General features: G+C 50.8%; 46 protein-coding genes and 1 pseudogene. 5 read left to right on the top strand and 42 right to left on the bottom strand.

Annotated features, from left to right (window positions below; translation table 11 throughout):
- The 5 genes from NG42_RS16165 to NG42_RS16145 form a co-directional block, all read right to left on the bottom strand.
- The coding region (locus tag NG42_RS16165) for a transporter substrate-binding domain-containing protein (RefSeq protein WP_156324269.1) at nt 1-1,703 on the bottom strand (1,703 nt) is incomplete at its 3' end.
- A 2-nt stretch (nt 1,704-1,705) separates the two neighbouring features.
- Nucleotides 1,706-2,332, bottom strand: coding sequence for a response regulator (locus tag NG42_RS16160; protein WP_052900750.1), 627 nt, complete (start codon nt 2,330-2,332; stop codon nt 1,706-1,708).
- Nucleotides 2,329-3,588 (bottom strand): diguanylate cyclase family protein, encoded by a 1,260-nt coding sequence (locus NG42_RS16155; RefSeq protein ID WP_156322194.1) that lies wholly within the window; start codon nt 3,586-3,588, stop codon nt 2,329-2,331. Before NG42_RS16155 ends, NG42_RS16160 begins: the two co-directional genes overlap by 4 nt.
- A 257-nt stretch (nt 3,589-3,845) precedes the next feature.
- The gene (locus tag NG42_RS16150) at nt 3,846-5,732 is read right to left on the bottom strand and encodes a PhoX family protein (protein WP_052900748.1); all 1,887 of its coding nucleotides are present in this window, start codon (nt 5,730-5,732) and stop codon (nt 3,846-3,848) included.
- A 189-nt stretch (nt 5,733-5,921) separates the two neighbouring features.
- Nucleotides 5,922-6,218: a hypothetical protein gene (locus tag NG42_RS16145; RefSeq protein WP_052900744.1), complete on the bottom strand. Its 297-nt coding sequence runs from the start codon at nt 6,216-6,218 to the stop codon at nt 5,922-5,924.
- A gap of 316 nt (nt 6,219-6,534) precedes the next feature.
- Here NG42_RS16145 and NG42_RS16140 point away from each other — a divergent pair, with 316 nt between their 5' ends.
- Nucleotides 6,535-7,440: a LysR family transcriptional regulator gene (locus NG42_RS16140; protein ID WP_052900740.1), complete on the top strand. Its 906-nt coding sequence runs from the start codon at nt 6,535-6,537 to the stop codon at nt 7,438-7,440.
- An 80-nt stretch (nt 7,441-7,520) separates the two neighbouring features.
- On the opposite strand, the gene NG42_RS16135 is transcribed toward NG42_RS16140, so the two are convergent.
- The 24 genes from NG42_RS16135 to NG42_RS16025 all read right to left on the bottom strand — a co-directional run bounded on the left by NG42_RS16135 (nt 7,521) and on the right by NG42_RS16025 (nt 37,638).
- Entirely contained in the window at nt 7,521-7,871 is a 351-nt protein-coding gene (locus NG42_RS16135) for a DUF6277 family protein (protein ID WP_052900734.1), read from the bottom strand.
- A gap of 19 nt (nt 7,872-7,890) precedes the next feature.
- Nucleotides 7,891-11,337 (bottom strand): type VI secretion system membrane subunit TssM, encoded by a 3,447-nt coding sequence (tssM, locus tag NG42_RS16130; protein ID WP_052900731.1) that lies wholly within the window; start codon nt 11,335-11,337, stop codon nt 7,891-7,893.
- A 13-nt stretch (nt 11,338-11,350) separates the two neighbouring features.
- Nucleotides 11,351-12,874, bottom strand: a complete 1,524-nt coding sequence (gene icmH, locus NG42_RS16125) for a type IVB secretion system protein IcmH/DotU (protein WP_072133263.1) — start codon at nt 12,872-12,874, stop codon at nt 11,351-11,353.
- Nucleotides 12,871-14,226 carry a type VI secretion system baseplate subunit TssK gene (gene tssK, locus NG42_RS16120; RefSeq protein WP_052900729.1) on the bottom strand — a complete coding sequence of 452 codons (1,356 nt, stop codon included), beginning with the start codon at nt 14,224-14,226 and terminating at the stop codon, nt 12,871-12,873. Before tssK ends, icmH begins: the two co-directional genes overlap by 4 nt.
- 79 nt (nt 14,227-14,305) lie before the next feature.
- Nucleotides 14,306-14,788, bottom strand: coding sequence for a type VI secretion system lipoprotein TssJ (gene tssJ / locus NG42_RS16115; RefSeq protein WP_162231033.1), 483 nt, complete (start codon nt 14,786-14,788; stop codon nt 14,306-14,308).
- Nucleotides 14,775-15,152: a PAAR-like domain-containing protein gene (locus tag NG42_RS22715; protein ID WP_156322196.1), complete on the bottom strand. Its 378-nt coding sequence runs from the start codon at nt 15,150-15,152 to the stop codon at nt 14,775-14,777. The genes tssJ and NG42_RS22715 overlap by 14 nt, the downstream gene beginning before the upstream one ends.
- A 4-nt stretch (nt 15,153-15,156) precedes the next feature.
- Entirely contained in the window at nt 15,157-15,765 is a 609-nt protein-coding gene (locus tag NG42_RS16110; RefSeq protein ID WP_162231032.1) for a DUF3540 domain-containing protein, read from the bottom strand.
- Nucleotides 15,758-16,915: a pentapeptide repeat-containing protein gene (locus NG42_RS16105; RefSeq protein ID WP_156322198.1), complete on the bottom strand. Its 1,158-nt coding sequence runs from the start codon at nt 16,913-16,915 to the stop codon at nt 15,758-15,760. The genes NG42_RS16110 and NG42_RS16105 overlap by 8 nt, the downstream gene beginning before the upstream one ends.
- A 3-nt stretch (nt 16,916-16,918) precedes the next feature.
- Nucleotides 16,919-19,153, bottom strand: a complete 2,235-nt coding sequence (locus NG42_RS22130) for a DUF2169 family type VI secretion system accessory protein (RefSeq protein ID WP_072133264.1) — start codon at nt 19,151-19,153, stop codon at nt 16,919-16,921.
- A 9-nt stretch (nt 19,154-19,162) separates the two neighbouring features.
- Nucleotides 19,163-21,466, bottom strand: a complete 2,304-nt coding sequence (locus tag NG42_RS16095) for a type VI secretion system Vgr family protein (protein WP_053115915.1) — start codon at nt 21,464-21,466, stop codon at nt 19,163-19,165.
- A gap of 103 nt (nt 21,467-21,569) precedes the next feature.
- Nucleotides 21,570-24,146, bottom strand: coding sequence for a type VI secretion system ATPase TssH (gene tssH / locus NG42_RS16090; RefSeq protein WP_052900717.1), 2,577 nt, complete (start codon nt 24,144-24,146; stop codon nt 21,570-21,572).
- Nucleotides 24,147-24,161: 15 nt separating this feature from the next.
- On the bottom strand, nt 24,162-25,103 hold the full coding sequence (gene tssG, locus NG42_RS16085; protein WP_241488367.1) for a type VI secretion system baseplate subunit TssG: 942 nt from the start codon (nt 25,101-25,103) through the stop codon (nt 24,162-24,164).
- Between the two features lie 88 nt (nt 25,104-25,191).
- On the bottom strand, nt 25,192-27,036 hold the full coding sequence (gene tssF, locus NG42_RS16080) for a type VI secretion system baseplate subunit TssF (protein ID WP_052900715.1): 1,845 nt from the start codon (nt 27,034-27,036) through the stop codon (nt 25,192-25,194).
- 14 nt (nt 27,037-27,050) lie between these two features.
- Entirely contained in the window at nt 27,051-27,497 is a 447-nt protein-coding gene (locus NG42_RS16075; RefSeq protein WP_052900713.1) for a type VI secretion system baseplate subunit TssE, read from the bottom strand.
- A gap of 59 nt (nt 27,498-27,556) precedes the next feature.
- The gene (locus NG42_RS16070; protein ID WP_052900774.1) at nt 27,557-28,075 is read right to left on the bottom strand and encodes an Hcp family type VI secretion system effector; all 519 of its coding nucleotides are present in this window, start codon (nt 28,073-28,075) and stop codon (nt 27,557-27,559) included.
- 187 nt (nt 28,076-28,262) lie between these two features.
- Nucleotides 28,263-29,771: a type VI secretion system contractile sheath large subunit gene (tssC, locus tag NG42_RS16065; protein ID WP_162231034.1), complete on the bottom strand. Its 1,509-nt coding sequence runs from the start codon at nt 29,769-29,771 to the stop codon at nt 28,263-28,265.
- 8 nt (nt 29,772-29,779) lie between these two features.
- Complete coding sequence (gene tssB, locus NG42_RS16060; RefSeq protein WP_052900711.1) at nt 29,780-30,340, bottom strand: type VI secretion system contractile sheath small subunit; 561 nt, start codon at nt 30,338-30,340, stop codon at nt 29,780-29,782.
- 27 nt (nt 30,341-30,367) lie between these two features.
- The gene (locus NG42_RS16055; RefSeq protein ID WP_053115916.1) at nt 30,368-31,339 is read right to left on the bottom strand and encodes a type VI secretion system protein TssA; all 972 of its coding nucleotides are present in this window, start codon (nt 31,337-31,339) and stop codon (nt 30,368-30,370) included.
- 195 nt (nt 31,340-31,534) lie between these two features.
- Entirely contained in the window at nt 31,535-32,056 is a 522-nt protein-coding gene (locus tag NG42_RS16050; protein ID WP_053115917.1) for a fimbrial protein, read from the bottom strand.
- Nucleotides 32,057-32,068: 12 nt separating this feature from the next.
- The gene (locus NG42_RS16045; protein ID WP_052900707.1) at nt 32,069-33,097 is read right to left on the bottom strand and encodes a fimbrial protein; all 1,029 of its coding nucleotides are present in this window, start codon (nt 33,095-33,097) and stop codon (nt 32,069-32,071) included.
- Between the two features lie 11 nt (nt 33,098-33,108).
- Complete coding sequence (locus NG42_RS16040; RefSeq protein WP_053115918.1) at nt 33,109-33,747, bottom strand: fimbrial protein; 639 nt, start codon at nt 33,745-33,747, stop codon at nt 33,109-33,111.
- Between the two features lie 23 nt (nt 33,748-33,770).
- Nucleotides 33,771-34,505 carry a fimbrial biogenesis chaperone gene (locus tag NG42_RS16035; RefSeq protein ID WP_052900705.1) on the bottom strand — a complete coding sequence of 245 codons (735 nt, stop codon included), beginning with the start codon at nt 34,503-34,505 and terminating at the stop codon, nt 33,771-33,773.
- A 20-nt stretch (nt 34,506-34,525) separates the two neighbouring features.
- Nucleotides 34,526-37,015: a fimbria/pilus outer membrane usher protein gene (locus NG42_RS16030; protein ID WP_052900703.1), complete on the bottom strand. Its 2,490-nt coding sequence runs from the start codon at nt 37,013-37,015 to the stop codon at nt 34,526-34,528.
- Between the two features lie 95 nt (nt 37,016-37,110).
- The gene (locus NG42_RS16025; RefSeq protein ID WP_052900765.1) at nt 37,111-37,638 is read right to left on the bottom strand and encodes a fimbrial protein; all 528 of its coding nucleotides are present in this window, start codon (nt 37,636-37,638) and stop codon (nt 37,111-37,113) included.
- Between the two features lie 478 nt (nt 37,639-38,116).
- Between NG42_RS16025 and NG42_RS16020 the strand changes: the two genes are divergently transcribed.
- Complete coding sequence (locus tag NG42_RS16020; RefSeq protein WP_053115920.1) at nt 38,117-39,169, top strand: FKBP-type peptidyl-prolyl cis-trans isomerase N-terminal domain-containing protein; 1,053 nt, start codon at nt 38,117-38,119, stop codon at nt 39,167-39,169.
- Nucleotides 39,170-39,229: 60 nt separating this feature from the next.
- Here the strand turns inward: NG42_RS16020 and folA are convergent, their stop codons facing one another.
- The gene (gene folA, locus NG42_RS16015; protein ID WP_052900762.1) at nt 39,230-39,709 is read right to left on the bottom strand and encodes a type 3 dihydrofolate reductase; all 480 of its coding nucleotides are present in this window, start codon (nt 39,707-39,709) and stop codon (nt 39,230-39,232) included.
- A 202-nt stretch (nt 39,710-39,911) separates the two neighbouring features.
- Between folA and NG42_RS16010 the strand changes: the two genes are divergently transcribed.
- Nucleotides 39,912-40,526: a LysE family translocator gene (locus NG42_RS16010; protein WP_052900759.1), complete on the top strand. Its 615-nt coding sequence runs from the start codon at nt 39,912-39,914 to the stop codon at nt 40,524-40,526.
- Nucleotides 40,527-40,582: 56 nt separating this feature from the next.
- Here the strand turns inward: NG42_RS16010 and carB are convergent, their stop codons facing one another.
- The 3 genes from carB to dapB all read right to left on the bottom strand — a co-directional run bounded on the left by carB (nt 40,583) and on the right by dapB (nt 46,258).
- Nucleotides 40,583-43,807: a carbamoyl-phosphate synthase large subunit gene (carB, locus tag NG42_RS16005; protein WP_052900701.1), complete on the bottom strand. Its 3,225-nt coding sequence runs from the start codon at nt 43,805-43,807 to the stop codon at nt 40,583-40,585.
- Between the two features lie 14 nt (nt 43,808-43,821).
- Entirely contained in the window at nt 43,822-44,970 is a 1,149-nt protein-coding gene (gene carA, locus NG42_RS16000) for a glutamine-hydrolyzing carbamoyl-phosphate synthase small subunit (RefSeq protein WP_052900699.1), read from the bottom strand.
- Nucleotides 44,971-45,436: 466 nt separating this feature from the next.
- Nucleotides 45,437-46,258, bottom strand: a complete 822-nt coding sequence (gene dapB, locus NG42_RS15995; protein WP_052900697.1) for a 4-hydroxy-tetrahydrodipicolinate reductase — start codon at nt 46,256-46,258, stop codon at nt 45,437-45,439.
- A gap of 276 nt (nt 46,259-46,534) precedes the next feature.
- Between dapB and NG42_RS15990 the strand changes: the two are divergent.
- A pseudogene (locus tag NG42_RS15990) lies at nt 46,535-47,062 on the top strand (DUF2778 domain-containing protein).
- Nucleotides 47,063-47,368: 306 nt separating this feature from the next.
- Here the strand turns inward: NG42_RS15990 and ispH are convergent.
- Genes ispH through ribF form a run of 5 tightly spaced genes read right to left on the bottom strand, consistent with a single transcriptional unit; the run spans nt 47,369 to nt 53,076 of the window.
- A complete protein-coding gene (ispH, locus tag NG42_RS15980) occupies nt 47,369-48,322 on the bottom strand; it encodes a 4-hydroxy-3-methylbut-2-enyl diphosphate reductase (RefSeq protein WP_052900693.1) in 954 nt (317 codons plus the stop codon).
- Nucleotides 48,303-48,773 carry an FKBP-type peptidyl-prolyl cis-trans isomerase gene (fkpB, locus tag NG42_RS15975; RefSeq protein WP_052900692.1) on the bottom strand — a complete coding sequence of 157 codons (471 nt, stop codon included), beginning with the start codon at nt 48,771-48,773 and terminating at the stop codon, nt 48,303-48,305. The genes ispH and fkpB overlap by 20 nt, the downstream gene beginning before the upstream one ends.
- 3 nt (nt 48,774-48,776) lie before the next feature.
- Nucleotides 48,777-49,283, bottom strand: a complete 507-nt coding sequence (gene lspA, locus NG42_RS15970) for a signal peptidase II (RefSeq protein ID WP_052900691.1) — start codon at nt 49,281-49,283, stop codon at nt 48,777-48,779.
- The gene (gene ileS, locus NG42_RS15965; protein ID WP_052900690.1) at nt 49,283-52,099 is read right to left on the bottom strand and encodes an isoleucine--tRNA ligase; all 2,817 of its coding nucleotides are present in this window, start codon (nt 52,097-52,099) and stop codon (nt 49,283-49,285) included. Before ileS ends, lspA begins: the two co-directional genes overlap by 1 nt.
- Before the next feature lie 38 nt (nt 52,100-52,137).
- Complete coding sequence (gene ribF / locus NG42_RS15960) at nt 52,138-53,076, bottom strand: bifunctional riboflavin kinase/FAD synthetase (RefSeq protein WP_052900688.1); 939 nt, start codon at nt 53,074-53,076, stop codon at nt 52,138-52,140.
- A gap of 318 nt (nt 53,077-53,394) precedes the next feature.
- On the opposite strand from ribF, the gene rpsT reads away from it, so the two are divergent.
- The gene (gene rpsT / locus NG42_RS15955) at nt 53,395-53,658 is read left to right on the top strand and encodes a 30S ribosomal protein S20 (protein WP_052900686.1); all 264 of its coding nucleotides are present in this window, start codon (nt 53,395-53,397) and stop codon (nt 53,656-53,658) included.
- 101 nt (nt 53,659-53,759) lie between these two features.
- Here the strand turns inward: rpsT and nhaR are convergent, their stop codons facing one another.
- The 4 genes from nhaR to NG42_RS15935 form a co-directional block, all read right to left on the bottom strand.
- Nucleotides 53,760-54,650: a transcriptional activator NhaR gene (gene nhaR, locus NG42_RS15950; RefSeq protein ID WP_052900684.1), complete on the bottom strand. Its 891-nt coding sequence runs from the start codon at nt 54,648-54,650 to the stop codon at nt 53,760-53,762.
- Between the two features lie 104 nt (nt 54,651-54,754).
- Nucleotides 54,755-55,915 carry a Na+/H+ antiporter NhaA gene (gene nhaA / locus NG42_RS15945; RefSeq protein ID WP_052900682.1) on the bottom strand — a complete coding sequence of 387 codons (1,161 nt, stop codon included), beginning with the start codon at nt 55,913-55,915 and terminating at the stop codon, nt 54,755-54,757.
- 224 nt (nt 55,916-56,139) lie between these two features.
- Complete coding sequence (locus tag NG42_RS15940; protein ID WP_052900680.1) at nt 56,140-56,430, bottom strand: Bor family protein; 291 nt, start codon at nt 56,428-56,430, stop codon at nt 56,140-56,142.
- Between the two features lie 208 nt (nt 56,431-56,638).
- Nucleotides 56,639-57,389: molecular chaperone DnaJ (locus tag NG42_RS15935; protein WP_052900785.1), on the bottom strand; the 751-nt coding region annotated here is incomplete at its 5' end.

Here is a 57,389-nt window from a genome sequence, read left to right as displayed (position 1 = left end):
AATCCGATCTGGCGCGCCAGCCAGGTTCCCCAAAACACCGAACTGAGGGCAATCACGCACAATGCTCCGCCCCACAGCATTACCCAGGGTGAAATCACGTTATTATAAGAGGCCAGATTAGCCACGGAAAACCAGTGCATGCGTAAGGCACGTATTTCATTCGGTGCCACGGTATGCAGGCTTTTATTGAGGATATCGGTCAGCAGCGGATAAGCAGGCAACACCGCGAAGCGTTCTGGCTGAAGGGCGTTTTCCAGTGGCTGAACGGCGATCCGGCTGCCGTAGCGGCTGGACTGCAAATAGTTAGCGCTACCGATACTGGCAAAGGTCGCGTCGACCGCCCCGGCCAGCATCATATCCACCGCTTCAGGTACCGATGCAACCTCAACAATCGACAGGTTGGGGTAAAGTTGCATCGCCGCCAGCAGCGCATGACCACTCTGGATAGCAACCCGCTTGTGAGCCAGTTGCTCCGGGCTAAAAGGCGCACTGCGCTCATTGCGGGTAATCATCACCCACTCCACGATGCCGTAAGGGTCACTGTACGACAGCCAGCCGCGCCGTGCGGGCGAATCCATCAGCGACGGCGTCATCTGCGCTTTCCCCTCCCGCAGTGCCTTCTCCACACCCGCCGGTTCAAATGCCGGGATAAAGTTTAAATTCAGGCCGCTTTTTTCCGCCACCAGCTGCAAAATATCGACATCCAGACCGGTAATTTCATCGTTTTTGTCGAGAAAAGAGTACGGCGGAATATCAATATCTATCGCCACGTTAATCACCGGATGCTGCTTAATCCAGTCGATTTCCTGCGGGGTGAAAATCGAGACATCATTGTTAGCCGACTGCGACAGGCCCGAAACCCAGCGCTGATAAATCTCATTTTTAATCGAATGCGGAATATTGGTCAGGATGTCATTGATCGTTTCCACCACGCCGTCGCCCTCGCGGCCGACAAAGCCATACAGCAGCTCATCAAGTGCGGGATCGCGCCGCCAGACTACGCCAGCGACCGGTCGCAGGGCGCTAAACAAGGTAATCTGGCTCTGGCCATCAAGATAGGCATCGGCCTGATCATTCACCACCGCCTGAATGGCCAGTTGTGAATTACGCGCCACTTCAAGGTGGGGATAGAGGGTTCGCAGATGCTCAATGACCGACGGGCTGATATCGGGAGCGGCAAGAATATGCAGGCTGGAAAGTGGCGAAGTCTGATGGTTTTTACGCACCATCAGCATCAGTGGCTGCACCAGTAGTGGATCGGTTTCGTTATCGCGATTGGCCGATTGCAAAAAATCAGACTGTGCCAGCAGCTGAATTTCCCCGCGCTGCAACGCCTGATAAGCCAGCTCCCAGCTACTGTACAGTCTGGCCTGCACCGGCCGTTTCAGCACCATTTGCAACAGTTGCAGATAATCGGGGTAAACGCCTTCCAGCTTGCCGTCCCAGCGTGGCATCTGCAACGGCGCCGATGAGCAGCAATACAGGCCAACATTCAGCACCGGAAAGTGTGCCAGCGCGCCGGAACGCGTTTCGGCCAGCGGCAAAAAGTCCTGCGTCATATTGGAGTAGAGTTCTGTCGGCCGCCCTTCTGCCTGCTCTGCTACACTGGCTGAGGTCGAAAACAGTGGCTGCTCCGCCAGCGCCAGCGCAGGCAACAGCAGCAATAACCCTAACCATCCGATGCAGCAGAGGTGACGACACATGATTATTGTCCCAGACCACACTGACTGAGATACAGATAGAGCGCGGCATCATTGTCTAGTCCGAGCTTTCTCATGGCACTGAGCTTCTGCGCACTGATGGTTTGCTTGGTGCGATAAAGCCGTGCGGCAATCTCATTAACGCTAAGCCCCTGACCAATCAGCCGTATGACCTCCATCTCTTTTACCGATAGCGCTTTTTCCACCTGAGTCAGCGGATCGCTGCGAAACGCGTCGCTCAGCCATGGCTGGTCGTCACTCGACGAGCTGCTCAGGCCATCTGCCAGCTCATGCGACAGACTGCTCTTATTCAGAATGGCTTTTATCCGGTATCCTGCCAGCAGTTCAAGGATCCGCTGGTCGCTTAACATGGTGATCACCACCACGGTAAGATCGGGGTAAAGCTGACGGATCCTGCCGATCATCCGCACACCATCGGCCTGATCATTGCCCGGCATATTCAGATCGGTAATCAGCATATCAGCCGGGCAGGTTTCCAGCCGCTCAAACAAGCTGCTGACATCATGTGCCTCTGCCACAATCAGGTATTCGGCAGGCAGCGTGGCTAACACACCGCGCAACCCCAGCAAAAACACCGGATGGTCATCGGCAATAATCACTCGCGTGCTCATTCGCCCCCCTCAGACCGCAACAAAGTCTGTTGCGGAAAAATCACCCCTTCAAACCAGCATACCTGCCCTTCCTGACAGGCAACCAGCGCCATACTGCTCTGATGAAACTCGCCATGTCGGTCTGCCAGCCGTATCGGTAACACCTGCGGGGTGGCAGATGCGCTGTTTTTCAGTTGTTCCACCGCCAGCCGGTCGTCCGGATGTATCCAGCCAATAAACTGCTGCCAGTAAACTGGCGCATGGCTGACGCCCTGCCAGCGGCTTTGATAAAGCCAGCGCAGACCATCGTTGCTCTCCAGCTCGAAACGGTGGTACAAACCGTGCTGTAGCACGGTATCCATTAATTGTTCCCGCCAGCGATGTCGTGCCAGTAGCGCAGATTTCTGATTCACCAGGCTGGCACAGAGTAGCGCGGGTAAACTTAACGCAGCGCTATACCAGGCGGCAATCAGCACATCCTCCTGCTGGCTGGGCAAGATATGATGAAATGGCCCGTGCCCAAACAGCGTTGCGCCGACGGCCACTGTCGAGCACAGCGATAAAAAACCACTCAGCAGCAGTAAGTCACCGCGCAAGGCTAATAACACCGGTAACGTCAGCGAGAACATCAATGCCAGATCCTGCCAGCGCAGCGCGTCGGTCAATGCACTAAGCGGCAGGAAAAACAGTGCCAGCATCATCAGTGACATCGCCAGCACCATCAGGTAGCCGCTAATATCCCATTTCGTCCTGTTCACCCTCGTCACCAGATAAAAAACAAAAAAGGTTACCGGTAGGGAGCTGATGGCATAGCCAGCGATATGGAGAACGGAAATCGACGGGTCAATGGGATAATCCAACAAAAGCAGCGCCCAGATGGTGACAAAGCGCTCAATAATTCCACTGGCAGCACACAATAGTGCCAGCGCAATAATGTCACGCCTCCGCACCGGGCGCGCCATTACGCCATAAAAGAATTGCCAGATCAGCGCGGTCACGGTGATCAGTAAAGTATCAAAAAAGCTGAAAATTAATGACACATTGACCGGGCGGCCATAGAGCTGGCTGGCGACCAGATGCAGTAAGGCAGAACTCAGTAGCCAGATTGGCCAGAAACGCAGAGGCAACGTACAAAGTACGCCGAGCAACAGTCCGGCCGGAAACCACACTAAAGCAGATAAACTCCAGACGTCCCTGACTTGCAGGCTCATCATGGCTAACAAGAAGTCGCAGCCGATAAATGCCAGCCAGCCGATCAGCATCATTTTTATTTTCATAAGCTTCCGACTCAACTTTGTATCGGGCCTGTCTGAAGAATAATCTGTTTTGGCGTAATAAGCTCACTTGAAATAAACAAATTGCGCGAGAAAATACGGATGGGATGGCAACCCGATTGAGAATGGCTCGGTGAGATCGGCGGCGCGAATGCATTATACCCGTAGAGGCGGCGTTTCCGCCGCCCGTACCGGAGGTTAGCACCCTGCATGTCATCAGGACGGGAGCCGAAAACGGCTCCCTTAGAGAATAATCACAATTACGCCCCCAGCACCCCGCCATCTTTACGCGTCACCATAATCACCGAAGAACGCGGGCGCGGGCTGTTATTCGGGAAAGTAGAATCCCCCTCTTCCCCTGGGTGCTGGACGTTAACAAACATCGTTTTGTAATCCGGGGTAAAAGCGATGCCGGTCAGCTCACAAGACTTCGGCCCGACCATAAAGCGACGAATCTCACCGGTTGCCGGATCGCCCACCAGCATCTGATTGTTACCCTGCCCCTGGTAATCCCCTTCATTACTGTATTTACCGTCGGTCAGGATCCACAGACGTCCGTCGCGGTCAAAACCGAGTCCGTCCGGGCTGTTAAAGGTATTCTCTGCCGTGACGTTTGGCGTACCGCGATTGACTCCCTGTGGATGAGCAATCGGATTGCCGCACAGCACAAACATATCCCAGTTAAATTTCAGCGCCGTGGCATCGCCGTTCTCATCCCAGCGAATGATTTGACCATAAATATTTTTTGGTCGCGGGTTAGCCGGATTCACTGGCATCCCTTCATCGCCACGCTTGCTGTTGTTGGTGAGGGTGCAATAAGCCCGGCCGTCATGAGGGTTAACCGCAATCCATTCAGGACGATCCATGCGGGTGGCGTTAACCCGATCTGCCGCGCCGCGTGCGTTAATCAGTACATCGGCCTGGCTGTGAAAACCATTCTCTGCCGTCAGACCATTTTTACCGTGGGTCAGCTCCAGCCAACGACCACTGCCTTTCAGCGGCGTACCTTTTGCCTCGCCGTTAAATTCGGCAACATACAGCACACCTTTATCCAGCAGATGAGTATTGGCTGCCGGATTAGCGCTGTCGACCACGCCGTCCGAGACGAATTTATAGATATATTCACCGCGCTCGTCGTCACCCATATACACTACCAGGTGACCATTTTTCGCTACCGTGACGGCAGCATTTTCATGCTTAAAGCGCCCCAGCGCAGTACGTTTGATCGGAGTGGAAGTGGGATCCAGTGGATCGATCTCAACGATCCAGCCATGGCGATTAAATTCGTTGGGATTCTTCGCCATATCAAAACGCGCATCGAAGTCTGCCCAGTTACGCTCTGCTTCGTTCGGATTGAGCGTGTAACGCTTTTGCGCAGGGGTAACCTGATAGTCACGGTTGCTGGTGCCGAAGTAAGTATCAAAGTTCTCTTCGCAGGTCAGATAGGTTCCCCACGGGGTTTTACCGTTGGCACAGTTACCAAAAGTACCGAGCACTTTCGTGCCACTGGGGTCAGCGGGGGTTTGCAGCGCTTTGTCACCGGCTGCCGGACCGGTGAAAATCATCGCGGTATTGGCCGTAATGCGGCGGTTATAGCGCGACGGACGCACCACCTGCCAGCGGTTATCTGCGCCACGCTGAATTTCGACAATTGAGATACCGTGCGCCGCTTGCGATTTGCGCACATCTTCCTCACTGGTCGCCTTGCTGCCACCGTGAGCGAATAAATATTGTTCATTAACGTATTCGTTATTAATTGCCAGCACGCCACGATGTTCATCTACCGGGAAGAAGCTCATGCCGTCATTATTATCGCCAAACTGTTTTTCCTGATCGCTGGCGCTATTTTTTCCGTGCGGGTCAAATGCCGGAGCACCGTTTACCAGCGGATCCCCCCAGGAAATCAATACATCCGCCTGATAACCGTCGGCAGTAACAATCTTGTCGGCGGTTGAAGCTGCGATGCCTTTAAAGCCCAGTAAACGACTGCCAGCCGGTTCTCCTGTAGCAAGCGCATCGGCTGGCAAACTCCAGAGGCCACCGGCTAAGAAGCCAGTCAGTCCGACGGCACCGGTGCCCGCCAGCAATTTACGGCGCGCAGGATCCTTTAAACGGTCGACATTTAACTCTTTGATTTTATCGCTCATAAACGTCACTTCCTGTTATTTTTCCCAGAGATAAACGCATGTTAAAGCGCGAATATGTCAGAAATGTTTCAGCAGTAACGGAAAAAGACAGATTCTTTCTGAGCGGTCAGCCAACCACGTGGCGGTGATGTTAGCCATTTCGCATTTCAGCTATAAAGTCATTAATAGTTATAATAAGCATTTCGCCTGTTATTCGTTATTCTCGATTCGCGACATGGCCTGTCCACTATAGGCCATTGCGGCAGTCAGGCACTGTATCGCGTTATTATAAGCCGCACTTTCAGACGTCAGCGCCAGAGAGTTTTTATCTTCGGCATGCGTGATATCATGAATAGTAAATATATGACTTCCTTCAACGCTGAGTCCTGAATTAGTCGAAATACTACACACCACGCGAAAAATTATTGCGACATTACTATTATCGCGCATAATTTCATTCCATTGATAATGCACTGACTTAATTATCGATTCACAAATATTTTTCATCCTTACCACTTCCATTGCCATACTGAATTTAGTACATTTTAACTACAATGCAGCGTTCTGAGACAATGAATCCTGGTTAAACACATTTTAACCACATGGTGAAAGGGATAATCCATGTGTATCAATCAAACTTTGGTGAATTAATTAAAAATAACTGTATTTCTATTTAAGTTTTAGCCAGAGCGGTTTTAGCCTCAAACGCCACTGAAATGATGTGAATTTATGTCCACAATAATGATAAAAAGCAGTCCCCTCCATTATGGACTACCGGATTACCTTTAAAATTTTATGTATCAACATAAGGATTTGATTTGATATGCCACGCACAGATTTGAATTTGCTAATAGTTCTCGATGCTTTGCTGGAGGAGTGTAGCGTCAGTAAAGCGGCAAAGAAATTAAATGTCACACCTCCTGCTATTAGTAAGTCACTGAATAAATTGAGAGAGGCTTTTCAGGATCAAATCCTGGTTCGTTCTGGCTCCTTATTGATACTTACTCCCTTAGCCGTCGAATTAAAACCACAAATTCATAATCTGATCAAAAATATTGATGCCGTGCTCAATCATAACCTCTCGTTTGATGCCGGAAGCGCATCCTTGATGTTCAATATCGTCTCGAACGATTTACTTATCTCACTATTGAATTCTGGGTTTCTCGACGAGATGCAGGATAAAGAACCCAATGTGGTGCTTGATTTCTCGTACGACCACGGCGCCGCCGATTTTTTACGTAAAGATAATATTGACCTGTACATCGGCGAGTCACGCAAGCTTAGCCCGGAGATTAAAATTCGCACGATACACCGGGATAAGTGCATCATTGTTGCCAATAAGAATCACGAGATCCTCCGGCTGAATAAAACCCTTGAAAACATAGCCAGCTTTGGTTTTATCAGCACGCGTAGTAAACTGAATGATGATGTTGACAGTTTATTCACGCTACAAGGTTTTCAGCGTAAAATCGTCGGCATTAATCCCAGTTACTTTTCTACTATCGAAACGGTGATGCGTACCAGCTCACTGGCCGTGGTGCCGTTCTTTTTTCTCAATGCACTTGAGAGTTTTAACGTTGATGTTATTGCGTTCGAACCACAAATAACACTCCCCGAAGTGAATATCATTCAGGCCTGGCACCCGCGCCATGATAACTCACCGCCGCATAAGTGGTTACGTGATAATACCAAGGATTTTCTGCGAAAAAAGGTCAGTGCGGGAGTCTAGCGAGAATGACTATAACCGTTTACCTCTGTCTGGACGACAAGATTAACCAGCTCATAACTGAGCTGGTTAATAATTAATTATTATTTCCTTTGCAAACTGGAGAAGAAATCCATTGCCCCCTGTGGAAAACTCATTTGTGGCGCCGCCGGGTCAGCTTGCTTCTCATCATTACTGCCTTCCGTTGCTGGCTGCGCACTCGGCTGTTGCATATCCGCTTTCTGCTGAAATTCCTGCATAATGCCACTCATATTAGCCGTGGCTTTTTGATTGATGTCGCTCATCATCGACATCATTTTTTCCATTTCCGCACTGCCATTTAAATTCATACCCGTAACGCCCGACATGAAATTTTGCGACAGAGAACTTTGTGTCGACTGCGCCATGCTGTTTAAATCAGTCAGCATTGCCAGTAATTTATTAGGATCTAACATAGGGACTCCATTATATGCATTAACCAGGGCAAGAGAACTGGCTCAACGCCCGGGACCAGAGAGGGAAATCATTCATTGTCGAACGCAATTCCATTTTGAAAAATCCGCTGATCGATGCAATGCCCATGGTCAGCTCACGGCGGTCGCTATCTATCTGCAATGGATTACTTTTGTCATACAGCTGGAACAGCGCCCATGGCCCATTAAAGCTGACTGATTCAATTTTGCCGTTCATATCCTTGAAAGAGAGACGAACATAAGCACCACCATTTTTTCCCGGCCACTGCACGGCGACCGGCTGAATACTGCCGTGGCTATAGCGAATCACCTCTCCATCAATATCCAGCACCGCTTCCATAATATTCGGTGACAACGAGAGCGGACGCAGATACAGCGAGAAAGAGACCTTATCGCCACCGTTAAAGAAGGTATCGCTAATCATCATTGCGTTTTCAAATGCTTTCAGAGTACTGGCACTTAGCAGCCCGCGACTTCCTTCACGAATGCGTAATTTACCGGCGGTGTTATCCACATAAGGCGCCAGATGCTGTTCAAAATAGCGTTTCATTGAACCGGCAGGGCCGAACATCCGGGCAAAATCACCAATTCCGACTTCATCCCTGGCTCGGCGATTGAAGGGATAGCGTCCGGACAATACGTTTTTGCACACATCCGTAGCAAAAGTTGCGGCGCTGTTATTTAAGTTATTGCGGCTCTGCTGCAAACTTTGATCGTTACCGACTTCCAGCAGATCCGTCATAATGCTGCGCACCGGTTCCGGTTGCTGAGCTGCGGCAATACGTAACCGGCTAATCGCCGAGTTCTGCGGCATCACTTCCCCGGCACGCAGCGACACGGCCAGTGAGGAGAGCTGGTTGTACAACTCTTCGAAACCACGCGCTAAAGGGTCGTTGCTGCTGCCGGCCTGCATCAGCTGTGTGCCCAGACGCCGCACCACTTCAAAACGTTGCTCCAGCGACTTTTCGGGGGTGATACGAAAACGCGAGCGTTCACCGGAAATCTCACCAACGATATCGCGCCGGGCATTTTCCAGCTCCATTCGGCGCTTACTGACCCAACCGGAAACATCATTGCTGTCGGAATTACTCAATCCGGTTTGTCGGGTGACAAAACGCAGTAAATTAGCCAGCGGTGATGAGGGATCGCTAAATTGCCGTGCCAGCAAAGCAGCATCATCAAGATTACTGACCGGGCGGACATGAATATCCTTCAGGAATGACTCCCAGCTGTCGGCGTATTCCAGCAGATAGAGTTTACGCACTTCATCACTGAGCTTTTGCCCAAAATCCAGGGTTCTGGCCTGATCGGCTTTGCCATCACTGTCGCGTAATACCCACGCCTCTTCCTGAATCATTGAGGTCACGGCACTGTTAAGCTGAGGCTTAAACACATCGTGGTAGCTGGCCAGGGAATAAAATGCCGGCACGGCCATATCGGTGACGGTTGCCTGACCTTTGCGCCGTAGCATCAGCGAAACATTGGCTCCGGCCGCACTCGCCAGCGAGATGTTTTCAATATTGGACGGAACCTTGCTTTTCAAATTCTGTAACACACGGGCATGGATTGGAATGGCCATCGCCTTGACGCGCGCCATACGGATCAACTCAGCATTCAGTTTGGTTACCGGCGCTTCGGCTTGCAGGCTCTCTTTAAAAATAGTGCGTAAATGCAGGCCGAATAGCCGCTTATCGGCATCCGAATACCCCTGAGGAGCAAAACGACTCCAGCGGGCTAAAAACCAGTTTTCAAGTTCCGTCGCTGAGCGGTGTTCCGGTTTACCCATCATCAGATAGATTTTCAGTGTGTTATAAACATCAGCATCACTGGATAAAATGTCTTTTTCCATCTCTTCGGAGACATACCGCTCCAGCGCTGGCCAGAAAAATTTAAACAGGTGACGGTGATAAGTCTGTTCAGCCTGCTGGTTGATCAACCGGTGCTCGAAATAAGGATTGATCATCATGGAAGCACTGTTTGATAGCTGTGCATTCATATAACCGAGCTGTTCGTAGGCGGAAATCAGATCGTCACTGATGCGATTGGTGGCCGGAATTTCGCGCACCATCCTCTTGGTCTCATCGAAGCTGGCACTCACCCAGGCAATATATTCCTCCTCCCATAAATAACGGGTCGCCAGCATATTGACGGCAAACGCCAGCAGCAGCAGCACCAGCGCATAGCGCAGGGTGCGACCGATACGATCGCGCAACGGTAACGCCCGGGAATTGAGTGCGCCACGTTCAAGAATGGCATTGTCCAGCATCGGGGAATAGAGATGGCCGACAGGGCGCGGCTCCAGCTCAATCAGTGGCGCATCGGCCACTTGCGTACTTCCCAGCCAAATCTGACGCACCTGCGCCGAGTAGCCAACCGGTGATTGCGGAACGATTTGCTCAAGGAGATTAAACAATGGCTTACGCAGATTACCGAGTGACTCAGTAAAGAACAGCAGTTGCTGGCGTAGTTCACTGCTGTGCGTGGAGTGCAGAATCTCCTGCACATAGCGGCTGACCCGCGCCAGCAAATAGCTGTACTCCGCATCACTTTGCGGAAAATCCACCTTGCCAGCGCTGTCCGACACAATGGTAAAACCAATCCCCTGAGCGAGAATCTCTTCGCCGATCACCGATAAAAATGCGCTGCCACCGGGTAATAAATCGAGGTTATTGATCGCCAGATATACGGCGATATCGTTACGAAAACAGGACGCCACTTCCAGCATACGGGCGCGCAGCGTGTCCGCCAGCGATTTGCGTTCGGTTAAGGAGGCATGTAACAACCCGCTGGCGTCGAGACACAGCACCATACCGTCGATGCCCGGATGCTGGCGGTAACGACGAATCAGCGAGAATAGCCGCCCCTGCGCTTTACTGGCTTCATCACTCAGACCATGTAACTGAGTCCACTCCCCGGCGGTATCGATGTATACCGCGTTATCCGTTAGCCACAGATTACAATCGCGGGTTGGACCAATATCCGCAGTCTGGGTGAAGCCATATTGCTCAGATAATAAAAAGCGTTTGCCGCTCTCGTTAACCAGTGAGGTTTTACCACAACCAGAGGGTCCCATAATTAAAAACCAGGGCTTTTCATTCAGATAATCATTTCTCATCCGGTAACGTAAACGTCGCCATAGCGTTTTTTGTTCCGCAATGCCGATATATTTCAGCGTGCGGGTGGCATCAAAAAAACGCGCAGACACTCTGTCATGCTGACGGACTTTTTTGTTACTGATTTTCGGTGCGCGAAACTGCCGAAATAAATATCCCAGGGCTGAAGCTACCACCGGCCACAGCGCCCAAATTAATATCAGCGCAATGATAATGCCGCGCACCAGCACCGACATCATCGGATAAAAATTGCCTATCGCAATCAGCGGCCCTACCCACCAGACCAGCAGGCTTAAAACGATGGCGACAACTACCACCAGTGTTCTACGAATCATAATATCATTCCACTTAACGGGCAGACGTTGCTGTCGACTTTTTATTGTTTAATAAACCAGGAGTCTGCTCACTGAGATGACTTTCTGTCATTTTATTTTTAATTTCGCTGCGTTCTCCAACCTTCCAAAGAATATCAACACGCCGGTTTTTACGGCGGCCTTCATCCGTACTGTTATCCGCAAGTGGCTCGGTATCTCCTTTACCCACGGCGACAATATTTCTCTGATATTTACTGTTCACCAGCGTGCCTTCTTTCAGCTTCTCCGCCACCATACTGGCGCGCTCCTGTGAGAGCCGCATATTCGGATCGCCGGAGGCGTTATTGCGGAACGGCTGCGCGTCGGTGTGGCCGATCACTTCCAGATCGCCCGGCCAGCCGGCCAGTGCTTCTCCCAGACGCTCAATATTGCGTTTTTTGACAAATTCAGGTGACAGCACTGATTTACCGGTACGAAATGCGCCATCGGAGGTAAACAGTAATAACCAGCCGCGTGGGTCTTCGCGCACCTCAAGCCAGCCTTCATTTAAAATGGCCGGCAGCGGTTGCGGCAAGGTTTCCATAATATTAATTTTACGCGGCACCGGCGGTTCCCATACCATAATGGCATTGCGGATCTCGCGTGATTTATCATGCAGCAAAAACGATCCCCCCCCATAAACCATCAGACAGACTAATAATCCGTAGCTCAGTACTTTCAGCGGAGTGAATAATGTCAACGAGCCAGTAACGGCATTGGTCTTGACCCGGCTTAGCGACTGAGTAAATCCTTTTTCATATAGCGTGGTATTAAGGCGAATAAACAGATCCGCTAATAATACGTCCCCTCTTTCGAGTACGTGATATTTTCCCTTAAAGCCCATGGATAAGATCAGATGATATAATCCGAGGATATTACGAAACTGATGCGGGTTTTGCAGGTAATAATCAAGGTCATCGAAACACTTTTCACCGCCCCAGGAGTCGCGATGAAGTTCAATCAGCAGGTTCATCGCCGTTAAACCATATTCCCGCAGTTCAGCGAACATGCCGTCCAGATAAGTACAAAGCAGGTAAGACATGCGGCGAACGTCTTCCGGCAGCATCTGCTGTTTAAGCAGAACCTGGCTAAAATGCTGTAGCTCTCTTAACATCTGAGCACGAATCGACAGATTATCAATGCTTTGCTGTGCACGGATGCGCTCCATCATCAGCAGCGCAGGCATCGCGGCGGCGACACAAGGGTTTGCCCAGTTACCGGCAAGGCTGCCCGGCCGCGTCAGTGCAGCTGGCTTCACCGCCTTACGCGCCGGTGTCGAAACGTAACTCTCGCCGCCAGTCGCCACCGCCCCCGGATGAAACAGCGGCGTTTCTTCTGCCTTACTGGCAAACCCTTCCGCCCGACTGTCGTCCGCGCCATTACGTGCTGTGGCGACAAAGGCTGCCATTCCCCCCACCGAAGCCTGAACCACCGGCGAGCTCAGTATGCCATTTATTTGTTGCAGCCCATTGCGTGAGGAGGACATGGCATCGCGAATCTTTTGTTCGAACTCATTCATCGCCCTCTCCCCGGCCTCAGTCCCCACACATCAAAGCGCAGGGCCGGAAAATCCCCCACCACGCTGAAAGCAATTGCCGCACCGGCCATCATCTCTTTATACAGCTGGTCAGCAGGATCAACCTCAAAGTAGACACTGTCGGGATAGTAAGGAATATGACGCGGTGGCGCGCCCAGTGCCGCAATCCGCACCCCTGGCAGCTGTAAATCGATCAACTTAACGATTTTCTCAACCGGCCCCAGCTTAATCTGCGCCGGGAAGTCACGGCGCAGCACTTCTGCCGGTATATCGGCACTGACGGCAAAGATCAATCTGTCCAGCCGCAGCTGTCCGTCGTTCTGACAGAGATACAGATTATCGCCGCTACTTTTAAATGGCATGGCTACCGCCGGAGATTCAATCACCAGAGACAGCGCGCGACGCAGCGCCGCGAAGAGCTGAAAATAGCCAATATCCGGACGTTCGTGGTTGTAGTGCAGATCGTTACGCTCGCGAATGGCCTCACTGCCCGGAATAATGCACAGACGCCCCAGTAACCCCAGCAACAGCTGATACAGCTCTTCAGGATGTACGCGCGGACGGCGCAATAAATGCGTCAGCACCAGGTGGTACTCGCCGAGCAGCTGAACCAGCATCAGCTCCAGCACTTCTGACATCCCGCCACCGGCGTAGTGGGCATCGGGTAGCCGTACCGTATTCAGGCGTAGCGAGATCAGCCCCTGCAACTCGGAAACGGCACTGTTAAGCCAGCCGGTGGCGCGAAAATCCAGCATCGGTGGCAGCACTTTGCTGTTTAACACCAGACTACCCTCGGCGGTTCGTTCGCCTATCATCGCCAGCGGCAGCATCGATTCATTGGCACTGAGGTTGTCACGCAGGCTCAGACGCAGCTGCAACTGACCCAGTTGCAGCATGGCATTACGTGGATTTCCTTCAGCCTGTTGCAGTAAATTACGATCCTGAATCTCAGTATCAATGGCACGGTAGCGGCTGCCACCGTTACCACGCGTCAAATCAATCCACGGATTGCCGGGCATATCGGATAACACCGACAGACAGATTATTTTATTTTGATAACTGTCATTCATTTCCAGCGGTAATGGCAAAGGGTCCTGCGCCGGCATATCAAAAACCGTGCCGTCAGGAAAAATGCCTTTCGCACGTTTAATTGCCAGCTTTCCTTGCTCGAATAGCCCCTCGTCGATCTCCAGCTCACAGATACCCCAGGTATAAGCGCCAAAACTCCGCGCCTGAGCATAAATTAAGTTCTCTAAATAACGCTCTTGCTGCTGGAAATGCTGTGGTTCCATTAGCATTCCTTCAACCCAAGCAACACGCTGTGTGGGCAACATATCAACATTCCATATTTATACCCTTGATATTTCATGTTGCAGGCACATTAGCTCCGCCCTGAAATGCAGGATATTTATTTTATAAAAAAGTTAGCGAGGTGTTTTCAGCAACCACGTCAATTTTAAAATCCCCGTCCGGGGGAATATGTCTTTCGATAAGCGAATACTTACCGATACCTCTCTGAAATTCAGCCCCCACAATCACCCAGCGGCTGCCGCTATCGTAATCCTGATTGATCGTTTTGTAGGTTTTGGTCTGCCCCGGCGCCAGAATATATTGTTCGAAATTCACCACGTCTGCCGAAGCACTGAGTCCTTCACAAATTCTTCCTTCATACAGCTGCTGGGGTAACCATCCCGCCCTGCGCGTTTCTATAATACAGATTCTGACCGGTTGTGGATTATCCGCCGCGTCAGGGTTCACCTGCTGAGCGACAGTCAGTTTCACTTCGACAGTCCACGGCTCCTGCTCGGTTGCGCGACCAGAAAAATAACTGCAGCCAGTATTCATCATTAACGACAACAAAATAAGACTAAACTTCTTCATATTAACGATTAACATGAACGGTATATTGTCCAGGCGTGGACTGAATACAGGCGGTGTTGCCGGAATTAGTGATACCCGCGCAGCCCAGATAGGTTGCACCATTTCCTTTTATAATCAATACGCTGGAAGACATCATATGCGATCCTTTACCAGAGTGAGTGGCGGAACAAATACCCACCCCCGCCCCCTTAGTCGCACTGTGACAAAACTGCGTTGATAATGTCTGAACATATCCACCACAAATTAGTACATTGGGCACGTTAACCGCGCCACTGCTATTAGGTAAGGTATTTTCAGCCACGACAATAATTAATCCTAAACTCAACACATCACTTCCTGATGTACTGAGCCCTCCCGCATTGGTATTGACTGACGGCATTTTCTCACCCCATATGAATCTGACTACCCTCAACCTTAACCACGGCAGAACCGTTGATCGCTGTCATACGCCCGTTGACTGTCAGCATTTCTTCGGCGTGGTAAGTGATATTTTCGGCTTCAACATTTTCATTAAATTTAATCTTACGGTGAGCATCATCCGCTTGCAGAAACCAACGCTTCGTCATTTGATTCATACATTCAGCAACCCAGCGCGAGGTTCTGGAAAACAGCGAAATGCTTTCAGCTTTCAGCGCGATTTTTTTGCCGCCGTTTAAAATCAGCTCAGGCGCAATAATATGTAAGGTATGCTCCCCGCTGTTTAATTCCAGCTCGCCGCTTTGCCGTCGCCATAAGATATCGGTGATAAATAATCTTTTTTGATCAAGGGTCGCTCTGACACGATCGCCTTCCAGCGGTTTCAATAAACAGCTGGTCGCGACATGCAATTCATAGTTCGGCCAGGCCGCCAGATACAGTTTGCCCTGGTTATCGGTTTTAATTTCAGCCACCACCTGCGTGCCGGAGGGAAGTGTACAAAAGGCCAGTGAATCATCTCTGAACGGCAACGGATGGTTTCTTGCTGGCGCACCTGCGGGTAACATTCTAGACATTGCGGCTCCCTCCCGGTAAGACATGCGATGATAACGGCGAATCTGACGGAATTCCTGGTTGGTAATACTGATACCAGGCATCAACGGTGATCAGCACCGGCTCTTCTTTTACCGCAGTTTGTTCGGCTGGCGCACGCGTTGCCCCATGCAAACGAATCCCCACAGTGTCGGCGGCCTCATGTAATGGCGTGGTCGACACCTCCGCCGCACGCAAATCGGCCTGTGAAAGATCGCCGCCCGCCAGACGACAGTGATGCAGGCTACAGCCAACCATGTTTGCTTTCGCCATGACTACCCGCTCAAGGTTACAGCGAACTAACTGCGCATCATCCGCCTGGCATGCCGTCATATCGGCTCCAGCCAGCTGGCAATCACTTAACCGGGAACCGCTAAAAACACCATGGGTCAGATGGCTGTCACTGAAATCGCAATTATTCAGGCGCGAACAGTAAAAACTACTGCCGGTTAACCTCAGTCCGCTCAGTCCGGCGCGATTTAACTCACACTGGTTCCAGATATAATGCCTACCGCTGATGTCCTGCCAGAGCATATCTTCAATCTCACACTGGCTCATCGACATGCGCTGAATTTCAACCCCCTGCCACTGCCCCTGCTCAATACGGCTGGCATACCAGCTCGCGTCATTAAATTTTCCGCCGGTGACAGAGAAATCACTGGCAGGTAAAGAGATCGCCGCCCAGTGAGCAAGCTGAACATCGCTGATTTTCATCTGCGCGATCTGCGTTTTCTCCAGCACCATGCCGTCAATTAAACATCGTTGCCAGTGAGAGGCGCGTAATCCTCCCTGCTGAAAACGCAACTGCCTGGCCAGACAATCCTGCATAACAAACTGATTAATTTCGCAATTAATAAAGGAAAGTTCTTCAATATTAGAGGCGATAACCCGAACGTTGTCCATTACACAACGCTCAAAAACTAGTTTCCTGAAATTACATGCCTCAATGGTTGCATTTGAGAAATCACATTCGATATAACGGCAATCAGCCTTATCGCTGGCCTGAATTCGGCGATGCCGGTAATCCTTTTTTTCTACCTGGCGCGGTGCCGCCGGGATATCGAACTCACTCATATCAAAAGGAACTTTATTGACCATTCTGCTTAATACACTTTGCTGCTTATTCTCAGACACGGATTATCCCTTCTCTTTCACACCCTGATAAAGCGGATACCAGGTAATATCATCCAGCAAACATTCTGAAAAAGGCTCTTCCCGATCGCGAATAATCATCGACAGATTGGCGGCCACCAGGTTACAGCGATGAAATACCGTGTGTCTGATATTGGCATGATAAAGCACCGCCTGTTGCAGGCTGCACCGATCCCACACCGCATGCTGCATGGTGGTGTCTTTCAGACGAACGCCGGACATATCACACAAACTAAACCGCGCATTGGCCAGCTGCGCCTGCTCAAAATCGCTTTCTCTCACCACGCAGCGGGTAAACTCACTGCCTTCCAACATTACGCCGCGCAGCCCCACCTGATTCAGCACCGAGTGTTCGAACTTCGCCTCCGCCAGCCAGCAATCCTGCTGTACAGTGGTGCTGCCAATTTGGCACTGATTAAAAGAGAGCCCGCGGCAGTCGCTGTTAAGAATCGAGCCGTTATCCAGTTTACTGTTGGCGAAATATGCCTGACGCAGCTGGCAGCGATTAAAAATCGATGCGGTGATCTTCCCGTCCTGCTGCCTGATCAGTGAAAGGTCAGAGTCCGCGAAAGAGCAGTTATCCCAGCGGCTGTCTCTCAGTGCCGCGCCTTCCAGACTGACTTTGTCAAACTGGCAGGTTTTCCATTGACTGCCATGACTTACTAAACCGGTAGTGCACAGTCGGCTAAAACTTGTCTGTTCAAACTGCACATGGTTAAACTGCCCCTGCGAGAAATGCCCTTCGCTAAACCGACATTTATTCAGCATGAGCTGGTTAAATGTCACCGCTGAAAAGGTGCAATTCTCAAACTGACAATATTCAAAAATGCACTTATCCAGCACCATCTCAGAGAATGAACAGTCGACAAACTGACACTGTTGGAAGCGCATATTGGCCGGGTTTAATTGCTCTACCGACTGGCAGGTAAAAATCTCGCCCTCGACCCAGTGGTTGCCGTTACCGGACATTAGCTGGTTCAGGCTCTTCTGGTTTACCTGAGGAAACACCTCCCACTGGATTTTTTCCAGCACCGGTTCCTGTTTTGCCGCCATTCGCTGCTGATGCTGATTCAGCTTCTGACGTAAATCGAGGAAATAAGCCTGATAATCCTGACGCGGCCCGGCCCGATAACGCAGTGAATTGGGATTATGCTGTCGCGCATTGATCACATTCATTCCCATTCCCGTCGGCATCAGATCGGGATCATAGAGAAATTCAAAATCACTACCGTCCTTCGCCAGCCGCCTGTCTAGCACGCCACGAAAGTGCTTATCGTCGCGCGGCGCGTCGACAGCATCTAAGCCAATCACCATAGTCGCTATCGGTTCCTGTAATAAATAATCCAGTGGAATGGCAGCGGTAAATATCAGCAGCCCGAGATCACTGTCCGGCAGCAGCCACAATGTTTTGCGTGCCATCGCTAAGGGGATTAAGCGGTTCTCCGCCGATTTAAGGCTGTAAAATACCCGCGCGCGTACTCGGGGAAATTGCCCCTGAATCTGTGCGCCGCCAGCGCGAAAACCATGAAGCTCAAATGGCACATCATCCGGCCATTCCGCCTGACGAGAACGTTGCTGCGGCGCCGCCAGCTGAAAATATTGCAGATCAAGTCGCTGCGGATAGCCCGGAAAAAGGGTCTTCAGATAGTTTTCGCCAGCCATCTCTCCCGCCACGCGATCGAGGTAACCTTTACGCTGATGGAAATGTTGCGGTAGCGGAACCGGTGCCGCCAGCGGCGAATTAACCTGTGGCAAACCGTCAGCGCCAGTCGTCATTAAGCGCGGGGAAAGACCGTCCTGAAATCCCCGACCTGTCGGGTTTTCCGCACACCCTTCACCGCCATAACTGTACTGATGATCCAGCGCCATGTGCGTAAAAGGCTCGACCTGAATGGCCGCCAGCTTCGCTTCCCCCTGCAAACGCCATTGCCGCTGCAATTCGCCGACCCTCACGCTGACATCCAGTGATGTCACCGGTTCTCCCGTGCCTGCATGTCCCGCCAGTAAATACTCAGCAAAAGGTTTCGGCTCGGCTAAATCCATGATCCGATTAGCCAGCGGTGCTTTTTCCCAACCCGCCCAGATTTCCGCCTCATTGGCAAAATGCTGTGGTTTTGATAAATAGACTCCCGCCACCACACTGACACCCAGATAACTCTGCTGAGCAAGCTGGTATCGTCCATTAAGAAAAATAAGTTGTTGAGGTTTTACAATCCGCATTTTTATTCCTTAATTGATCAACAACAACCCAACCGTTCGGTTTTCATAATCGGTGCTGTTAACCACAGTGCCATTATTCTCAATGCGCGACTTGCTGGTGCTGACAAGATTGCCGCACTCATCGACCCTGGCTTCGGTAACATTAATCTCCGAGGCGTTAAAGTTAAGTGCATTACCGGCGCGTACGGTATTGATGCCACAGAGCTCGGTACTGACACCAACGATTCTGTTCGCGACCCCGATCAATGTATTTCTGTTCACCACGGCAGAATTATCCATCCCGATAAATTTATTATTAAATGCGACAAAACTATTTTTATTACCCGCTAACTCATTTTCCATTACCACCGCTTTATTGCGTACACCCAGCATCAGGTTATCGATGCCGGTGGCAGAAATTTTCAGACCGGTGAAGTTATTTTCTACCCCGGCAAAGCGGGTGCCGACAGTGGTAAATGAGGTATCTAAAGCGGTAAACGAGGTTTTAGCACCGGTAAATAAAACGTCCACCATTGTCACGCCCGCATGAAAACCTTTGGCTTCCGCTTGCACTCCGGTCATATGAACCCCCAAACCGGTAACGCTAAAATTAATATTGGTGTAATAAATATGGGTGTTATACAGGTTGCCATGAATGACCTGGACCCATTCCCAGCGGTTGCGATCGATTAAGTTATACTGATCCTGCTCAACCGACGTTTGCATATCACGTTCAGCATGAATAAGAACTTTCTCACCACCCCGGTTGTCCACCAGCGTAATCTGACTGGCATTTTGTGGCAGGCCATGCTGTAACGAACGCGAGACAATACCGGTGTGGCCAATTTGTTGCGGCAAATTATAGGGCGGCGGATTTTCGCCATTATAAACAATGCCAGTCACCATTGGCCGGTCAAGATTGCCGTCAACATAAGTGATTAAGACTTCCTGCCCTACGCGCGGCATCGCCACCACGCCCCAACCTTTGCCTGCCCATGCCTGCACCACGCGTACCCAACAAGAGCTGTCCGCTTCCGTACTCTTATAGCGATCCCAGTGAAAATGCACGCGAATACGTGCATGCTGGTCGGTATAGACCTCTGAGTTTGGCGTACCCACCACCGTGGCACTTTGTAAGCCGGAGACGCGCGGTGGACGGGTTTTCAGTAATGGACGCCAGGCGACATCATCATTAAGTGTGGTCAGAGTGCAGGAGATCTCACCGCTGGCAAGAGCGCGATTACTGCTGTCCGAAGAGCCTTGCAGATAGCGATAATGTACTCCCAGCAATTTATAACTGCGATTACGCGCGCTATCGGGATGCCCGCTCAGACTAAATGCATAGCCCGCAATCAAGCCCATAGAACTGCTTTTACCGCGCAATAACTGACGATCGCTTTGCATCATCTCCAGCCGCAAACGGGCGATATGTTCGCCGCGCCGGGCATCCTGGTAGCCCGCCGCATAGTCGTACCATTCCAGCTGAACGTTATCCAGCCCACCGCCAGGCTCATCGACCGCCGCCTGCAAATTATTACCCGGATGCAAATAATCATAATCGCGTAACACGATTTCATTAGGCCGAACTTTGCGCGTGCGTTTAAGCTCCTGAATACCTTCCTGAACCGCGCGAATATTGTGAATAATGGGATGATAAGCGACGTCAGCATAACCATCAGGCATGATTTGAAATGTCTGTCGGTCCGTAATCACCATCACATGCTTATTCTGCTCGTGGCGGAAGTAGTACCAGATCCCTTCCTCCTCAAGCAGTCGACTGACAAAGGTAAAATCCGTCTCGCCAAATTGCGCGCAATATTCGCGCTGAGGATAGTCGCCATCAAGCTCAAGACTGAATTCGGCAATCTGACTGTAGCGAGAGAAAATATCCGTTACCACGTCAGGGGCACTTTTCTCCTGAAAAATACGACTATTGCGGTTCTGCATTAAAAACCACAGCCAGGTACTGAGCTCCAGCTTATAAATATGCTTTTCACCATTTTCACCATCATCATAGCCTGCGGTAACATAGGCATAATAATGACGGTGGCGGAAGATATCGAAATCTCTTGTTGATGATGCAGCAACACTTGCTGATGCAGCAAAAGGTAACACTTCACTGATATAGCGTATTTTAATCCGCACCACCTGCCCTAACAGCGAATCGAGATCGACATCAGGTGATAGCGACTCAAAGGTCAGAACATATTCCTGATTATGCGAAACATCCTCTTTAGTGGTAAAGCTGACTGGAAAGGCCTGAACATCTGCCAGATAATCATTCTCAATTTCCAGAGCAAAAACCCGACTTCTCTCTGATAACGGAAGAGACATAAAAAACTCCCTTTTTTAATTAAATATTTTCCCGCTTCTGGCAATATCATTACCCTGCGGATGGCAGATACATTCAGGCCGGTTACTGCAATGGAAATAGCGGTTACTCAAAAGCCATGCTGAGCTCATCATCCTGAACAATAAGATGGATATGATTGGTTTCTTCGTCGTTCTTCTTGCGGCGCAGAATTTCATTGCCGATTGCCGGCAATATTGTCTGACGTAACAGGTCGTCTACCGCCCTTCCGCTATTAGGATGCGCCACGACTCTATTCGCCAGCCACTGTTCAACCTCTGACTCAAAGGCAAAATCAGCGTTAATTTCACTTTTCAGCCGGCGCTGTAAATTACTGAGATTTTTACGCGCAATCTCTACCAGCGCCTGCTGGCCGAGCGGTAAATAGGGAATAATATTGATACGAGCCAGCAGCGCAGGGGCAAACTTCCGCTGCAGTGCGTCATACACCCGTGGCCGCAGCTGCGCCAACGGCATCGCTGGCTCAAGCAATATCGCCTGCTCAATTTCTTCGGCGCCCTGATTACAGGTGATAAGAATAAAACAGTGGCGGAAGCTAATCAGCCGTCCTTCACCATCTTCCATCGTTCCTTTATCAAACACCTGGTAGAAGATGTCATGAATATCAGGATGCGCCTTATCAAACTCATCAAGCAGGATCACCGAATAAGGTTTGCGGCGTACCGCCTCAGTCAGTTTGCCGCCTTTGCCATAGCCGACATAACCCGGTGGCGCGCCCCGTAGCGTTGATACCGCATGCGACTCCTGAAACTCACTCATATTGAAAGTAATCAGATTATGCGCACCGGCATACATCGCTTCCGCCAGCGCGATGGCCGTTTCGGTTTTGCCGGTACCGGTAGGGCCGGCCAGCAGAAACACCCCCAGCGGGCGTTCTGGCTGGTGAATACCCGCACGGCTGATCCGCACCGCCTGCGCGATTTCTGCCATCGCCACTTTCTGACCAAACACCCGTGCACCTAACAGTTTTTCCAGTTGCAGCGCATTATCGAGATCATCCTGAATCATGCGTCCGCCCGGAATTCCGGTCCAGTCCGACAACACTTCAGCCACCACCTGCTCATCGACCCACGGATACACCAGCGGATCCTGATTCTGCACCCCTTCCAGTTGCTCCAGCAGCTGGCGAATCTGCTCAGGTTGCTTCGGTTCTGTTGCCTGTAGCTCAGTGACCAGCTGCTGCTCACGCTCGCGGCGCACTGACAGACGATCCAGCTCAGCTTCCACACTCTCAACATTCAGCTGTAATCCCTTCAGCCGCTCATGCACATTGCCACCCAGCGGAATTTCAGCGTTCAGCGCACCGATTTCCGTATTCTGCACATTCATTGTGGCATTAAGCTTTTCCATGCGCTGCGGAGTGGCATGATGGCTTAATGACACCCTGGCACAGGCGGTATCTAACAGACTGATGGCTTTATCAGGCAACTGGCGTGAAGGGAGATTGCGCAGCGACAAACGGACTGCCGCCTGAATTGCCGCGTCGCGAATAATCACACCGTGGTGACGGGAAAAGGCCGGGGCAATCGCCCGCAACATACTGATGGCATCCTGCTCCTCCGGCTCGCCCACCAGCACCCGCTGAAAACGACGCGTTAAAGCCGCGTCCGGCTCGATAAACTGCTTGTATTCCGACCAGGTAGTGGCGGCAATCATTCGCAGCGCTCCACGCGCCAGCATCGGCTTCAGTAAATTGACGGCGTCGCCGGTACCGGCCTGCCCACCGGCCCCCACCAGCGTATGGGCTTCATCGCAGAATAAAATAATTGGCGAACTGGATTGGGTGATTGCATCAATTAATGATTTAAGCCGCGACTCAAATTCACCGCGCACCCCGGATCCCGCCTGCATACGCCCGAGATCCAGCGACAGTAAACGCGCCCCTTTCATTGACGGCGGCACATCACCGGCAGCAATTTTACAGGCCAGCGCTTCCACTACCGCGGTTTTACCTACGCCAGCCTCACCCACCAGAATCGGGTTGTTCTGACGACGGCGCAGTAAAATATCAATCACCTGACGTAGCTCGCTGTCACGTGCCACCACCGGATCAATCTCACCATCCTGCGCATTGCGGGTTAAATCGCTACACCATTTCGTCAGAATCTCGCTGCTCTGTTCACTGCCGTGCTGGACCAACGTATCCTGCGAAAAGGTCAGTTCTGCCTGCTCGCACGATGCTTGCACGATCGCGCTAAACTCCGTCATCACCTGCGGTGTCGGGATTTTTTCAAACTCGCTACTCAGGCGATATAACCAGCGCTGTAAGTCCTTATCCTGCAATATTCCCAGCAGAATATGTGCGGTGCGCACCGCCGCCGCGCTGTCGTCACCAATCTGGCTCATTAATAAGCCCCGCTCTACTGCCTGTTCCAGCCGGGCGGATAAATCCTGCACTGAACTGGTGCGGGTTGGCATGTGATAAATAATTTTATCCAGCTGCTCATTGAGTTTATTTATATTAATGTCGTAATGAGCCAGCAACAACGGAATATCGCCTTCGCGGCTTTCCATCACTATTTTTAACCAGTGCTCTAATTCGACATACTCATGGCGAAAGGTACGGCAAAGCCTGGTGGCTTTTGCCACAGACTGATAAGCATAATGTCCCAGTCGGGAAAAAAGTCTCTCACGTTGATACACCACAATCCCCTGTTGCTAATATAAATTCTTCCTGAAATGACCATGGGTCGCTTTAAGCCACCCATCCTTACTCAATCGAGCTTTTCCCAACAAACCCGATAATTCAGGTGTGGTTTCAATAATTAAATCGATCTCAAACAATAATTGATGCTCGACATAATCCTGACTGATAGCGATGAGTGCATTCAGCTTCTCACTGCCGCGCTGGAACGCCATATATTCGGGTGAGGCTAATGGGCCAATCACCAGTTTTACTTTGTGCTGAATATCATAAAAACGCTTTCCCACTCGCGTTTTGCCAAGGTAGCCCAGACGCTGATGCACCTCGCCCCGGGTATCATCAATCCAGCTGGCATGGCGGGGTGTCAGTGATACCGGCACCGCAAAATAGTGCTTAAGGATTTGACACAGTGTTTTCAGCCCCCGGCGTCCTGGCAGATAAGCCGCATTAAAACGACTTCTCACCCGTTGCACATGCGGGTCTTCATCAAGGGTTTCGCTTAATCCGCTGAGCTGTTTCAGGTGCTGCAAAAATGCATTCAGCTGCGGCTTCTCATGCCCCACAGCCACATGTAATTGCGCCCAGGCACGATAATGAAACAGCGCAAGGCGCTGGCTAAGAATATTAATAAACTCCTCGAATGCGCCACTGCGCTGTACCAGTAACTCTTGTCGGGCATGTTCGGTAATATGAATCGGCAACGGCCCGTAAGGAGCAAATAAGCCGAAATGGCGACAGGTGATGACTAATTTTGCCGGTGCATTTTTCTGCTGCGTGTGGCTGATATCCACCACCTCACGTGAAGCAAAAGACATATCCGCAGGCTGTATAATTCGCAAATCAAGATAAGCCTGCTGATTCACATCACCTAAACGCACCGGCATGGCGCTATCACGCTCAATACGCCGCAGTACTTCAAAAAAATTCTGGCGCTCAGACAGCCCACTAAATGGCACGACACTGTCAGATCTCGTGCCCTCTGCTGCGAATTTCGCAGTCAGGGGGCTGTGATAATGAATCTCACTGGGATAAAGCGGATCGATTCTATACATCATCGCCCAGCGGCCCCCATTGGGCAGTTGGCTCGCCATTAATATCCAGTGCCATACGCAACGTCTGATTAAGCTGACAATATTCAGACAGGGCATAATGAATAATCCGCCCAAACAAAAACGCGCCCTGATCGGCATGATGGTCGCCGCGCAGATTTAAGCGTGCCGTCACGCCAAGGTTCCACGCAATCGGCCCTGCGCCACAGTAGTGTTCGAAACAGTGTGAAAACTCAACATCGCTCAGGCTGGCGATGCGTTTACTGTGGCTGACATCGCCCGGCCAGCTAAACAGCGTCAGCCAGTTGCGTAATAGCGCGGCGGAATTGGCCACCTGTGGTCGGGCATAGCGCAGCGGGTTAACTGACACCATCTGCACGGCCTGCCACACCAGGCTGATATCCGGTACCGGTCGCGGTATTGAAGGTGGCCGCAGTAAACTAATCTGTTTCACTGGCAGCGCCAGTTCCGCATGAAAAACCGGGTTCTGTAACTGTTCCGGAAAAAGATGCCGATCGCAGATCAGTGCATTTACCGATAACGTCTTAACCTCATCCAGCAACACCCCTGAGCTTCCTGACGACAGCGTGATAAACAGTTCATTGTGGCCGAAAGCGGACTTTTTATATTTTTTGTCATAGGCTATCGCTTTACGGCGCACGGCATATCCCGCCTGCGGTTGATACTGGTCGAAACAAACTTCTTCCGGCAGCATCGAAAATTGTAGGCTGCCGCCATCCTTCAGCGTCCCCTGTACCTGACTAAGGTGATGAATTTCGTACATAGCAGGATTTAAACGATCCACGATCAACTGATGCTCAGTACGGTGCGGGTCGAAAACTACCGGGTCACAACGGCGTGAATAGAGATTGATAATCGGTGTGGCAAACAGGCTGAAATCCTGAGCGCTAATACGATCGACTAACGTATGCGGCAGCAGATCGAGCGCAAAGATCAGCTCAAACTCATGCAGATTTCCGCACTGCGCGAGGAAAGCATTCAGTTGATGCAATTCAACGCTGTAAAAACGCGAAGGTGCAGCAAAATACTCGCGTAATAACCGACTACCGGGTAACTCACCGATACTGCCAGGCAGTAATGACTCGTGGCCACTTACGCCGCCCGGCTGCAGGCTGGTCGGGCTAAGACGCTGCACCACTGGCAATACGCTATTTTTAGCCCACAGCACCACATGCTGGCAGTGATTCAGCAGCGTGCTGAGTAACTGGTTAGCCCGCACCGCATCGCCGCTAAATGACAAATGCAACGGGTCAAAAGAGACTTCTGATAAGGGCTTTATCCCGTGCGTGGTCAGTTTCAGGCGGATACAAGCCGGTATCCCCTGCAATAAACTGGCGACCGCATCCGGTAATTGCGCCGACAGGGTAGCCGAGCATTCAGCATGGGAAATCGTCACCGGTTGCAGGTTAACCGTGCGTCCGGTGGTGAAAACCGCCGGTTTGTTATTCAGTGTCGTATCATTGAGTTTCAGTACGCTACCTCTGGGCAAGACTGCGCAACTTTGCCACTGCGGTGACGTTAAATCAGGTGACAGATCAACGGTGGCAATCGCCGGAACCGGCGTATACCAGAGCGGTGCCAGACGGGAAAGCATCTGTAGCGCAAACTCAGGATATTCATTATCAATGCGTTCATGCACCCGGCTACTGAGGAATGCCGTTCCTTCCAGTAAACGTTCAATAAAAGGATCCTGAATGCTGTCGGCATGCATACCTAAATGCCGGGCAATCTGCGGGTGTCGCTCGGCAAACTGCATACCGGATTCACGCAAAAAGCGCAGCTCCTCATTATAACGGTCCAGAAAACGCTCACTCAGCATTATTCAATCCTTCATTATTTAAATACACGTACCGCACCACATGAATAATCCAGAGCAATGCGCAAATTGACTCTTTCTTCTCCCTCTGCAAACAGACAGACCCCATAGATATCGAACAGGATGGCTAATACATAACACTGCTCGCCATCAATTAATGGCACAACTCTAATACTTCTGGAGTCCAGTCGTGGTTCGAATGTCGAGATAATCCGCTGAATATGTTTCGCCAGCAGTACCGGATCGATATCAATCGGAATTCTTTTACTCAGTGAAGGCAAACCAAAATTAATCACCGAAGATTCAGCCTCAGATCCTGCTAACAATTTTAAATCCGCGCCTCGTGAGGCATCATTTAATAAACACTCTATATCACGTAATAATATCTCTCGCCAGTTCTCACCTTTTCGTTTATCACTGCGCAAACTTAGCTTATCGAAAATAGCAGGTAGTGACGCTTTCACTATTACGCTCCCGGATAGCTGACCAGCCAGCGATACGGCAGCTGGTCAGCGTATTACCATTAAATACGGGTGTTGGCTTTCAGATCATAACCGGCTTTGATCACTGGACCCATGGTGCCGTCTGCGTTCTGTTCGCGATATTCGATTTCAATTTGCGCGAAGTTCAGGCTCAGCATTTCGGTTGGCAGCACCATATCATTGCCTGCCGCTGCACCGATACCCAGCGGCATATTGCCCACGATACGGTAAGAAGAAACCAGACACTGCTTAAAGGTGATGGTCATAAAGTCTTGCTGTCCGTTACCGGCTTTACGGCAGACAAGCTGAGCTTGCTTAATATGTTCCCCGGTTGCACAGAGCTGGAACAATTTCGGAGAGGCTTTATTGCTCGCCATACGAAATTCAAAGTCGCTCATATTCACTTTACCGGCACCACCGCCACTGCCATGTGCCAGACGACCTGAGTTTTCCTGCGCCCACTGCCAGGCTTGCAGTTGAATCCACCCCTTATATTTCTTGTCCTGTGATTCACCGTCCACACCCTCTATTTTTAGAAAGTAGTCCACTAACCCAGTCATATTGTCATCGAACTTACTTGCAGCCATCTACTTCTCCTTAAGATATTAACAACTAATTTAACTGATGATTAAAACGCACACTCAAATAAAAAAGTACAACCTGAAAAATATCGATTAATTAATATAAAACACATCACACTTGCAGTGGTATTACCGTGACACAGGAAAAATGACTAGCCAGTTTAAATTAATTGTAGATTCGGGCATCCGTTCTGGCTGAAGGTAATTTCGAGACCAGGCGTAATGAAACCGTCATGCCTTCTAACTGATAGTGCGGGCGCAGATAAAAATGTGCGCGGTAATAACCGGGATCCTCTGGCACCTCCTCAACATTCACTTCTGCGGCAGAAAGCGGGCGCATTGCCTTGGTGGCTTCAGTAGAAATTGACGGGTCCCCATCAACGTAATTCATTAACCAGTCATTAAGCCAGCTCTGCATATCCGCACGTGAACGAAAAGAACCGATTTTGTCGCGCACAATACATTTCAGATAATGAGCGAAGCGACAGGTGGCAAAAATATAAGGCAGACGCGCCGATAATTTGGCGTTAGCGCTGGCATCAGCATCCTCATAGGTTGCCGCCTGATGCAAAGTGCCGGAGCCAATAAAGGCAGCAAAATCGGTATTCTTGCGGTAGACCAGCGGCAAGAAACCGGCTTCTGAAAGCTCATGCTCACGGCGATCCGAAATAGCCACTTCGGTTGGGCAAATCAGCTCATAGCTGCCTTCATCCGAAGGGAATGCATAAGCCGGCAGTTCTTCGACGCCACCGCCGGACTCAATACCGCGAATACGCGAGCACCAGCCATATTGATGGAAAGCCCGGTTAATATTAACGCCCATGGCATAAGCGGAGTTTGCCCAGGCGAAGTCATCCACCATTTCCGGTCGCACCGTCTCTTCAAAAGCAAACTCTTCCACGGGATTAGTCATCGCACCATAAGGCAGACGTGATAAAAACCGCGGCATGGTCAGTACCAGATAACGTGAATCATTGCTGGCACGCAGACTGCGCCAGGCGGCATATTCCGGTGTGGAGAAAATTTTGCCGATATCGCGTGGATTCGCCAGTTCGTTCCAGTTACTCATCTGCATTAATGACGGCGAAGCGGATGAGACAAACGGACAGTGTGACGCCGCAGCAATTTTCGCCATTTCGGTAAGTAAGGAGACACTCTGTTGACTGTGATCAAACTCAAAATCACCGATCAGGCAGCCAAAAGGTTCGCCACCAAACTGGCCATATTCATACTCATAAATCTGTTTGAATATCGGACTTTGATCCCATGCCGCACCACGGTAGCGCCGCAAATTACGTGCCAGTTCATCTTTGCTGATATTCAGGACGCGAATTTTAAGATGCTCATTCGATTCAGTATTGGTGACCAGATAATCCAGCCCACGCCAGGATGATTCCAGCTTCTGAAATTCAGCGTGATGCAGGATCTCATTCACCTGACGACTAATCTTGTCATCAATTTCCGCGATCAGAGTCTCAACGGTAAGCACCACATCACGGCTAACCGTCATCTTATTACTGCTGGCATAATCCATCAGCGTGCCTACGGCACGGCGTACTGCATCACTGGCTTCATCGGTACGGGGACGGAAAGAACGCTTTAAGATCTGATCCAGTTCATTCTCATCATGTTCAGCGTCCAGCTCAACGGCAGTTTTATTCGCCGGGGCGTACATATTTTCCATCATGCTTGTTCCTCCGGTTTCCCTTCAGATCGCACGTTATTAGTAGCGTCGTTAACTGGGTTTTTATTTTGCTGCGCAACGCGATGTAAAAAATCCGGATCTTCGAGCAAGTTTTTAATCACCTCTTCAGCACTCGCCTTGCCATCCATATAGGTAATCAGCTCAGCTAAACGAGTACGGGTTTCCAGTAAGCGCGTCAGTTCGGGAACGTTTTTCGCAATCGCACCAGGGGAGAAATCATCCATTGATTCAAATTCAAGCTCTACATTCAACAAGTTATCGTTATCATCATCGAGAGTGCTATTCACATTTAACGCCAGCCGAGGCTTAATGGCGCGCATGCGCGAATCAAAGTTATCCTGATCGAAAGTTAAAAATTTTCGGTCAGCAATCGGTGCCAAAGGCTCTGACCGGTGGCCGGATAAATCAGCCATCACGCCAGTAACAAACGGTAGCTCGACCTTTTTCTGCGAACCATAAATTTCCACATCGTATTCAATCTGCACGCGAGGAGCATTATTTCTACCAATAAACTTTTGCGAACTTGTATCTCTTGCCATTATCCACTCCCTGATAGCCTGATACCCTTATTTGCCAATAAACTGTTTAAGTGAGCTCATGGCATCTGGCATTAATTCTTCAACAATATTTTCAAATTCCATACCGATCATTTTCTGCGAGCGCTTAATAAAGATGGGTGCCGGATGACTCGGCTCGTAAGTTTTAAAATAATCAATAATTCTGTCCAGCATCAAAATAGCTTCCTGCCGCGTTCTGATTTTTCCATCCATGCGGACGTTAGCAGAAGTGGCTTGCGCAGGGTCTGCGAGCAAGTCCTCGCCGGACATTTCATCAGAAAACGGTGTTTCAGCATCACTATTTAGTCCGGATAACTGCGCCGCCAGTTTGCCGATTACTGCACGAAGATTTCTGCACTCCAGTAAATAGCCATCACTGTTCTGATTAGCGTACTGCTCAATTCGCTCCAGCGCCTCACCAACAAACGCCAGCTGCTGCGACAATACCGGTGTGTTCTGTGCCTGATAACCACTGTCCGCGCTATCCAGCATCACAATAAGCTCGGCGAATGTGACCGTCGACTCAGCGCTTTGCAGCGCATTTTCATAAACCGCTTCAAACGTTAAGCCAATCTCGGAGGCCAGTCTGGCCTTTTTTAATTCAGACAAACAGGACGGGGTGGATAACCAACCTAATGCCGCAGCATGTCCGCTTCCAACAGGTTCATCCACCAGAAGAGGATATACCGTCTCTTTAGCGGCCAGCAGGTCATCAATTAACTTAATACCCTGCCAGAGTGCTGCCACCCCCAGAGTGTGAAACCCGGCGCGCATAAACCAGATAATAACGCGCAGGTCATGACAGACCATTAATAAGCGTTCGCTTTTTTCTCTGATATCGAGCCAGTTGATTTGCTCACCTGCCTGCTGATTATTCAGCGGGTCGATTGAGTTATCATGTTCAGCGAGAATAAATAATATCTCATTATACAGAGGGTCAAACTCGACACCCTCAAGTTCACTAAAGACGATTTCATTCATTATCATTAACCCTGGTGATAAGTTTTATTTCATATTGTCTTCAGACTGATATATTCATGACATCGCTAATCGACAGTACTATTATCACTGCTGTCACGTCCTCCATCCATTGAACACTGGCTAACTATACTTTAACCCAAAGAAATTTAATCAGGAAAAACATCAGCGCAATCCGAAAATGCTACATTGAGTAATTTACTGATAGCTTAAGATAAAGTTCGCGCTGGCAGCGTAGTTACCCGTCACCAGCTCTGTCGCGGGTTGGGCTTCCAGATAAGCGCCAAAATTCAGGGTGTTTTCACCGTCGTTCAGGGGAATACCTTGCGCCGGATTATTGATAATGATAGCGCTACCGTCCTGGTTCAATAATCTGATAGCGGCACCGTCTGCGTCACCAGTAATATCCAGCCGACCGGGTAACTTACTGTCCTCATTGCCGCTAAAGGTCACCCGTACCGACTGAACGGTAGAGGTGTTGCAGTTAGTCAGCCGTATACTGAAATTCTTCGTCTGGCTTTTGCCATTTTGCAGTAAATCCTGCTTGCTGATGCGGCCCATATCGACATCAATATCTGCTGAGTCAGGGGCGACGACACAAGGCTGAGATACCACTCTACCCGTGAAATTGATCTCCCCACCGTCCATAATAATCTCTGCCTGCACACCGGCGGCATACAGCATGACCAGCGCCGTCAGGCTGAAAATTCTGCTCTGCATTGCTCTGGCTCCTTAATCAAAGCTGGCGATAACGGTTGCACTGGCATTAAATTCCCCTTCGCTTATACTTGCCCCCGGCTTTGCGAACGGTGCCGCGCTCAGCTGCCAACGGCCACTATTTTGATTACTCTGCACCAGGTAAGTGATATTTGGCCTGACAATCCCTTCCCTGCTGGTCAATTTGATGCCTAAGTCCGGCTTATCGGTTTTAAAGTAGTCGGCAGAGAAATCACTGACGTCAGCCCTTACCGTCAGCTTGATATTTTTAGAACCGTTATCAAAGTCGCCACCGCTACAGACAAAGTCGATCGCCAGATCCTGCATATAACGGCTACCATCCAGCCCCTCACTGCCAATATCACCAAAATCAACCTGGATTGGGTTTCCGCCATTAAAAATACATTTTTCCGGCACACCAATAATTGCCGTCTTAATCCTCACATTAAACATCGGTTCATTACCATAACGGCCATTACCCCCCCCCATGCGGCCAAACATGTTGAAGGTTTCCTGATCGTCAATCACCGCACCATTGGTAATTCTTTTTCTTAATTTAAAAGTCACCTTTCCCTTTGAGGCTGACTCAAAGTCTCTCTGAATTTCCTGCGGCGATTGCTCACAGAAAAAATCCGTCTGGAGATTATCGACATCAGTGAAAGGTATGGTATAAAAATTTTGATTATACCCTGCCACCACCACTTCGACTTTTACATCAAAATATTCATTGAGTTTTAAAAATCCGCTGTTAATTTCTGAAGGGGGTAAGATTGATGTCGTCTGGAAGAAAACAGAGTTCGCCCCAGGAATTATCGCTTGATCGCAATACACCTGCCCCTTATATCTGGCGGTAACATTCCAGGAACGAGTGACTTCCGCCCCCGGATTATTATCAACGATATCGCTGTCGGTTAATTCAATATCTCTGGTTTGAGTACCATTTACCAGCCGTACCTCTCCCTGTTCAAATGCTACTGCGGAAGTCGATAGCGTGCCGAAAAGCATCGCCGTGACCAACCAGCTATTAAGTTGTTTTACTTTCACCGCTGCCGCCCTCAAAAATAGTAGACATTAATGTTCACCACCGCATCGATATAATCGGCCTGAACATATTTCCGCGTTGATTCGAGGCTGGCGCTAAAGGTCAGCGTATTATCACCTGGCTGGAGAAAAAACGAATTTATTCGCTGATTAAGTGGAACCGGTCGTGCCATTGCATCCCACAGGCGCAGCCCCATTCCCAGAGCACCATTAAGTTTCAGCAGTTCAACGTTTTCATCATTTGGCACTCCGGCAAAAGAAAAAGCCACCAATTGCTCACCGGTGGTATAAGCCAAAGAATTTGCCGGATATTTCAGCGATTCTGCACCTTGCTGCCAGCCACTCGCGCCCATCAGACAATCTTTAAAATTCAGGCTGAACCTGACCTCCGGGCCGCGATCCCCTTGATGACGAAACTGGCTGGCAGCGGTATTACCCAGCTCTATCCATTGCTCCTGCGACTCGACAGATAACGAACAAGGCGTACTGAGCAACCCACCGACAAAATGCACTTTTCCCGTCTGAGAAAATTCATTACGTGGCTGAGCAACCTCTTTTGGCTGGTACGATGCCTGCACGGCAACAGGCAGCAAACCAAGTAATAGGGGTAACCCTTTCCGGATACTATTTGTCATAGTAAATTTAACGCGCATGATATTACCTCCTGGGTTAGTTATTATTTGCTATCGGCACGACAAATTTGGCTGCTGTCACAAACAAATTTAACCTCAGGATGTCCACCATAATCATTAATATAACTCACCACAAAACTGTTCAGGCCGGTGGTCGGGAGGGTAAGGTTCTCACTGGATTTCGGCGCAATCATTACTGGATTGAACCCCTTAATCTCAACACCGCTATCTTTTTTAAACTTATTGCTCATATTGCTAAGCGTCACATAGTACGGCGTTGGATTTTCAATACTGAATCCCTGATCGGTCTTTTTAAAGATAATCTTATCCTGCCAGACAGCCCCCCTTTCTGCGCGTATTGCTGCTGGCCGCCAGAACAATTTTATCTGCGTCTGCATTGCGATTTGCATGACATTAGCCTGTTCAGGTCGCGGCGGAATTTCGCGTAAATTAAAATAGAATAAACTTTCGCGATCCTCGGGTAGCGCACTGACGCCAGCAGACTGCGCAATACGTACCAGACTGCGCTCACCCATATTGATACGTTGCAATGGCGGTAACACCACCAGTGGAGAAGTGACTTTCTTATGGTTACTGTCTTCAATCCATGACTGAGCTAAAAATGGCAGTTTTTTATTATCATTACTGATATTCATACTGATCGATTTTTCCTCAGCATCAAAAATCGCTCGCGTCCGATCAAGCGTGAGCGCTGCCTGAGCCATGCCCGCACTAAAAATAGCAAAAAGCATTATGGTTAATTTAAATAAAGCATGCATGATTAGTCATCCATTGAAAATTATTCACACGGCAACAGAAGCTGCGATAAACTTTTATAATTAGCAGGTACGCGAATTTGGCATTTTTTGCTGCCACCCCATGCAACATCCAGGGTTTCTTCCTGCTTCACGCCACTCAAATAAACACTGCCATCATCATTGACTACCGATATTTCCCGCCCCTGCTTACTCATCACTATTGCGCCAAATGGGGGAGCTACGCCGTCTACGGTGCGTAATACAGCAAACATTTTTTCCCCTCTGACCACATCAAAGTTACGGTATCCGATCGCGCCCTCTGTCAGTGTTCCCTGCACCACCGCGCGCATCGCCTCAACATCATCATCCAGTTTATTCACATCAATACGGGTGGTGGTGTCATAATAACTATTCACATTACTCACCACGGCCACGCCGAAATGATTGGTCTTTGCCCGGCCATTATTTATCGGTACGCCACTGATATCTCCGGTACTTACCATGATACGGCTGGCACCGTTCATTGAATTACGATGAATGGCTGCGCCATGTTCCGTTGCCGTCATACCACTACGCAGCGTTCCACTCAACGAGGTATAGCTATCTTGCTGGTAAGAAGAGTTAACATTTAACGTGCTGTAAGGAGACTCGTGGGTATAAGACCCTCCACCGACGGCCTTTCCTCGCTGATTGACACCGGCAGTAACTTGCCAGCTATTATCAGGATCGGAATAGTCGCTCCAGGATGCCGTTTGTGTCGTATCACGATTAGCAATATTCAGGTTATATCCGGCACGGCGACGCCCTTGCAACGGTACGGAAATAGTTAATGCGCCGCCATATTCATCGGCGTTATGCTGTTTCGATTTATAGGCGGACATGGATACTGAAACATTCTTTATATTGCCAACATCAATCAATTTACTCAGTGATAAATCCAGACGCTCTCTGACAGTACTGTTCCAGTACTGCTGATGGCTATAGCTAAGATAAGTTGTCAATGCTTTACCTGGATCATCTGCCCAAAAAGTCTTATTTGCTGTTACCGTATAACTCTGTTTTTCCCGCCGTGAATAATCCTCATTATTTTGAAAACGCGCGGCCAAATATTGCGACATATCCATATATTTTCGTTGGGAGAAACGATAGCCAGCGAAACTAATCTGACTGTTCCAGGCGTCAAAACGCTTAGCGTAGTTAATTTTTAATGAGGTTCCCATCTCACTGCTACGACCTGGCAACCTGACCCAGGATTCGGTTGCATCCAGCGACATGGCGCCTAAGGCGTACAAATCCACCCCGATACCGGCGTTAAGAGCATTGTAATTACCGGCCAGTAACGAACCGCCATACAGCGACCATGAATTCGTCATTCCCCAGGAAAAATCGCCCATCGCCATTCCCGGCCCAGGAATACGGTGGTCCCGGTTTGAGAGCAAACCAACGGCGGTGTTATAGCGTACATGGCCAGGGCGGGTCAGATAAGGCAGCGAGGCAGTATTGACCTGGAAAGTGCTGACTTTACCATTCTCTTCTTCAACCCTGACATCCAGCCGTCCACGTACAGAGCTGCTGAGATCCTGAATAACAAACGGGCCTGCAGATACCGTGGTTTCATACAGCACCCGACCTTCCTGCAAAATGGTCACTTTCGCGTTACTGGCAGCAACCCCCCGGACTTCAGGCGCATAGCCTTGCAAGTTTGGCGGCAGCATACGTTCATCACTGCGCAAATTCACTCCGGTATAGCGGAAACTACTGAACACACTGGAATCCAGATAGAGTTCACCGGCCGCCAGGCGGGCAGCTTGCTCGGGCAAAGTGCGAAACGCATAGATCTGATTCCAGGCAAATTCGCTTTTATTCTGCAACCTGTTGCGAGCCGTATAAGCCTGATAATCCGCACGCAGTCGCCAGCTGCCAGCATTGGCACCCAATGTGCCGTAGCTGCTGAAACTGTTGTAAGAACTATGGGATTCACCTCGCCCATAGCGTTTGCCAATTTGCCCACTGACGCTGTAATCGGCCAGCAGACCGGGAATGCCGTGATCCCATTGCTCAGGGGGAACCCAGTCAGGGTCAGAATATTTCATCGATGCTTGCGGAATATTAATCTGTAGTGCGCCCTGACCAATCTTGTTGGAGACTTGCGCTCCCTCAATACGACTGATATCGGCACACTTTTTATTATTCCATAGCGTGACTTTTTCGCTGGCTTCTTTTTTCAACGCCATCCGATTGATCAAATCCGGCGGCAAGCACAGACGCGAGGGATTACCTGAGAGCGGATCGGCAAGATAGCTGATCATTTGCTGATTGATCGTTGCCTTATTAATTTTTACGTCCAGCAAATACTCGCCAGGCAGCACATACCCATCATTTGAGAAATGGCTTAAATCGATTGCGTTACGATCATTGATATCTAATACCGCCGTATTAAAATCAACATTAGCTTCCGCCGGATCGCTTCTACAAAACGGTAATGCCACACAGACCGCAAGTATTTTCTTTCTCGAACTCAAGGATGCCATCGCTAATATCCATCAATTTCTGGCCAAATATCTCCAGGCAAATAATATTGAGTAATGAAAACATTACTCAATATGTATTCCTGATGAAAAATCTTTTAGTTATACTGCAGCGCAAAGTTCGCTACACTGGTAAAGTCGCCAGCTTTTAGTTCCGCATCTGTGCCGCTGCCCTTTAAAGCAGCCTGAAGGCTGATGATAGTGGTGGGCGTCAGTGAAACCTCGCTGGATAAACCCGTGTTTAAATCAATCTGCGAGCCGTTGTCATTCATTAACTTAATCCCTGCGCCTTCAGCTGTACCATCCTGTAATCCCAGCAGTTTAGGATCTTTACTGTCGGCAATGCCCGTGAATTTCACTTTCACTTTTTGCGTCATATTCTGGCAATCGTTCAGCTTAATCTCAAAGCGAACGGGGGCGGCGGTACCCTGGCTTTTCAGCGCTGCGGTGGTCACTTGCCCCATCGGCACATTGAGATCTTTTGAATCAGGATCAACACTGCATGGCGCTTCAATCAACGAGCCGCTAAATGTTACCGTGCCACCACCCTGATCAGCAGCCTGCGCCGCCCCCATAGAAAACAGCCCCATCGCCAACAGCAATGCTGAAGTCTTTTTGAATTGCATTTTGATATTCCCCATATCATCAATATTTAAATTACCCTGCGCTGAAAAATATCCAGATCACAGGAACAGCCTCAGTCTATTTTTGTTAATCAGGGAAGACCATTTCCATTTTAGCAATGTGTTATTAACAACCTTAAATTAAACAGCGGTAATTATATTATTAACCCTGAGCTAAGAAGGCATTGACAGCAAATAATCCACACCAGCAGATTGACAGTAAATACTTTTTATTGGTAAAAGTTTGCTGATATTACTCATTACTTCTGCTACCTGCGCACATTGAAAATAGCGCTGCCGTTATTTTATTTACATAAAGAGCATTCAAATGATTTATTACTGCAAGTATTTTTTTGCCGCCAACGCTGTCGGTATAAAAAGCCCATTATTATGGATATTATCGACGGTTTTCTTACTGGTATTATCGGGCAATAGTGCGGCCAGAGATTACTCGTGGGTGCCAGGAGATGAACGTCGTTCAATGAGTAATTTTGATGAGACACGTTTTTTACCCGCGCCCAAGTCAGAAGAGAGTGCGCCAAAAGACGCGCTTTCGCCCGTATCAAATAAGGCGGAGAAAAAGATAACCCGACAACCTGACAATGTCGCCATGGCTGAAAAAAACCGGCAGATAGCGCAACTCAGGAAAAAGATCGGTCAGATCAATACCCAATCCGCAAGTGAGATTAAACAGTTGCAGCTTGAAGTCACACGGCTCAACGCTGCTCTGGAAAGCTATCAGGGAAAGGAGAAGACGTTAAGTTCCGGGATGTTCCCCGCCTCTGTCTGGCCTGCATCACAGCTTATCAGCGGCAATGGCATGTTCTTTACCGCGCTGTCGCTTATTTCTCCGCTGTCAGGCGCGATTTTCGGCGCGACGTTACTTGGTCAGAGCCATCGTCCTGCTACACCTCCGGCGATCATCCTTACCGACGATCTGAAAGCCGATTACGCCGCCGGGGTGCTGATTGGCCGCAACATTATGCAGATGAAACAGCGCAACAACGCATTGAATATCCAGACCAATAATCAGACAGTGTTGGCAGGCATCCAGGATTTCCTCGGGCGTCGTAGCCAACTATCTGAACAAGAGGTGAATCAGCTACTCTTTACTATCGGTTCAACCTTACAAGAGGCGACCGACGCTTTCTCCTCCCGCCACCAGCAGGCCGGCACGGCTTTTGTTGAAAAGTTTATCAAGCGTCCGGGTACCCATCGTGCGCCTGCCGGTTTCTATTATAAAATCGAGCAGAAAAGCCGTGGGGAAATTGCCGCGACAGACAAAATTGATATTCGGGTCAGGGAAAGTTTGATAGACGGTACCGTGGTCAGCGACAGTGGCACGGTTGTCTCACAACGGCTAAGCGAATACCCGCCGCTGTTTCAGGATGCGATATATCTGGCAGGTAAAAAGGGGGTGATCACTCTGGTGGTGCCGCCTGAGCTGGCTTACGGTGAAGAAGGCAATCCGCCCGTCATTCCGCCCGGCGCGACCCTGGTTTACTCGCTTGAAGTGGTCGACGTGGCGTCGTGATATTCAGGTCTGAATAGCGCTGCGCAGGCTTTAAGGCATTACGCAGCGACTAACCAGCAATTAACGGCGTTCGAGGATTTCGAAACAGTAGCTGTGCGAATTATTGGCATCAGCATCGTGGAACTCACTAAAACTGGATTCCCACTCATCAGGCTCGTAATCCGGGAAGTGAGTATCGCCTTCAACTTCGGCATCAATATGGGTCAGATAGAGGCGATCGGCGCGGCTCAGCAGCTGTTCGTAAATACGCCCACCACCAATCACCATGATCTCTTCCACCGCACCGGCAGCCTGAATAGCTTCATCAATCGATGCCACCCAGGTCACACCTTCTGCATGACCAGGCTGGCTGCTGATCACGATATTCTGGCGATTCGGCAACGGGCGACCGATCGATTCCCAGGTCAGGCGGCCCATAATAACCGGCTTATTCAGGGTATTACGTTTGAACCAGGCTAAATCCGCAGGCAGATTCCACGGCATCGCATTTTCCATTCCAATAACGCGATCGGCTGCCAAAGCCGCGATAAGGCTAATCATCATATGAAACTCAACAGGATTAAATTGGCGCCATCATACGTAAAGGCGAAAGTTTCGTCGATAGCGAGATGGCGGGATTTGCGTAAAGGTTATAAAGGTTTTTACCCCCTGCGCCTTCCGTCACGGTGCTGACACGAGGCGCAGCGCATTGGGTATCACACGTGCTAAACTTGCGCTTTCCACTTTGACTCAGATTATTACCATGTTAGAAACCAGCTTGTTTGTTGCCACCCTCGCCACGCTGGGGATGCTCTCTCCCGGCCCGGATTTTTTTCTGATTATTAAAAATGCCGCACGTTATACCCGTGGAACCGCGCTGGTGACCTCGCTTGGGGTGATTTTTGGCGTGGCTACCCATATGACCTATTGCGTCGCGGGTCTGGCAGTGGTGATTACCACGACACCCTGGCTGTTTATGCTGCTGAAATATGCCGGTGCTGGTTATCTGATCTATATCGGCGTGCAGGCGCTGCTGGCGCGCGGTAACAGTAAAATGGATCTGAGCAATGTTCAGCGCGAGCAAACGTCGCTGAAGAAAGCCTTCTTACAGGGCTATCTCTGCAACCTGCTTAACCCAAAAGCCACGCTGTTTTTCCTCTCAGTGTTTACTCAGGTACTGAGCATCGACTCCGGCTTTGGTGAAAAGATGTGGTATGCCGGCATCATTCTGAGTCTGTCGGTCATCTGGTGGCCAATGCTGGTATTTCTGATTCAGAGCGCACCGGTTCGTCGCGGACTGACAAAAGCGCAGAAGCTGATTGATAAGCTGTTGGGAGGGGTGTTGATTGGCTTAGGGATTAAAGTGGCGCTGTCCTGAGTATCAGCACATTGAAAAAAATCCCCGCAGCGCGGGGATTTTTAATTTGAGGCGAATTAACCTTTAATTTGCGCGTGCATCTCCTGCACGGAAATCACTTGCTCGGTCGGGTCAGCATTCAGCGCCATCGCGGTGGCAAAGCCGCCGTTCAGCGTAGTGTCATAGTGCACTTTATACTGCAGCGCGCTGCGGCGAATCAGCTTCGAATCCTCAATCGCCTGACGACCAGCGGTGGTGTTTACGATATAGGCATATTCACCATTCTTCAGTCGATCCTGAATGTGTGGGCGGCCTTCGTGCACCTTATTGACCAGACGTGGATTGATGCCCGCTTCACCCAGAACCACTGCGGTGCCGTGCGTCGCATCCAGTTCGAAACCAAACTTCTGCAGTTTCGCCGCCAGGTCAACGATACGTTTCTTATCGCCTTCACGCACCGACAGCAGCGCGCGACCGGATTTCTTCATATTGGACTGCGCGCCCAACATCGCTTTGGCAAAAGCTTCCGCGAAGGTACGCCCCACACCCATCACTTCACCGGTGGAGCGCATTTCCGGACCAAGAATCGGGTCAACGCCCTGGAACTTGTTAAACGGCAGCACCACTTCTTTTACGGAGTAGTACGGTGGAATCACCTCTTCCGTCACGCCCTGCGCGGCCAGTGATTTCCCGGCCATCACGCGCGCCGCCACTTTTGCTAACGGCACACCGGTGGCTTTCGAAACGAAAGGCACGGTACGCGCGGCACGTGGGTTGACTTCAATCAGGTAAACTTCGTTATCTTTCACCGCGAACTGGACGTTCATCAGGCCGCGCACGCAGAGTTCAAACGCCAGTTTTTCGACTTGCTGACGCATCACATTCTGAATTTCAGCACTCAGCGTGTAAGCCGGCAATGAACATGCAGAGTCACCGGAGTGCACGCCTGCCTGCTCGATATGCTCCATAATGCCGCCAATCAGCACGCGCTCGCCGTCACAAATCGCGTCAACATCGACTTCAACCGCATCATCAAGGAAGCGATCCAGCAGCACCGGCGCATCGTTGGAAACCGAAACCGCGTTCTGGAAGTAGCGTTTCAGGTCGATTTCATCGTAAACGATTTCCATCGCCCGGCCACCCAGTACATAAGACGGGCGCACCACCAGCGGGTAACCAATCTGTACCGCTTTCTCCACCGCCTGCTCCAGCGCGGTGACGGTGGCGTTAGCTGGCTGCTTCAGACCAAGACGATCCACTGCCTGCTGGAAACGCTCACGGTCTTCTGCACGGTCAATCGCATCCGGGCTGGTACCGATAACCGGTACCCCGGCGGCTTCCAGCGCACGGGCCAGTTTCAGTGGCGTCTGACCACCGTACTGCACAATCACCCCTTTCGGCTTCTCGATGCGGACGATTTCCAGCACATCTTCCAGCGTTACCGGCTCAAAGTAGAGACGGTCAGAAGTGTCATAGTCGGTAGAAACGGTTTCCGGGTTACAGTTGACCATAATGGTCTCGTAACCGTCTTCGCGCAGCGCCAGCGAGGCATGCACACAGCAGTAATCGAATTCGATACCCTGACCGATACGGTTTGGACCACCGCCCAGTACCATGATTTTATCGCGGTCCTGGTTTGGATTAGCTTCGCACTCTTCCTCGTAGGTTGAGTACATATACGCGGTATCGGTGGAGAATTCAGCCGCACAGGTATCCACACGCTTATAAACCGGGTGCAGATTGTACTGCTCACGCAGCTTGCGTATTTCTGATTCGGACACGCCAGCAAGGTCGGACAGACGCGCATCGGCAAAGCCTTTGCGCTTCAGGCTGCGCAGGAAATCTTTGGTCAGGCCATTCACGCCTTCGTGCGCAACCTGCTCTTCCAGGCGCACCAGCTCTTCGATTTGCACCAGGAACCAGCGATCAATATTGGTCAGGTTAAATACGCCATCGACCGACATACCGGCGCGGAAAGCATCAGCCACATACCAGATACGGTCGGCACCGGCGTCTTTCAGCTCGCGACGAATGCGGGTCAGTGCTTCCGGATCGTCAAGGCTGACTTTCGGGTCAAAGCCGTTTGCGCCCACTTCCAGGCCACGCAGCGCTTTTTGCATTGATTCCTGGAGTGTGCGGCCAATCGCCATCACTTCACCGACTGACTTCATCTGCGTAGTCAGACGGTCATTGGCACCGGCGAATTTCTCAAAGTTAAAGCGCGGGATCTTGGTGACAACATAGTCGATAGAAGGCTCGAACGATGCCGGGGTCAGGCCGCCGGTGATATCGTTCATCAGTTCATCCAGCGTATAACCGACCGCCAGCTTGGCCGCCACTTTAGCAATCGGGAAGCCGGTGGCTTTCGATGCCAGTGCGGAAGAGCGGGAAACACGCGGGTTCATTTCGATAATGATCAGACGGCCATTCTTCGGGTTAACCGAGAACTGCACGTTCGAACCACCGGTTTCCACGCCAATCTCACGCAGTACCGCCATCGAGGCGTTACGCATGATTTGATACTCTTTATCGGTCAGCGTCTGTGCTGGCGCAACGGTAATTGAGTCACCGGTATGGATACCCATCGGGTCAAAGTTTTCGATCGAGCAGACGATGATGCAGTTGTCGTTTTTATCACGCACCACTTCCATCTCATACTCTTTCCAGCCAATCAGCGACTCATCAATCAGCAGCTCATTGGTTGGCGACAGGTCGAGGCCGCGCTCACAAATCTCTTCAAACTCTTCACGGTTGTAAGCGATACCGCCGCCGGTGCCGCCCATGGTGAAGGAAGGACGGATGATGCACGGGAAACCAAGTTCATCCGCCACAGCCAGCGCTTCTTCCATCGTGTGCGCGATACCGGAACGAGCGGTTTCCAGACCGATTTTCTTCATCGCTTTATCAAAGCGCTGACGGTCTTCTGCTTTATCAATCGCATCAGCAGTGGCACCAATCATGGTGACGCCAAACTCTGCCAGCACGCCCTGACGTTCCAGTTCCAGCGCGCAGTTCAGCGCCGTCTGGCCCCCCATGGTCGGCAGTACCGCATCCGGGCGCTCTTTTTCGATGATTTTGCGCACCACTTCCCAGTGAATCGGCTCGATATAGGTCGCATCGGCCATTTCCGGATCGGTCATAATGGTCGCCGGGTTGGAGTTCACCAGAATGACGCGGTAACCCTCCTCGCGCAGCGCTTTACAGGCTTGCGCGCCAGAGTAGTCGAATTCACAAGCCTGGCCGATGACGATCGGGCCAGCACCAAGAATCAGGATACTTTTTATGTCGCTACGTTTTGGCATTTTCTCGCTCCTGATTATTTTGCGGTTGAACGGTAAGCTTCAATCAGTTCGATAAAGTGATCGAACAGCGGCGCGGCATCATGTGGGCCTGGGCTGGCTTCAGGGTGCCCCTGGAAGCTGAAAGCCGCTTTATCCGTGCGATGAATGCCTTGCACAGTATGGTCAAACAGTGATTTGTGCGTCACGCGCAGATTGGCCGGTAAGTTATTTTCATCGACCGCAAAGCCATGGTTCTGAGCAGTAATCATTACGCAGTCGTTATCCAGATCTTTCACCGGATGGTTGCCGCCGTGGTGGCCGAGCTTCATTTTTACCGTCTTCGCGCCGCTGGCCAGTGCCAGCAACTGGTGGCCGAGACAGATGCCAAATACCGGAATATCGGTTTCGAGGAAAGACTGAATCGCGGAGATGGCGTAGTCACAAGGCTCCGGGTCACCCGGTCCGTTCGACAGGAAGATGCCATCCGGATTGAGTTTCAGCACTTCGTCAGCTGGCGTCTGCGCCGGTACTACCGTCAGGCGGCAGCCGCGATCGACCAGCATACGCAGGATATTGCGCTTGGCACCGTAGTCGTAAGCCACTACATGGAACGGCATCTCGTCAGCTTTACTCTGCGCGGGCAGTCCGTCTTGCAGCGTCCAGCTGCCTTGCAGCCAGCTGTAAGACTCCTGAGTGGTCACTTCTTTCGCCAGGTCCATGCCCTTCAGGCCAGGAAACGCTTGCGCTTTCTGCAAGGCCAGCTCGGCATCCGGCGCGTCACCCGCGATGATGCAGCCATTCTGAGCACCTTTCTCGCGCAGCAACCGGGTCAGCTTACGGGTATCAATATCGGCGATGGCCACAATGTTGTGACGCTTCAGGTACTCAGACAGCCCTTCTTCATTACGATAGTTGCTGGCGATCAGCGGCAGGTCACGAATAACAAGGCCTTGCGCATGTACCTGAGAGGATTCTTCGTCAGCTGCATTGGTGCCGACATTGCCGATATGGGGATAAGTAAGGGTGACGATCTGGCGAGAATAGGAAGGATCTGTGAGGATTTCTTGATAACCGGTCATTGAAGTGTTGAAAACAACTTCACCCACTGCCGATCCTACTGCCCCAATGGCCCGACCGTGGAATTGGGTTCCGTCTTCCAGAACCAATAGCGCTGACTTAATCAAAACGTCCTCCAGGGAATAAACAGTCACAATATCTGCATATTAATTCATAATCATAGCCTGAATCAATGCAAAAACCGCCTGAGATATCGATTTTTGGCAAATTGCGCGCATTCTAATGATCGCCCTGCCGATTGTCTACCCTCAAGACCTTTTTTTCATAGCTTTTTAGCCAACTGGCAGGAAAATCAGAAGATTCACGCTGAAATCAGCACTCAACCCACGGATAAAACCGATTGCCTGATGAAATGATTTTAAAATGGAGTCATTTATTGAGAGAAACCAGACCAAATGGTCAAAATTAACGTCAGAGAGGGGTAAAAAATGATGATAACTGAAAGATACACGACTTATTCAATGAAATAACTACGAGGCGTCTGTTTTCACAAAATAAAAAGGGCAATAAAATTATTGCCCATACAATCATAAACTTATGATTAAAATAACCACATCACGATGGTCGCAACACTTACAGATCCTCTAAACCCAGCACGTCACGCATGTCATAAAGACCGTTTTTTTGCGCACTAATCCACTGTGCCGCACGAACTGCGCCATTTGCGAAGGTCATACGACTAGAAGCCTTATGGGTAATCTCTACACGCTCGCCGACATCTGCAAACATCGCAGTATGCTCACCGACGATATCTCCGGCTCTGACAGTGGCAAAACCGATGGTTTTTGCTTCGCGCTCACCGGTATAACCTTCACGCGCGTACACCGCGTGCTCTTTTAAATCCCAGTCCATTGCATCGGCAATCGCTTCGCCCATCGCCAGTGCAGTACCCGATGGCGCATCCACTTTATGGCGATGATGCGCCTCAACGATTTCAATATCGGCGTAATCCCCCATCACTTTGGCCGCTTTTTCCAGCAGCTTCAGCACCAGGTTAACGCCGACGCTAAAGTTAGCGGCGAACACAATACCAATCTCTTCAGCAGCTTGTTTAATCGCCGCTTTACCCGCATCGTCAAAACCGGTGGTGCCGATCACCATCGCTTTGTGGTGCTGACGGCAGAACGCCAGATATTCCAGCGTGCCTTCCGGGCGGGTGAAATCGATCAGAATATCGAAATCATTGACCACCGCTTCGGGATTGTCGCTCACCTTCACGCCGATAGCGCCAATGCCGGCTAATTCACCCGCATCGCTTCCAATCAGCGAAGAGCCCTTGCGCTGAAGCGCTGCACCTAAACGCACGCCTTCGGCCTGCTGAGTAGCCTGAATCAGCTGACGACCCATGCGCCCGGCGACACCGACGATGGCAATACGGATTTCTGAATGACTCATAATGATTAATTCCTGACAACGACCTGTACCGGCAAACTCGCGGGTACTAAGGCTAAAGAGGTTAACGAGGTGGCTACAAATGCGCCACAATAATCACAGCATAATTAGAATTTTACGCCAGCGGGAAGGGATTATCAGTAAAACAAATAGCATGGCGTTATTCTGGCCACTTCTTATTTACCGGAGGAGATTAATCAAACTCTGGCGTTTCCGAGGTGGCAATTTCGACTGGCACCGGTTAAAGATGGTTCTTTTTTATACAAAGGACTCTCTGCAATGGCACTGAAAGGGACATTCACCGTTAACGATGCCGATTTCTCTCCGCTTATGATATTTGGCGTAGGCACTTTTATGGCTTACTCAGGTAACAGGGTCTATCGCAACCGCGCCGCTTGCGCGAGCATACAGAACAGCGGGCCTATACCCGAAGGACGATATCATATCGTTGATCGTCCGACAGGTGGCGTAAAAGGGGTTCTTCGCAATATCATCCGGGATTCATATTCCTGGACCACACCGACTCCCGTCATTAAGGCTGAATGGCTTGCCCTTTACAGCGATGATCATAGCATCAATGATTAAACTTGGATTAACGGCGTGGAGCGTGGTAATTTCCGGCTTCATCCCCCCGGCCCTTATGGTATTTCGCTGGGCTGTATCACTCTGGAACATCGCTCTGACTTTATAACCATCCGTCAGTCATTGCTGGCGGCACAACAGATCCGGTTAACCAATGGATTAATGTCTTATGGGATTATTGAGGTAATCGCAAATGGAAAGGCGATCTGTCCCGACGGGGATTAAGTTTCTGATTAGCATTATTATTTTTGCTTCGGCTTTTTTACTGATACGGCCTGCAACGCCCCTTTCTGATAAACAATTTTACTTCTGGCAAAAGGCGGCTCTTTTCTTCGGAGACAATGATATCGAAGGCTTTATTGGTCAGACTTTGTTAATTACTGATATCGTGGTAACTATCATTGTCTACCTGATAGTCATCAGATGCGTTGAAAGGCGGACATAACAAGATGGGGCAACACACTTAATGCTAATCGTTTCAGGCAGATGATTGTTGTAGGGGAGCCGTTCTCGCCGCCCCTACATGTAAAATCAGTCGACCTGCTTAACCTCAACACGCAGCTCTTTTGGCACTTCAAACACAATATTCTCTTCGCGACCACTCAGTTCGATGGCCGGTTCGCCACCCAGTTCGCGCAGGCGCTGAATCACCTCCTGCACCAGAATATCGGGCGCTGAAGCCCCTGCAGTCACGCCGACGCATTTGATATTGCTCAGCCAGCTTTCCTGAATATCTTCCGCAGAGTCAATCAGGCGCGCCAGCTTACCGGCACGCTGCGCCAGTTCAGCCAGACGATTAGAGTTGGAGGAGTTCTTCGACCCGACAACCAGCACCACATCGGCATCCTGCGCTAAGCTACGCACCGCTTCCTGACGGTTAGTGGTGGCATAGCAGATATCATCTTTGCGCGGGCCGATGATTTTCGGGAAGCGCTGGCGTAAGGCATCAATCACGTCGGAGGTGTCATCAACCGACAGCGTGGTCTGCGTCATAAAGCACAGGTTGTCTTCATTCTTCACCTGCAACTTACCGACATCGGCCGGCGACTCCACCAGGTACATGCCCCCTTGCGGGTTGCTGTACTGACCCATGGTGCCTTCCACTTCCGGATGGCCTGCGTGACCAATCAGAATGGCTTCAGTGCCTTTACGGCTGGCTCGCGCCACTTCCATATGCACTTTCGTCACCAGCGGACAAGTGGCGTCAAACAGCATGGTCAGATCGCGCGCACGCGCTTCGGCCCTTACCGCCTGAGAGACACCGTGGGCAGAGAAGATCAGAATTGAACCATCCGGAACTTCCGAAATCTCTTCAATAAAGATCGCGCCACGCTCGCGCAGACTGTTGACCACATAGCGGTTATGCACCACTTCATGACGCACGTAGATTGGCGCGCCATACATCTCCAGCGCGCGCTCAACGATACTGATTGCGCGATCAACACCCGCGCAGAAACCGCGCGGGTTAGCCAACAGGATTTGCATGAGTCCCCTCCAGTACCGGATCGATCTCCAGCACCTCGATATCAAACTGAATGGTTTGCCCTGCCAGCGGATGGTTGAAATCCACGGTGATCGAATCACCGGAGATTTCACGGATCACGCCAGGCATTTCGCTACCACCCATGCCGGTAAACAGCATAATAGCACCGATTTCCGGCTCGCCCGCCTGGACAAAATCACGGCGGGAGAAATACTGAATCATATCCGGGCTGGCGGCACCAAAGGCCGACTCCGGTGGCAAGCTGAAGTTATGCTTATCACCGGTTTTCAGACCCAGCAGCGCCTGCTCCAGACCTTCTGACAGGCTACCATCCCCCAGTCGAAACAGGGCAGGCTTGCCATTGGCACGCGTCGACTCCGCCGTTGAGCCATCTTCCAGCTTCAACGTAAAGTGCACCAGCACCGCGCTATCACGCTGTACAGAATCAGTCATGCCTTACCCTTTCTCTTTAGCCTGTTTTCCGGACGGGGTGATAAACCCTTCCAGAACGATCAATGCTGCGCCAATACAGATAGCGCAGTCGGCGATATTGAAGGTGGCAAAGTGCCAGTCGCCAATATAGAAGTCGATAAAATCGACCACAAAGCCGTGATAAGCGCGATCAAACAGGTTACCAATCGCGCCGCCAACAATCAGCGCGTAGGCAATATTATTAAGCTTCTGGCTGGCGGCGGTGCGGTACATCATCACCAGCAACGCGACAACAATCGCGATCGCAATACCGGCAAAGAACCAACGTTGCCAGCCACCTTTATCGGCGAGGAAGCTAAATGCCGCGCCGTAGTTATGTGCGTAGAAGAGATTAAAATATGGCATGACTGGCACCGACTGGTGCAGCATCAGATTATCCATAATCCATTGCTTGCTACCAAAGTCGACAGCAATCACTACCAGCACCAGCCACAGCCAGCGCAATCCGGTCGATAAAAGTGGCTTACGCATCAGGCAAACTTACGCTCTTCACCGTTTCCGGCTACGTTAGTGACACAGCGACCGCAAACTTCTGCGTGCTCCGCGTTCTGACCGACGTCAGTGGTGTAATGCCAGCAGCGTGGGCATTTCTCGCCTTCCGCTTTGTGCAAGGCAATTTTCAGGCCCTTCAGCACGTCGCTCTGCTGCGCTTCATCGGTTGCCAGCGCGTAATCAGCCACCTGTGCACCCGAGGTCAGCAGCACAAAACGCAGCTCTTCGCCAAGGCTGTTCAGTTTCTCAGCAAGCTGAGCATCGGCATACAGCGTGACAGTGGCTTCCAGCGATCCGCCCAGGCGCTTATCGGCACGAGCCTGCTCGATTACGCGGTTAACTTCACCACGGACTTTCAGCAGCTCAGCCCAGTAAGCGTCGTTCATCGGCTCATCTTCAGCCAGACCAAACAGCCCGTCGAACCACTCTTCGGTAAACACGTACTGAGTACGTTTACCCGGCAGATAGCCCCAGATCTCATCGGCAGTAAACGACATGATCGGTGCCATCCAGCGCACCAGCGCCTCAACGATAAAGTACAGCGCGGTCTGGCAGCTACGACGTGCCAGACCATCCGCTTTCGCGGTGTACTGACGGTCTTTAATGATGTCCAGATAGAACGATCCCATCTCCACCGAGCAGAACTGCATCAGACGCTGTACCACTTCATGGAAGTCGTAGTTAGCGTAAGAGGCAATGATATCGTCCTGTGCCGCCAGTGCACGACCGACAGCCCAGCGATCCAGCACCACCATCTCTTCCGGTTTCACCATATCGGTTTCCGGGTTAAAGCCATTCAGGTTAGCCAGCAGGAAGCGCGCGGTGTTACGAATACGACGATAAGAATCAGCGGAGCGCTTCAGGATTTCGTCAGACACCGCCATCTCACCGGTGTAATCGGTTGATGCCACCCACAGACGCAGGATGTCGCCACCCAGTTTATTCATTACGTCCTGCGGGCTGACGGTGTTACCGATAGATTTCGACATCTTGCGGCCCTGACCATCAACGGTAAAGCCGTGGGTCAGTACCTGACGATAAGGCGCCTTCCCTTTCATCGCGGTCGAAATCATTAATGAAGACATAAACCAGCCGCGATGCTGATCGGAACCTTCCAGATACATATCCGCGCTGTGGCCGCCGAACTCAGGACGCACATCCACCACCGAAGAGTGGGTTGAACCGGAGTCAAACCACACGTCCAGCGTATCCGGCACTTTCACGTAGTCGTTGGCTTCTTCGCCCATCAGATCTTTTGCGTCAAGATCCCACCAGGCCTGAATGCCGTCAACTTCCACGCGTTTGGCCACGTCTTCCATCAGCTCCAGCGTGCGCGGATGCAGTTGCTCCGTCTCTTTATGGACGAACAGCGCCATCGGCACACCCCAGGTACGCTGACGTGAAATACACCAGTCCGGGCGGTTAGCGACCATCGATTCGATACGCGCCTGGCCCCAGTCCGGGATCCACTGCACGCCTTTGATCTCTTTCAGCGACTGCGCACGCAGACCTTTCTGATCCATGCTGACAAACCACTGTGGGGTCGCACGGAAAATGATCGGCGTTTTATGACGCCAGCAGTGTGGGTAGCTGTGGAACAGTTTTTCCAGATGCAGCAACGCACCCTTCTCACGCATCAGCTCAACGATGATATCGTTAGCTTTAAATACATTCACACCATCCAGCGTTGGATAAGTGCCGGTGACATAGCAGCCGTCCGGGCCAACCGGGTTAGCGGTTTCCAGACCATATTTCTGACCGATTACATAGTCATCCGGGCCGTGGCCTGGCGCGGTATGTACCGCACCGGTACCGGCATCAAGGGTCACGTGCTCGCCCAGTACAACCGGCACATCAAAGCTGAGGAAAGGATGCTGGAAACGCATCAGTTCCAGTTCGGCACCGGTGGTGTTGCCCAGCACGGTCCACTCGCTGACGCCAGCGCGCTTCATCACGCTCTCAACCAGATCTTTGGCGAGGATCAGCGCTTTGCCGTCGATCTGTACCAGCTGGTATTCGAATTCCGGGTGCAGCGAGATAGCGCGGTTAGCCGGCATGGTCCACGGGGTGGTGGTCCAGATCACCAGCGCAATCGGGCCGGTGACGCTGGTCGCGCCAAATTTCGCTTTTACTGCTTCAGTATCGACGGCGTTAAACATCACATCGATAGAAGGCGAGGTTTTGTCGTAGTACTCGACTTCCGCTTCTGCCAGCGCAGAACGGCAATCCAGACACCAGTGCACCGGTTTGGCACCTTTATGCAGGTGGCCATTGCCGATGATTTTACCCAGCGCACGGATAATATTGGCTTCGGTCTGGAAGTTCATTGTCAGATAAGGACGGTCCCAGTCGCCCAGCACGCCAAGGCGGATAAAGTCTTTTTTCTGACCTTCAACCTGCTCAGCCGCATATTCACGACAAGCCGCACGAAACTCAGCCGCACTCACCTTCTCGCCCGGTTTACCGATCATCTGCTCGACTTTATGTTCGATTGGCAGACCGTGGCAGTCCCAGCCCGGTACATACGGCGAATCAAAGCCCGCCATGCCTTTCGACTTAACGATAATGTCTTTCAGAATCTTGTTTACTGAGTGACCAATATGAATACTGCCGTTCGCGTAAGGAGGGCCGTCGTGCAGAATAAAGGTTTTTTTCCCTTTTTTGGCTTCGCGGATGATGCCGTACAGATTGTCATCATACCAACGTTGCAGCATTCCCGGTTCGCGTTTAGCCAGATCGCCACGCATCGGGAACCCCGTTTCCGGCAAATTCAGGGTAGATTTATAGTCACTCATCAGATTCTCGGTTCCGTTTGTCGGTTCAGTTTCAGTTCTTAAACCGGTGTTTGTAGCCCAAAAAAGTTTCGGGCAGTCACCACATCTTTAGCAATTTGCTCTTTTAACGCATCGAGCGAAGCGAATCGCTGCTCGTTACGGATTTTTTGACAGAGCACCACATCTATATGGCGTCCGTACAGGTTCATTGCAACGTCCAGCAGATGAACTTCTAACTGTTGACGTAACCCGGCAACGGTCGGGCGGGTACCTATATTGGCGACACCGGGCAGCGGTTGCTCAGTAAGCCCATGAACTTCCACGGCATACACCCCTTTCACCGGCGAAACTGAGCGGCGCAGAGGAATGTTTGCGGTGGGAAAACCGATGGTGCGGCCCAGCGCATCGCCATGTACCACACGGCCAGAAATGCTGAAAGGATGCCCCAGCAGCGATTGTGCCAGCGCCAGATTATCTTCCGCCAGCGCCTGGCGCACTGCGGTGCTGCTGATACGCTTCCCGCTGTCGCAAAAGGTCTGGGTACTGATGACGTCAAAACCATATTCGACGCCCGCTTTCTGTAATAACAGGAAATCCCCCTGGCGACCAGCGCCAAAGCGGAAATCATCGCCAACGGCGAGGAACTGCACGCCAAGTTTGTTAACCAGCAAATCGGCCACAAAACTTTGGGCGGTCAGCGCGGCAAAGCGGCGGTCAAAGCGGACACAGAGTACCGCATCCACCCCGGCTTCAGCCAGGTAACGGAGTTTTTCACGCAGGCGCGTCAGACGCGCTGGCGCTTTGTCAGCCGCAAACAGTTCCAGCGGCTGAGGCTCAAACAGCATCACCATCACCGGTAAACCGCGCTGACGCCCTTCTTCGCACAGTCGTGCCAGCAGAGCCTGATGACCGCGATGCACGCCATCAAAGTTGCCAATGGTCAGCACGCAGCCGCGATGCTGCTCTCTGAGATTATGTATGCCGCGGATAAACTTCATGGCTGACTCAAATTTGTGGAAATCGGCGGATTATACCTTGTACAGCGGTTAAGGTTAACCCGCGATTGTCTCCTTTAGGGGATTCTGATGCTGTTTTCAGTGAGATGGCAGCCACTTAGTCAGATAACAGACAATTTTATCGGGAAAGGCTGTATTCGGCATGACGATGCTGGTAGAATCCTGCGCCATCACAACGTAATCAAGTGCCGTCAGATTAACGGCGCTTATTTGCACAAATCCATTGACAAACGAAGGCTAAAAAGGCATATTCCTCGGCCTTTGAATTGTCCTCAATAGAAAATATTTGGGAGTTGGACCTTGGCTAATATCAAATCAGCTAAGAAACGCGCCGTAACGTCTGAAAAGCGTCGTAAGCACAACGCTAGCAATCGTTCTATGATGCGTACTTTTATCAAGAAAGTATACGCGGCTATCGCTACTGGCGATAAAGAAGCTGCACTGAAAGCATTTAACGAAATGCAACCAATTGTGGACCGTCAGGCAAGCAAAGGCCTGATCCACAAAAACAAAGCTGCACGTCATAAGTCAAACCTGACTGCACAGATCAACAAACTGGCTTAATGCTAATTTGTTAATCGGCTTTGAAGAGAACCGGCCTAACCGCCGGTTTTTTTACGTCTGTCATTTAGCCGTTTGCCGCACCCCGATCGCGATAAATCACTTCAGCCGGGAAACAACGAGGTAAAATCCTTATTGCAGATACGCTGCACCGCAGGATGCTGAATCATCCGTTCGGCGAAGATCACGTGATACTCCTCCATCACATTATCAATGCGCCCGATTTCAACAATCTCATCATCGTTATAGATATCCTGTCCATACAGTGACGGCGCGACAAAAATGGCATTGTTCGATGCGCCAAACGCCTTCATTAACGCCGCATCATCAAACTCGCCAAGAATCTCGACCTGTAATCCCTGTGAATGAAACCAGTTAAGCAACTTGCGCCCAAGCATCGAACGACGTCCTGGGATCAGTAAACGTCGCTGCTCAAGGCAGGCCGGAAAGCTTTTATCCGGCAGCGGACGGGTACACCAGAAACTGATACCGCACTCACCGAGCTTCACCGAGAACAGCCCTTCTTGCTGGGTAGAATCGATGGAACAGTCCGACAGAATCATATCCAGCTTATGCTGGCTCAGCTGTTCCAGCAGCATCTCATGCGTCGACTCATAGCAGCGCAGATGAATCTTCTCATCGTCACGCACCGCGGTCTCCAGCACCTGACTGACCAGACGCTTGGATAACGCATCCGCTACCCCGACATCAAACAGCAGGTTCGACTCCTTTCGGTAGTTAACGATATCCAGCATCTCCTGACTCAGGGTAAACATGCGGTCGGCATAGCGGAAAACCAGTTGCCCCAGCTCTGAGGGCACCAGCCCGCGCCCCTGACGCTTAAACAGTTTGCCCTGTAAACGGTCTTCCAACGCTTTAATCTGTCCGGTAATGGTTTGAGGCGTCAGAAACAGGGCTTCGGCGGCCCCGACTATCGACCCTTCCTTGCACACCTGCCAGAAGTAATAGAGATGGTTGTAATTGATATGAGACATGCGCACGGGGATGTTCCTTTCCTGCAGCCAGATAGATTCCAGCTTAGCGTATAACCGGCGTAAAAAAACACGGCAAACCTGCAATTACAGATTTGCCGTTGTGCTTATTTCAGCTTGATACGCAGCAGCAGATAGCCGACAACCGCAGAGGCTATCGAGCCAATCAGAATGCCCAGCTTAGCGAGGGTAATCAGCGCCGGGTCGATATCGCCATAAGCCAGTGAGGCAATAAAGATCGACATGGTGAAACCAATGCCGCACAACACGCCGACCGCGACAACATTCGACATCGTGGTGCCCGGTGGTAATTTCGCCAGCCCCAGCCTGACTGCCAGCCAGCAAAACAGGGTGATTCCCAGCGGTTTACCGATCAGCAGGCCAACCATAATCCCCAGCGGCAACAGCGAGAACATATCGCCAGCCGATACACCGTCCAGCACCACGCCAGCATTGGCAAAGGCGAACAGCGGCAGAATCAGCCAGCTCACCCACGGATGCAGGCCATGCTCAAGCTGTTCGGCCGGAGAGTGCCCGTCCTTCTTCGCCAGCGGAATAAAGAAGCCAACAATTACGCCCGCCAGAGTGGCATGCACGCCGGATTTCAGTACCGCAGTCCACAGCACCATACCGACCAGCAGATAGACCGCCGTACTGCGCACATTCGTGATATTCAGCAGAGCCAGCACCGCAATTGCCGCTGCGGCAACTGTCAGCGCCGTCATTGACAGCTCACTGGTATAGAACAGCGCAATAATAATAATCGCCCCGAGATCGTCGATGATCGCCAGCGCCATCAGGAAGATTTTCAACGCTGGCGGCACACGACTTCCCAGCAACGCCAGAATACCGAGTGCAAAGGCGATATCGGTGGCGGTAGGAATTGCCCAGCCGCTGCGCGTCACCTCATCGCTGCCGTTAAACAGCAAAAACAGCAATCCCGGCACGACCATACCGCCCACGGCGGCGATCAGCGGAAATATTGCCTGCTCACGGCTGGCTAAGGCGCCGACCATCAGCTCACGCTTTACCTCCAGACCGATCATCAGGAAGAACAGCGCCATCAGCGCATCATTGATCCACAACAGCAAATCTTTGCTGATATCAAGCGCACCAAAACGTAACTCTACCGGCGTGGCCAGCAGTGAAAGATAGCCCTGTTGCGTCGCCGCCGTATTTGCCAGCACCATCGCCAGCGCTGCCGCGAGGATCAGCACCACCCCACTGGTGGCCTCGTTTTTAACCAGTCGTTTGATCTGAAGAAACATATTTTCAATCCCTGTTTGTTGCCTGTTTCAGTATAGGGTCAGAAGCATACGCCGTTTAAATCATCGAAAATAACAGTTTATTCAGCAGGATAAGCTCGGAAAAAACGAATTATTGGCATTTCAAGGAAAATTAAGCAGTTAACGGATTGGGTGTGAAGGCGGGATAAAAAAGACTCAGGAACGCAAAAAAAGCCGCATCAGCGGCTTTAGTTTGATGCTCTTGCTTACAGTGAGCAGTAAACGCGAGCTTCACGCGGGGTATAAATCCCCAGGGTAACAAAGCCCAGCAGGCCATTGACGAAAGTCTGTTGCGTTTCAACACGCACCACTTTGTCCTGAGTGCCACAAATCGCCGCAGCATCCAACGTTTTTTTCTGACCAATACCAGAAACAAAGAAGTGATGGGTAGTCACTTGTTTCGGTGCTGAAGTCTGATTCTGTTTCATCACGAAGGTTTGCTGTGCACAGCCAGTTAACAGCAGTGCGAATACGGCGGTCGCCAGAAGCTTTTTCATAAATGTCCTTATTAAGTATCAGAAAAACTGAAGGCGCATGAAATAACAAAATGGCATCGGTTGCAACAACAGGAAATAAACAGGCTGGAAAAGCTGACAAAATTCTGACAAAAGTCGGATCGACAGCATGACTGCGGGCAGGAAAAGGCGTGTAACCGTGTGATTGTGAAGATAAATTGCTCCCTGCGGTCGCAGGGAGCCATGATGATTAACGCGTCAGATCGTCAAAAAACTTTTTCACACCGTCGAAGAAACTCTTCGAGCGTGGGCTGTTTTTCTCGCCGGTCGGGCCGCCAAAACTCTCTTCCAGCTCGCGCAACAGCGATTTCTGTTTCTCATTCAGGCTGACCGGGGTCTCCACCACCACACGGCACAGCAGGTCGCCCTGGCTGCCACCGCGCACTGATTTCACACCTTTACCGCGCATACGGAACAGTTTGCCGGTTTGGGTTTCAGCAGGCACTTTCAGATTAACGCGGCCGTCCAGCGTCGGCACTTCAATTTCGCCACCCAGTGCTGCCATGGCAAAATTAATCGGGACTTCGCAGTACAGGTTGTTATCTTCACGTTCGAAGATCGGGTGTTTTTTCACCTGAACCTGAACATACAGATCGCCAGCTGGTGCGCCGTGCTCGCCAGCTTCACCTTCGCCGGTCAGACGGATGCGGTCACCGGTATCAACACCAGCCGGGATTTTCACCGACAAGGTTTTCGATTTCTCGACGCGACCGTGACCGTGGCAGGCGTTACAAGGATCTTTGATGACTGAGCCACGACCGTGACAGGTCGGACATGCCTGCTGTACGGTAAAGAAGCCCTGACGCATCTGCACCTGACCTGCACCATGACAGGTTGGGCAGCTTTGCGGCTTGGTGCCCGATTTCGCGCCGCTGCCATGGCAAACATCACACTCTTCCAGTGTTGGAATGCGGATCTCTTTGGTCACGCCGCGTACCGCT

Origin of the sequence: Winslowiella iniecta (genome assembly GCF_001267535.1) — a bacterium.
Lineage (GTDB): Bacteria > Pseudomonadota > Gammaproteobacteria > Enterobacterales > Enterobacteriaceae > Erwinia > Erwinia iniecta.
Note: the sequence above shows the minus strand (reverse complement) of the source record. Positions and strands in the feature narration are given on the sequence as shown.

What these genes read in the sequence shown, in the direction of transcription:
- NG42_RS16160 (WP_052900750.1), bottom strand. Translation starts at nt 2,332, where the DNA reads ATGAGCACGCGAGTGATTATTGCCGATGACCATCCGGTGTTTTTGCTG.
- NG42_RS16155 (WP_156322194.1), bottom strand. Translation starts at nt 3,588, where the DNA reads ATGAAAATAAAAATGATGCTGATCGGCTGGCTGGCATTTATCGGCTGC.
- NG42_RS16150 (WP_052900748.1), bottom strand. Translation starts at nt 5,732, where the DNA reads ATGAGCGATAAAATCAAAGAGTTAAATGTCGACCGTTTAAAGGATCCT.
- NG42_RS16145 (WP_052900744.1), bottom strand. Translation starts at nt 6,218, where the DNA reads ATGAAAAATATTTGTGAATCGATAATTAAGTCAGTGCATTATCAATGG.
- NG42_RS16140 (WP_052900740.1), top strand. Translation starts at nt 6,535, where the DNA reads ATGCCACGCACAGATTTGAATTTGCTAATAGTTCTCGATGCTTTGCTG.
- NG42_RS16135 (WP_052900734.1), bottom strand. Translation starts at nt 7,871, where the DNA reads ATGTTAGATCCTAATAAATTACTGGCAATGCTGACTGATTTAAACAGC.
- tssM (WP_052900731.1), bottom strand. Translation starts at nt 11,337, where the DNA reads ATGATTCGTAGAACACTGGTGGTAGTTGTCGCCATCGTTTTAAGCCTG.
- icmH (WP_072133263.1), bottom strand. Translation starts at nt 12,874, where the DNA reads ATGAATGAGTTCGAACAAAAGATTCGCGATGCCATGTCCTCCTCACGC.
- tssK (WP_052900729.1), bottom strand. Translation starts at nt 14,226, where the DNA reads ATGTTGCCCACACAGCGTGTTGCTTGGGTTGAAGGAATGCTAATGGAA.
- tssJ (WP_162231033.1), bottom strand. Translation starts at nt 14,788, where the DNA reads ATGTTAATCGTTAATATGAAGAAGTTTAGTCTTATTTTGTTGTCGTTA.
- NG42_RS22715 (WP_156322196.1), bottom strand. Translation starts at nt 15,152, where the DNA reads ATGCCGTCAGTCAATACCAATGCGGGAGGGCTCAGTACATCAGGAAGT.
- NG42_RS16110 (WP_162231032.1), bottom strand. Translation starts at nt 15,765, where the DNA reads ATGTCTAGAATGTTACCCGCAGGTGCGCCAGCAAGAAACCATCCGTTG.
- NG42_RS22130 (WP_072133264.1), bottom strand. Translation starts at nt 19,153, where the DNA reads ATGCGGATTGTAAAACCTCAACAACTTATTTTTCTTAATGGACGATAC.
- NG42_RS16095 (WP_053115915.1), bottom strand. Translation starts at nt 21,466, where the DNA reads ATGTCTCTTCCGTTATCAGAGAGAAGTCGGGTTTTTGCTCTGGAAATT.
- tssF (WP_052900715.1), bottom strand. Translation starts at nt 27,036, where the DNA reads ATGCTGAGTGAGCGTTTTCTGGACCGTTATAATGAGGAGCTGCGCTTT.
- NG42_RS16070 (WP_052900774.1), bottom strand. Translation starts at nt 28,075, where the DNA reads ATGACTGGGTTAGTGGACTACTTTCTAAAAATAGAGGGTGTGGACGGT.
- tssC (WP_162231034.1), bottom strand. Translation starts at nt 29,771, where the DNA reads ATGTACGCCCCGGCGAATAAAACTGCCGTTGAGCTGGACGCTGAACAT.
- tssB (WP_052900711.1), bottom strand. Translation starts at nt 30,340, where the DNA reads ATGGCAAGAGATACAAGTTCGCAAAAGTTTATTGGTAGAAATAATGCT.
- NG42_RS16055 (WP_053115916.1), bottom strand. Translation starts at nt 31,339, where the DNA reads ATGAATGAAATCGTCTTTAGTGAACTTGAGGGTGTCGAGTTTGACCCT.
- NG42_RS16050 (WP_053115917.1), bottom strand. Translation starts at nt 32,056, where the DNA reads ATGCAGAGCAGAATTTTCAGCCTGACGGCGCTGGTCATGCTGTATGCC.
- NG42_RS16040 (WP_053115918.1), bottom strand. Translation starts at nt 33,747, where the DNA reads ATGCGCGTTAAATTTACTATGACAAATAGTATCCGGAAAGGGTTACCC.
- NG42_RS16035 (WP_052900705.1), bottom strand. Translation starts at nt 34,505, where the DNA reads ATGCATGCTTTATTTAAATTAACCATAATGCTTTTTGCTATTTTTAGT.
- NG42_RS16030 (WP_052900703.1), bottom strand. Translation starts at nt 37,015, where the DNA reads ATGGCATCCTTGAGTTCGAGAAAGAAAATACTTGCGGTCTGTGTGGCA.
- NG42_RS16025 (WP_052900765.1), bottom strand. Translation starts at nt 37,638, where the DNA reads ATGCAATTCAAAAAGACTTCAGCATTGCTGTTGGCGATGGGGCTGTTT.
- NG42_RS16020 (WP_053115920.1), top strand. Translation starts at nt 38,117, where the DNA reads ATGAGTAATTTTGATGAGACACGTTTTTTACCCGCGCCCAAGTCAGAA.
- folA (WP_052900762.1), bottom strand. Translation starts at nt 39,709, where the DNA reads ATGATTAGCCTTATCGCGGCTTTGGCAGCCGATCGCGTTATTGGAATG.
- NG42_RS16010 (WP_052900759.1), top strand. Translation starts at nt 39,912, where the DNA reads ATGTTAGAAACCAGCTTGTTTGTTGCCACCCTCGCCACGCTGGGGATG.
- carB (WP_052900701.1), bottom strand. Translation starts at nt 43,807, where the DNA reads ATGCCAAAACGTAGCGACATAAAAAGTATCCTGATTCTTGGTGCTGGC.
- dapB (WP_052900697.1), bottom strand. Translation starts at nt 46,258, where the DNA reads ATGAGTCATTCAGAAATCCGTATTGCCATCGTCGGTGTCGCCGGGCGC.
- ispH (WP_052900693.1), bottom strand. Translation starts at nt 48,322, where the DNA reads ATGCAAATCCTGTTGGCTAACCCGCGCGGTTTCTGCGCGGGTGTTGAT.
- fkpB (WP_052900692.1), bottom strand. Translation starts at nt 48,773, where the DNA reads ATGACTGATTCTGTACAGCGTGATAGCGCGGTGCTGGTGCACTTTACG.
- lspA (WP_052900691.1), bottom strand. Translation starts at nt 49,283, where the DNA reads ATGCGTAAGCCACTTTTATCGACCGGATTGCGCTGGCTGTGGCTGGTG.
- ileS (WP_052900690.1), bottom strand. Translation starts at nt 52,099, where the DNA reads ATGAGTGACTATAAATCTACCCTGAATTTGCCGGAAACGGGGTTCCCG.
- ribF (WP_052900688.1), bottom strand. Translation starts at nt 53,076, where the DNA reads ATGAAGTTTATCCGCGGCATACATAATCTCAGAGAGCAGCATCGCGGC.
- nhaR (WP_052900684.1), bottom strand. Translation starts at nt 54,650, where the DNA reads ATGTCTCATATCAATTACAACCATCTCTATTACTTCTGGCAGGTGTGC.
- nhaA (WP_052900682.1), bottom strand. Translation starts at nt 55,915, where the DNA reads ATGTTTCTTCAGATCAAACGACTGGTTAAAAACGAGGCCACCAGTGGG.
- NG42_RS15940 (WP_052900680.1), bottom strand. Translation starts at nt 56,430, where the DNA reads ATGAAAAAGCTTCTGGCGACCGCCGTATTCGCACTGCTGTTAACTGGC.